Annotated in this window: 64 protein-coding genes and 2 riboswitches (2 of these 66 running past the window's edge); of the genes, 24 read left to right on the top strand and 40 right to left on the bottom strand. The window is 37.6% G+C overall.

What is annotated here, in order from left to right; translation table 11 throughout:
• The 4 genes from ACFX40_RS13615 to ACFX40_RS13600 all read right to left on the bottom strand — a co-directional run.
• Positions 1 to 127, bottom strand: partial view of a hypothetical protein gene (locus tag ACFX40_RS13615; RefSeq protein WP_014459922.1) — the 5' portion only. Its footprint begins 101 nt before the window's first position; only the first 127 of its 228 coding nucleotides appear in the window; it begins with the start codon at positions 125 to 127; its stop codon lies beyond the left edge, outside the window.
• Positions 128 to 351: 224 nt separating this feature from the next.
• Positions 352 to 1,425, bottom strand: coding sequence for a branched-chain amino acid aminotransferase (locus ACFX40_RS13610; protein ID WP_028408381.1), 1,074 nt, complete (start codon positions 1,423 to 1,425; stop codon positions 352 to 354).
• Between the two features lie 219 nt (positions 1,426 to 1,644).
• The gene (locus ACFX40_RS13605; RefSeq protein WP_013057211.1) at positions 1,645 to 2,130 is read right to left on the bottom strand and encodes a hypothetical protein; all 486 of its coding nucleotides are present in this window, start codon (positions 2,128 to 2,130) and stop codon (positions 1,645 to 1,647) included.
• A gap of 20 nt (positions 2,131 to 2,150) precedes the next feature.
• Complete coding sequence (locus tag ACFX40_RS13600; RefSeq protein ID WP_263034148.1) at positions 2,151 to 2,738, bottom strand: lysophospholipid acyltransferase family protein; 588 nt, start codon at positions 2,736 to 2,738, stop codon at positions 2,151 to 2,153.
• A gap of 269 nt (positions 2,739 to 3,007) precedes the next feature.
• Here ACFX40_RS13600 and ACFX40_RS13595 point away from each other — a divergent pair, with 269 nt between their 5' ends.
• The 3 genes from ACFX40_RS13595 to uraH are packed head-to-tail and all read left to right on the top strand — an operon-like array spanning position 3,008 to position 5,223.
• Positions 3,008 to 4,330, top strand: a complete 1,323-nt coding sequence (locus ACFX40_RS13595) for a nucleobase:cation symporter-2 family protein (protein WP_098333096.1) — start codon at positions 3,008 to 3,010, stop codon at positions 4,328 to 4,330.
• A gap of 12 nt (positions 4,331 to 4,342) precedes the next feature.
• Entirely contained in the window at positions 4,343 to 4,870 is a 528-nt protein-coding gene (gene uraD / locus ACFX40_RS13590) for a 2-oxo-4-hydroxy-4-carboxy-5-ureidoimidazoline decarboxylase (protein WP_377255231.1), read from the top strand.
• Entirely contained in the window at positions 4,867 to 5,223 is a 357-nt protein-coding gene (uraH, locus tag ACFX40_RS13585; RefSeq protein ID WP_028408377.1) for a hydroxyisourate hydrolase, read from the top strand. Before uraD ends, uraH begins: the two co-directional genes overlap by 4 nt.
• 36 nt (positions 5,224 to 5,259) lie before the next feature.
• Here uraH and ACFX40_RS13580 read toward each other — a convergent pair whose 3' ends face one another.
• Positions 5,260 to 5,760: a GNAT family N-acetyltransferase gene (locus ACFX40_RS13580; protein ID WP_028408376.1), complete on the bottom strand. Its 501-nt coding sequence runs from the start codon at positions 5,758 to 5,760 to the stop codon at positions 5,260 to 5,262.
• Between the two features lie 415 nt (positions 5,761 to 6,175).
• Between ACFX40_RS13580 and ACFX40_RS13575 the strand changes: the two genes are divergently transcribed.
• The 3 genes from ACFX40_RS13575 to ACFX40_RS13565 all read left to right on the top strand — a co-directional run bounded on the left by ACFX40_RS13575 (position 6,176) and on the right by ACFX40_RS13565 (position 9,543).
• A complete protein-coding gene (locus ACFX40_RS13575; protein WP_098331754.1) occupies positions 6,176 to 6,670 on the top strand; it encodes a hypothetical protein in 495 nt (164 codons plus the stop codon).
• 506 nt (positions 6,671 to 7,176) lie between these two features.
• Entirely contained in the window at positions 7,177 to 8,106 is a 930-nt protein-coding gene (locus ACFX40_RS13570; protein ID WP_060745529.1) for a PD-(D/E)XK nuclease family protein, read from the top strand.
• A gap of 156 nt (positions 8,107 to 8,262) precedes the next feature.
• Entirely contained in the window at positions 8,263 to 9,543 is a 1,281-nt protein-coding gene (locus tag ACFX40_RS13565; RefSeq protein ID WP_098331755.1) for an Nramp family divalent metal transporter, read from the top strand.
• An 87-nt stretch (positions 9,544 to 9,630) separates the two neighbouring features.
• Here the strand turns inward: ACFX40_RS13565 and ACFX40_RS13560 are convergent, their stop codons facing one another.
• The 3 genes from ACFX40_RS13560 to ACFX40_RS13550 all read right to left on the bottom strand — a co-directional run bounded on the left by ACFX40_RS13560 (position 9,631) and on the right by ACFX40_RS13550 (position 11,995).
• Positions 9,631 to 10,140: a hypothetical protein gene (locus ACFX40_RS13560; RefSeq protein ID WP_098249613.1), complete on the bottom strand. Its 510-nt coding sequence runs from the start codon at positions 10,138 to 10,140 to the stop codon at positions 9,631 to 9,633.
• Between the two features lie 255 nt (positions 10,141 to 10,395).
• Positions 10,396 to 11,019 carry a hypothetical protein gene (locus tag ACFX40_RS13555; protein ID WP_377255228.1) on the bottom strand — a complete coding sequence of 208 codons (624 nt, stop codon included), beginning with the start codon at positions 11,017 to 11,019 and terminating at the stop codon, positions 10,396 to 10,398.
• Between the two features lie 187 nt (positions 11,020 to 11,206).
• Positions 11,207 to 11,995 (bottom strand): HAD family hydrolase, encoded by a 789-nt coding sequence (locus ACFX40_RS13550; protein WP_098277915.1) that lies wholly within the window; start codon positions 11,993 to 11,995, stop codon positions 11,207 to 11,209.
• 198 nt (positions 11,996 to 12,193) lie between these two features.
• On the opposite strand from ACFX40_RS13550, the gene ACFX40_RS13545 reads away from it, so the two are divergent.
• Positions 12,194 to 12,646 (top strand): MarR family winged helix-turn-helix transcriptional regulator, encoded by a 453-nt coding sequence (locus ACFX40_RS13545; protein ID WP_098333091.1) that lies wholly within the window; start codon positions 12,194 to 12,196, stop codon positions 12,644 to 12,646.
• A gap of 36 nt (positions 12,647 to 12,682) precedes the next feature.
• On the opposite strand, the gene ACFX40_RS13540 is transcribed toward ACFX40_RS13545, so the two are convergent.
• Together ACFX40_RS13540 and ACFX40_RS13535 are read right to left on the bottom strand one after the other, a co-directional pair.
• The gene (locus tag ACFX40_RS13540) at positions 12,683 to 13,117 is read right to left on the bottom strand and encodes a hypothetical protein (RefSeq protein ID WP_013083346.1); all 435 of its coding nucleotides are present in this window, start codon (positions 13,115 to 13,117) and stop codon (positions 12,683 to 12,685) included.
• 144 nt (positions 13,118 to 13,261) lie between these two features.
• The gene (locus tag ACFX40_RS13535; RefSeq protein WP_098331757.1) at positions 13,262 to 14,344 is read right to left on the bottom strand and encodes a tyrosine-type recombinase/integrase; all 1,083 of its coding nucleotides are present in this window, start codon (positions 14,342 to 14,344) and stop codon (positions 13,262 to 13,264) included.
• Positions 14,345 to 14,679: 335 nt separating this feature from the next.
• Here ACFX40_RS13535 and ACFX40_RS13530 point away from each other — a divergent pair, with 335 nt between their 5' ends.
• On the top strand, positions 14,680 to 15,675 hold the full coding sequence (locus ACFX40_RS13530) for a DUF3231 family protein (RefSeq protein ID WP_028408367.1): 996 nt from the start codon (positions 14,680 to 14,682) through the stop codon (positions 15,673 to 15,675).
• 53 nt (positions 15,676 to 15,728) lie between these two features.
• On the opposite strand, the gene ACFX40_RS13525 is transcribed toward ACFX40_RS13530, so the two are convergent.
• From ACFX40_RS13525 to thiT, 7 genes are all read right to left on the bottom strand, one after another.
• A complete protein-coding gene (locus ACFX40_RS13525) occupies positions 15,729 to 16,919 on the bottom strand; it encodes a TcaA NTF2-like domain-containing protein (protein ID WP_377255225.1) in 1,191 nt (396 codons plus the stop codon).
• A 47-nt stretch (positions 16,920 to 16,966) separates the two neighbouring features.
• Entirely contained in the window at positions 16,967 to 17,899 is a 933-nt protein-coding gene (locus ACFX40_RS13520) for a TcaA NTF2-like domain-containing protein (protein WP_028408365.1), read from the bottom strand.
• Between the two features lie 140 nt (positions 17,900 to 18,039).
• On the bottom strand, positions 18,040 to 19,389 hold the full coding sequence (gene eat, locus ACFX40_RS13515; RefSeq protein WP_028408364.1) for an ethanolamine permease: 1,350 nt from the start codon (positions 19,387 to 19,389) through the stop codon (positions 18,040 to 18,042).
• 21 nt (positions 19,390 to 19,410) lie between these two features.
• Complete coding sequence (gene eutC, locus ACFX40_RS13510; protein ID WP_098249607.1) at positions 19,411 to 20,124, bottom strand: ethanolamine ammonia-lyase subunit EutC; 714 nt, start codon at positions 20,122 to 20,124, stop codon at positions 19,411 to 19,413.
• 14 nt (positions 20,125 to 20,138) lie between these two features.
• On the bottom strand, positions 20,139 to 21,509 hold the full coding sequence (locus tag ACFX40_RS13505; RefSeq protein ID WP_098432910.1) for an ethanolamine ammonia-lyase subunit EutB: 1,371 nt from the start codon (positions 21,507 to 21,509) through the stop codon (positions 20,139 to 20,141).
• A 26-nt stretch (positions 21,510 to 21,535) separates the two neighbouring features.
• Positions 21,536 to 22,951 carry an ethanolamine ammonia-lyase reactivating factor EutA gene (locus ACFX40_RS13500; RefSeq protein ID WP_377255222.1) on the bottom strand — a complete coding sequence of 472 codons (1,416 nt, stop codon included), beginning with the start codon at positions 22,949 to 22,951 and terminating at the stop codon, positions 21,536 to 21,538.
• A 156-nt stretch (positions 22,952 to 23,107) separates the two neighbouring features.
• Positions 23,108 to 23,716 carry an energy-coupled thiamine transporter ThiT gene (gene thiT / locus ACFX40_RS13495; RefSeq protein WP_050689751.1) on the bottom strand — a complete coding sequence of 203 codons (609 nt, stop codon included), beginning with the start codon at positions 23,714 to 23,716 and terminating at the stop codon, positions 23,108 to 23,110.
• Between the two features lie 32 nt (positions 23,717 to 23,748).
• Positions 23,749 to 23,849, bottom strand: a riboswitch (TPP riboswitch).
• A 174-nt stretch (positions 23,850 to 24,023) separates the two neighbouring features.
• Positions 24,024 to 24,208, top strand: a riboswitch (Lysine riboswitch).
• A 102-nt stretch (positions 24,209 to 24,310) separates the two neighbouring features.
• On the opposite strand from thiT, the gene ACFX40_RS13490 reads away from it, so the two are divergent.
• Positions 24,311 to 25,750 (top strand): amino acid permease, encoded by a 1,440-nt coding sequence (locus ACFX40_RS13490; RefSeq protein WP_050689739.1) that lies wholly within the window; start codon positions 24,311 to 24,313, stop codon positions 25,748 to 25,750.
• 34 nt (positions 25,751 to 25,784) lie between these two features.
• Here the strand turns inward: ACFX40_RS13490 and ACFX40_RS13485 are convergent, their stop codons facing one another.
• The 5 genes from ACFX40_RS13485 to ACFX40_RS13465 all read right to left on the bottom strand — a co-directional run bounded on the left by ACFX40_RS13485 (position 25,785) and on the right by ACFX40_RS13465 (position 28,498).
• Positions 25,785 to 26,153: a hypothetical protein gene (locus ACFX40_RS13485; protein WP_060745516.1), complete on the bottom strand. Its 369-nt coding sequence runs from the start codon at positions 26,151 to 26,153 to the stop codon at positions 25,785 to 25,787.
• A 103-nt stretch (positions 26,154 to 26,256) separates the two neighbouring features.
• Entirely contained in the window at positions 26,257 to 26,748 is a 492-nt protein-coding gene (locus ACFX40_RS13480; RefSeq protein WP_060745515.1) for a GNAT family N-acetyltransferase, read from the bottom strand.
• 90 nt (positions 26,749 to 26,838) lie between these two features.
• Positions 26,839 to 27,426 carry a cysteine hydrolase family protein gene (locus ACFX40_RS13475; RefSeq protein ID WP_098250008.1) on the bottom strand — a complete coding sequence of 196 codons (588 nt, stop codon included), beginning with the start codon at positions 27,424 to 27,426 and terminating at the stop codon, positions 26,839 to 26,841.
• Positions 27,427 to 27,447: 21 nt separating this feature from the next.
• Positions 27,448 to 27,756: a cupin domain-containing protein gene (locus ACFX40_RS13470; RefSeq protein ID WP_034651653.1), complete on the bottom strand. Its 309-nt coding sequence runs from the start codon at positions 27,754 to 27,756 to the stop codon at positions 27,448 to 27,450.
• Positions 27,731 to 28,498: a YqcI/YcgG family protein gene (locus tag ACFX40_RS13465; RefSeq protein ID WP_098249603.1), complete on the bottom strand. Its 768-nt coding sequence runs from the start codon at positions 28,496 to 28,498 to the stop codon at positions 27,731 to 27,733. Before ACFX40_RS13465 ends, ACFX40_RS13470 begins: the two co-directional genes overlap by 26 nt.
• 152 nt (positions 28,499 to 28,650) lie before the next feature.
• Between ACFX40_RS13465 and ACFX40_RS13460 the strand changes: the two genes are divergently transcribed.
• On the top strand, positions 28,651 to 29,292 hold the full coding sequence (locus ACFX40_RS13460) for a LysE family transporter (RefSeq protein WP_060745513.1): 642 nt from the start codon (positions 28,651 to 28,653) through the stop codon (positions 29,290 to 29,292).
• Here ACFX40_RS13460 and ACFX40_RS13455 read toward each other — a convergent pair.
• From ACFX40_RS13455 to ACFX40_RS13440, 4 genes are all read right to left on the bottom strand, one after another.
• Positions 29,278 to 30,099, bottom strand: a complete 822-nt coding sequence (locus ACFX40_RS13455; protein WP_098249602.1) for an alpha/beta fold hydrolase — start codon at positions 30,097 to 30,099, stop codon at positions 29,278 to 29,280. The genes ACFX40_RS13460 and ACFX40_RS13455 overlap by 15 nt on opposite strands.
• Positions 30,100 to 30,311: 212 nt before the next feature.
• Positions 30,312 to 32,738 (bottom strand): DNA topoisomerase IV subunit A, encoded by a 2,427-nt coding sequence (parC, locus tag ACFX40_RS13450; RefSeq protein WP_060745511.1) that lies wholly within the window; start codon positions 32,736 to 32,738, stop codon positions 30,312 to 30,314.
• On the bottom strand, positions 32,735 to 34,711 hold the full coding sequence (gene parE / locus ACFX40_RS13445; protein WP_013057241.1) for a DNA topoisomerase IV subunit B: 1,977 nt from the start codon (positions 34,709 to 34,711) through the stop codon (positions 32,735 to 32,737). The genes parC and parE overlap by 4 nt, the downstream gene beginning before the upstream one ends.
• Before the next feature lie 333 nt (positions 34,712 to 35,044).
• Positions 35,045 to 35,458, bottom strand: a complete 414-nt coding sequence (locus ACFX40_RS13440; protein WP_013057242.1) for a CoA-binding protein — start codon at positions 35,456 to 35,458, stop codon at positions 35,045 to 35,047.
• Between the two features lie 205 nt (positions 35,459 to 35,663).
• Here ACFX40_RS13440 and plsY point away from each other — a divergent pair, with 205 nt between their 5' ends.
• Both plsY and ACFX40_RS13430 read left to right on the top strand, forming a co-directional pair.
• Complete coding sequence (gene plsY, locus ACFX40_RS13435) at positions 35,664 to 36,257, top strand: glycerol-3-phosphate 1-O-acyltransferase PlsY (RefSeq protein ID WP_060745510.1); 594 nt, start codon at positions 35,664 to 35,666, stop codon at positions 36,255 to 36,257.
• Between the two features lie 374 nt (positions 36,258 to 36,631).
• Complete coding sequence (locus ACFX40_RS13430; protein ID WP_013057245.1) at positions 36,632 to 36,922, top strand: HesB/YadR/YfhF family protein; 291 nt, start codon at positions 36,632 to 36,634, stop codon at positions 36,920 to 36,922.
• Positions 36,923 to 36,963: 41 nt separating this feature from the next.
• On the opposite strand, the gene ACFX40_RS13425 is transcribed toward ACFX40_RS13430, so the two are convergent.
• The 3 genes from ACFX40_RS13425 to tlp form a co-directional block, all read right to left on the bottom strand.
• On the bottom strand, positions 36,964 to 37,386 hold the full coding sequence (locus tag ACFX40_RS13425; RefSeq protein WP_028408348.1) for an acyl-CoA thioesterase: 423 nt from the start codon (positions 37,384 to 37,386) through the stop codon (positions 36,964 to 36,966).
• A 78-nt stretch (positions 37,387 to 37,464) separates the two neighbouring features.
• Entirely contained in the window at positions 37,465 to 38,898 is a 1,434-nt protein-coding gene (locus tag ACFX40_RS13420; RefSeq protein WP_098333080.1) for a phospholipase D family protein, read from the bottom strand.
• A gap of 111 nt (positions 38,899 to 39,009) precedes the next feature.
• Positions 39,010 to 39,252 carry a small acid-soluble spore protein Tlp gene (tlp, locus tag ACFX40_RS13415; protein ID WP_013083367.1) on the bottom strand — a complete coding sequence of 81 codons (243 nt, stop codon included), beginning with the start codon at positions 39,250 to 39,252 and terminating at the stop codon, positions 39,010 to 39,012.
• A 172-nt stretch (positions 39,253 to 39,424) separates the two neighbouring features.
• On the opposite strand from tlp, the gene ACFX40_RS13410 reads away from it, so the two are divergent.
• Positions 39,425 to 40,036, top strand: coding sequence for a hypothetical protein (locus ACFX40_RS13410; RefSeq protein WP_098792193.1), 612 nt, complete (start codon positions 39,425 to 39,427; stop codon positions 40,034 to 40,036).
• A 31-nt stretch (positions 40,037 to 40,067) separates the two neighbouring features.
• On the opposite strand, the gene ACFX40_RS13405 is transcribed toward ACFX40_RS13410, so the two are convergent.
• The 4 genes from ACFX40_RS13405 to acnA all read right to left on the bottom strand — a co-directional run bounded on the left by ACFX40_RS13405 (position 40,068) and on the right by acnA (position 44,127).
• Positions 40,068 to 40,211, bottom strand: coding sequence for an acid-soluble spore protein N (locus ACFX40_RS13405; protein WP_013057251.1), 144 nt, complete (start codon positions 40,209 to 40,211; stop codon positions 40,068 to 40,070).
• 44 nt (positions 40,212 to 40,255) lie between these two features.
• Positions 40,256 to 40,399 carry an FbpB family small basic protein gene (locus tag ACFX40_RS13400; RefSeq protein WP_013057252.1) on the bottom strand — a complete coding sequence of 48 codons (144 nt, stop codon included), beginning with the start codon at positions 40,397 to 40,399 and terminating at the stop codon, positions 40,256 to 40,258.
• A gap of 212 nt (positions 40,400 to 40,611) precedes the next feature.
• Positions 40,612 to 41,211, bottom strand: coding sequence for a TlpA disulfide reductase family protein (locus tag ACFX40_RS13395; protein WP_098331767.1), 600 nt, complete (start codon positions 41,209 to 41,211; stop codon positions 40,612 to 40,614).
• A gap of 195 nt (positions 41,212 to 41,406) precedes the next feature.
• Positions 41,407 to 44,127 carry an aconitate hydratase AcnA gene (gene acnA, locus ACFX40_RS13390; RefSeq protein ID WP_028408344.1) on the bottom strand — a complete coding sequence of 907 codons (2,721 nt, stop codon included), beginning with the start codon at positions 44,125 to 44,127 and terminating at the stop codon, positions 41,407 to 41,409.
• A gap of 221 nt (positions 44,128 to 44,348) precedes the next feature.
• On the opposite strand from acnA, the gene sspO reads away from it, so the two are divergent.
• From sspO to ku, 4 genes are all read left to right on the top strand, one after another.
• Complete coding sequence (gene sspO / locus ACFX40_RS13385) at positions 44,349 to 44,498, top strand: small acid-soluble spore protein O (RefSeq protein ID WP_013083371.1); 150 nt, start codon at positions 44,349 to 44,351, stop codon at positions 44,496 to 44,498.
• Positions 44,499 to 44,710: 212 nt separating this feature from the next.
• Entirely contained in the window at positions 44,711 to 44,851 is a 141-nt protein-coding gene (locus tag ACFX40_RS13380) for a small acid-soluble spore protein P (protein ID WP_013057256.1), read from the top strand.
• 152 nt (positions 44,852 to 45,003) lie between these two features.
• Entirely contained in the window at positions 45,004 to 45,444 is a 441-nt protein-coding gene (locus tag ACFX40_RS13375; RefSeq protein WP_034266496.1) for an Hsp20/alpha crystallin family protein, read from the top strand.
• Positions 45,445 to 45,594: 150 nt separating this feature from the next.
• Entirely contained in the window at positions 45,595 to 46,428 is an 834-nt protein-coding gene (ku, locus tag ACFX40_RS13370; protein WP_377255219.1) for a non-homologous end joining protein Ku, read from the top strand.
• A gap of 22 nt (positions 46,429 to 46,450) precedes the next feature.
• Here ku and ACFX40_RS13365 read toward each other — a convergent pair whose 3' ends face one another.
• From ACFX40_RS13365 to ACFX40_RS13355, 3 genes are all read right to left on the bottom strand, one after another.
• The gene (locus tag ACFX40_RS13365) at positions 46,451 to 46,849 is read right to left on the bottom strand and encodes a hypothetical protein (protein WP_014459877.1); all 399 of its coding nucleotides are present in this window, start codon (positions 46,847 to 46,849) and stop codon (positions 46,451 to 46,453) included.
• Between the two features lie 187 nt (positions 46,850 to 47,036).
• Entirely contained in the window at positions 47,037 to 48,749 is a 1,713-nt protein-coding gene (locus tag ACFX40_RS13360; protein ID WP_377255216.1) for a DUF2357 domain-containing protein, read from the bottom strand.
• On the bottom strand, positions 48,703 to 50,337 hold the full coding sequence (locus ACFX40_RS13355) for an MrcB family domain-containing protein (protein ID WP_377255213.1): 1,635 nt from the start codon (positions 50,335 to 50,337) through the stop codon (positions 48,703 to 48,705). The genes ACFX40_RS13360 and ACFX40_RS13355 overlap by 47 nt, the downstream gene beginning before the upstream one ends.
• A gap of 505 nt (positions 50,338 to 50,842) precedes the next feature.
• Here ACFX40_RS13355 and ACFX40_RS13350 point away from each other — a divergent pair.
• Entirely contained in the window at positions 50,843 to 51,073 is a 231-nt protein-coding gene (locus tag ACFX40_RS13350) for a hypothetical protein (RefSeq protein ID WP_176343976.1), read from the top strand.
• Positions 51,074 to 51,085: 12 nt separating this feature from the next.
• Positions 51,086 to 51,319, top strand: a complete 234-nt coding sequence (locus tag ACFX40_RS13345; RefSeq protein ID WP_014459873.1) for a hypothetical protein — start codon at positions 51,086 to 51,088, stop codon at positions 51,317 to 51,319.
• Positions 51,320 to 51,449: 130 nt separating this feature from the next.
• Here ACFX40_RS13345 and ACFX40_RS13340 read toward each other — a convergent pair whose 3' ends face one another.
• Complete coding sequence (locus tag ACFX40_RS13340; RefSeq protein ID WP_013057271.1) at positions 51,450 to 51,689, bottom strand: hypothetical protein; 240 nt, start codon at positions 51,687 to 51,689, stop codon at positions 51,450 to 51,452.
• A gap of 70 nt (positions 51,690 to 51,759) precedes the next feature.
• On the opposite strand from ACFX40_RS13340, the gene ACFX40_RS13335 reads away from it, so the two are divergent.
• The 5 genes from ACFX40_RS13335 (at position 51,760) to ACFX40_RS13315 (ending at position 54,616) form a co-directional block, all read left to right on the top strand.
• Entirely contained in the window at positions 51,760 to 52,233 is a 474-nt protein-coding gene (locus tag ACFX40_RS13335; RefSeq protein ID WP_028408333.1) for an Hsp20/alpha crystallin family protein, read from the top strand.
• 147 nt (positions 52,234 to 52,380) lie between these two features.
• The gene (locus tag ACFX40_RS13330; RefSeq protein ID WP_377255210.1) at positions 52,381 to 53,289 is read left to right on the top strand and encodes a hypothetical protein; all 909 of its coding nucleotides are present in this window, start codon (positions 52,381 to 52,383) and stop codon (positions 53,287 to 53,289) included.
• Between the two features lie 92 nt (positions 53,290 to 53,381).
• On the top strand, positions 53,382 to 53,513 hold the full coding sequence (locus ACFX40_RS13325) for a hypothetical protein (RefSeq protein ID WP_013057274.1): 132 nt from the start codon (positions 53,382 to 53,384) through the stop codon (positions 53,511 to 53,513).
• 78 nt (positions 53,514 to 53,591) lie between these two features.
• Positions 53,592 to 54,146: a PadR family transcriptional regulator gene (locus ACFX40_RS13320; RefSeq protein ID WP_377255207.1), complete on the top strand. Its 555-nt coding sequence runs from the start codon at positions 53,592 to 53,594 to the stop codon at positions 54,144 to 54,146.
• On the top strand, positions 54,143 to 54,616 hold the full coding sequence (locus tag ACFX40_RS13315; RefSeq protein WP_377255205.1) for a DUF4188 domain-containing protein: 474 nt from the start codon (positions 54,143 to 54,145) through the stop codon (positions 54,614 to 54,616). The genes ACFX40_RS13320 and ACFX40_RS13315 overlap by 4 nt, the downstream gene beginning before the upstream one ends.
• Before the next feature lie 25 nt (positions 54,617 to 54,641).
• On the opposite strand, the gene ACFX40_RS13310 is transcribed toward ACFX40_RS13315, so the two are convergent.
• From ACFX40_RS13310 to ACFX40_RS13300, 3 genes are all read right to left on the bottom strand, one after another.
• On the bottom strand, positions 54,642 to 55,337 hold the full coding sequence (locus ACFX40_RS13310; protein WP_098524984.1) for a class I SAM-dependent methyltransferase: 696 nt from the start codon (positions 55,335 to 55,337) through the stop codon (positions 54,642 to 54,644).
• Positions 55,338 to 55,404: 67 nt separating this feature from the next.
• Positions 55,405 to 55,746 (bottom strand): DUF3147 family protein, encoded by a 342-nt coding sequence (locus ACFX40_RS13305; protein WP_098249586.1) that lies wholly within the window; start codon positions 55,744 to 55,746, stop codon positions 55,405 to 55,407.
• On the bottom strand, positions 55,739 to 55,916 hold the final stretch of the coding sequence (locus tag ACFX40_RS13300) for a MarR family winged helix-turn-helix transcriptional regulator (RefSeq protein WP_013057279.1). It continues 230 nt past the right edge of the window; 178 of the gene's 408 nt are visible here — the last part of the coding sequence; the start codon falls outside the window, past its right edge; the stop codon is at positions 55,739 to 55,741. The genes ACFX40_RS13305 and ACFX40_RS13300 overlap by 8 nt, the downstream gene beginning before the upstream one ends.

Here is a 55,916-nt window from a genome sequence, read left to right as displayed (position 1 = left end):
CAAATAAATAACCGATGAGCACGTGCATTTGTTCATCTGAGGTTTCTTGGTTTAATTCTCTTTCGAGTCGTTCAGCTAAGTGTGAAGCCAGCTGTTTAATTTTTTCATCATGTGATAAAAAAAGCATTTTGTTCTCCCCCTTATAACGAATAAGTAATGCTATGAATTTCAATAAAGACAAAGTATTGCTTATATAAGGATAATTATATTTTATTTTACAATAAAAGTATATAAATAGTTCTAAATATTCAAAAAATAACTTGTTTCTTTTGAACTATTCGGCAACAAACAAAAAAAGAAGCGGGAGCTGTCCCGCTTCTTTTACGTAAAAAGATATTCGATTACCGAAATTTATTCTACTTCCACTGCCCAGCCGAATGGATCTTCCACTGTACCATTTTGAATACCTGTTAGAGTGTCATACAGTTTTTGTGATACTTCTCCCGTGTTTCCATCGTTAATGACCATTTTCTCGTTATTCCAAAATAGTTCGCCAATTGGAGAAATAACTGCAGCTGTACCTGTTCCAAATGCCTCTTCTAGTTTGCCTTCGGAATAAGCTTGCTTAATTTCTTCCATAGAAATACGGCGCTCAGTTACAGGCATATCCCAGTGTTTTAGCAGCTCAATGATAGATTTACGCGTAATTCCTTCCAAAATGCTTCCGTTCACAGATGGCGTTACTACTTCTCCATCGATTTTGAAGAAAATATTCATGCTTCCTACTTCTTCAATGTACTTGCGTTCAACTCCGTCTAACCACAGTACTTGTGAATAGCCTTTTGAGTCAGAAAGCTGCTGAGCTTTTAAGCTTGAAGCATAGTTTCCGCCTGTTTTAGCCGTTCCTGTCCCTCCGGCTACAGCACGAACAAATTCACTTTCAACCGCAATTTTTACAGGAGCAATCCCTTCTTTGTAATATGAACCAACTGGAGAAAGAATAATGATAAATTGATAGCGGTCAGATGGCGCTACGCCTAAGTAAGGCTCTGTTGCGATGACAAACGGGCGAATGTATAGTGATGTCCCTTCAGCAGTAGGAATCCATTCGCGGTCAATTTTAATCAGCTGCTTTAACGCTTCTAGCGCTAAGTCTTCATCAACATGAGGAATACAAAGACGATCGTTTGATTTATTTAAACGTTTGAAGTTCTCATCTGGTCTAAATAATAATACTTGCTCTTTTTTTGTTACATATGCTTTTAGTCCTTCAAAAACAGACTGCCCGTAATGAAAGATCATGGATGCCGGATCTAATGTGATAGGTTGATAAGGTACAATACGAGCATCGTGCCATCCTTGGCCTTCTGTATAATCCATAATGAACATATGGTCCGTGAAGATTTTCCCGAATTGCAATTGATCAGATTGCGGCTTTTCTTTTTTTGTTTGACTTAGTGTTACATCGATTGAATAAGTTGTCATAGTTGTTTCTCCTTGCTCTTTATATTTACGGGTTTTTCGCTTAAACCTCTATATAAGTTACATTGTACAACTTTAGGGAAGCGTGTCACAATAGTTAGAGACGAAAAATTCTAAAAATTTTATGAAAATTATAAAGAAATAGCACCTAATCGAATTAAGTGCTGAATTGAAAAGGTTTTCTTTCTAAAAAAACTATTTCTACATTTTATTTACAACTATTTATAAACCAATTTTCACTCGAAGCTTTTCATCTTGTATTGAAAATTGTTTGATTTTCCCCACTGGAATGACCTTCACTTTATCAATTTCATTGAGATTGATATGAATTTGTTTTTCTTCATACGTAGTAACAGGCGGCTTGTGAAAAATTCGATAGTTGATCCAATTTTGATTAAGAGGTTTCATTTCATGGATTTTGAATAGAAGCGTACGTTCTTTTGCCTCAAGAGGTTCTAGCACAATGGAAAATGGAATTCTCACCAGAAATTTTTTAATAATTCCATTCACGTGAATATAGGAGTCTTGAAATGAAATAGAAAATTGCTGAATTTGATCTTGCTTTGTCATTTGCTTTTGAAAAATTCGCATGAGCATAGAAGCGGATATAGGAACGGTTACCCCGCTTTCAGCCATCTTTTCTTTCATTTTTGCCTGCACATCATCACTAATTACATCGTTTAGCTTTCTCTGTACCCAATCCTTCATGGTGCACCTCCGCTATGAAGTTATCTTGCTGTTTCCTCTAACGCACGAATTGAAGCTGTTAAATGGTTTGACACGTCCTCAAGGCGATCCTTTGTCAGTTTATCTTCCCCAAGGTAGATAGGTTTTCCAAAGGAGATAACAATAGGATCCTTCGAAAATAGTTCTTTTACATTTGCAGGTCCTTTGTACACTGCGGGTACAATAGGAACCTTTGCCATGCTCGCTATAGTGACTGCCCCTCTTTTCAGAGGAACGTCTTCCTCTGTTCGCGTGCCGCTAGGGAAAATCCCGACGATATGTCCTTGTTTTGCTAATTTAATAGGTGTTTTAATGCTGCTGGGTCCCGGGGTGTTACGATCTACTGGGAATGCGTTGAGTTTTTTTAATACATTACTAGTGAGTATATGATTAAAAAGCTCCTTTTTTGCCATAAAATGAATTTGGTAAGGCAAAACAGCCGCACCAAGCGCTACAACGTCTACCCATCCCTTATGCGAACAAGCGATCACAAAGCCCGTGTCTGTTGGTAAAGACTCTTTATTCCTTATGTAAAGCTTCCCTCTTCTTTTTAATAAAAATTTACATACGTGAGCCGCAAGATTATACATAAACATTTCCTCTTCCCTCTATTATTTGAAAATATATACAAAATTATATCACTTGATATTAATATCTGGTACTAAAAAATAAATGTAACATCTTTTTACACAATAGCTTACCTGCTTCTCTATATATTGTAAAAAAGTAGATATTGAAACCTCTGTTTTTGGTCAACTTGACTAATGACATCCCTTAAAAAACATTTTACTATTAATGTATCATTATAAATGTAATATTTATTAACATTACATGCGATATAATTAAAGGAGGTTTTTAGGTGAATAACCAAAATCGACCGTTTCGACTAGCTTCATTGGGATTACAGCACGTACTTGCTATGTATGCGGGTGCCATTCTCGTTCCGCTGATGGTGGGACGCGCCTTAAACCTGAATGCGCATGACTTAGCCTATCTCGTAGCTATTGATTTACTAACATGCGGACTAGCTACGCTGCTGCAGGCATGGACGAACAGGTGGTTTGGGATTGGTCTTCCTGTTGTACTCGGAAGCTCATTTGTAGCGGTGACTCCTATGATTGCAATTGGAACTCAGTATGGAATTAGCGCTGTTTACGGAGCGATTATTGCCGGTGGTATTTTCATCGTCCTGGCAGCAAGTTTTTTAGGCAAAATTATTAAATTTTTCCCTCCCGTTGTCACCGGAACAGTTGTGACGATGATTGGTTTATCGCTTGTACCATCCGCTGTCCGAAATATGGCAGGAGGAGTGGGAAGCAAAGATTTTGGTTCTCTTTCTAATCTTCTTCTTTCTTTTGGTGTTGTAGCGCTTATTTTAATTTTAAATCGATTTTTCAGCGGTTTTCTTCGTTCTCTTTCTGTGTTGATTGGAATTGTAGCCGGAACAATAGCCGCTGTATTGATGGGAAAAGTTGATTTTACTAATTTTAATGAAGCTTCTTGGCTGCACGTTCCCGCTCCTTTTTATTTTGGGATGCCCACTTTTGAAATCGGCCCTATTTTAACAATGATTCTCGTATGCTTGGTCATTATTATTGAGTCTACAGGCGTATTTTTAGCGTTAGGAAAGCTGTGTGATCGGGAATTAACGGAAAAGGATTTTACAAAAGGCTACCGTGCAGAAGGAATTGCCATTGTCCTTGGAGGGCTATTTAACGCTTTCCCTTACAATACATTCGCTCAGAATGTAGGACTGGTTCAATTATCGAAAGTAAAAACAAAAAATGTAGTGGTAGTAGCCGGCTTCATTCTCGTATTACTGGGGATTGTTCCGAAAATAGCTGCTTTTACAACCATTATTCCCACCCCTGTTTTAGGAGGAGCAATGGTTGTGTTGTTTGGTTTAGTTATTTCATCAGGCATCAAAATGCTAAGTGCTGTTGATTTGTCCAAACAAGAAAATTTGCTGATTATCGCATGCTCTCTTTCACTCGGCCTTGGCGTAACGGTAGTGCCTGATTTATTCACTCAGCTCCCAAGTGCTTTGCGCGTGATTGTAAGTGATGGGGTTATTACGGGAAGTTTAGCTGCCATTTTATTAAATCTCTTTTTTAACGCATCAATTGAACGAAAAGTACCTTCTGTCTCTTTGGAGAAGACAGATTATTCAGAAATAAAATAAAGGTGGTGTAGTATGAATAACGTATCTGTGCAGTATGTAAATCAGCTTAGCAAGCAGCATTTTGTTTCACTAGTTGGTGATATATTTGAGCATTCACCTTGGGTTGCAGAAGAGGCTTACTCTAAAGGCCCTTTCTCTTCCGTTGAACAACTTCATGGCATGATGAAAAAAATTGTAGCGCAAGCGTCTGTAGAAAAACAGCTGAAGCTGCTGCAAGCTCACCCAAATCTAGGTGAAAATATTGCCATGACATCTGCTTCTACTGAAGAACAAACCAAAGCAGGCTTACAAAACTTAACGCAAGATGAGTATGAACAGTTTTCTTCTCTTAATAGAACGTATATGGAGAAGTTTCCGTTTCCTTTTATTTTAGCAGTACGAGGTAAACAAAAAGAAGATATCTACGAGGCAATGCAAAGTCGTTTACTAAATACCGAGCAAACGGAGTTTGATACAGCATTAGAAGAAGTATATAAAATTGCTTTCTTTCGCTTAACTGATAAAATCACCGAAGATAAGGAGACAAAGAAACGAGCATGACTAAAATCACAACGCATATTTTAGATCTTACCCACGGATGTCCGGCTGCTTTTGTCAAAGTTGATTTTTATCATATTCAGTCGGAAAGTAAACGAATAAAAATTTCACACGGTACTACAAATGAAGACGGGAGGTTAGTAACTCCGCTCTTCTCTTCTGAAGAGTTTGAATCAGGAGATTACGAACTTCTGTTTCATATTGGGGAATATTATAAAAAACAAGAGGTCCAAACAACAAATCCGCCCTTTTTAAATCAAGTTTCTGTTCGAGTCGGATTGTCTTCTGAACAAGAACATTATCACGTCCCTTTGCTTGTGTCACCGTGGGGATACCAAATTTATAGAGGAAGTTAAAAAAAAGAAACGGCGTCTTTAAACGTCGTTTCTTTTTTAGTTCAGCAATTTAGACATATAGTACTCATCAATGAACAAACCGCCAATTCGCAGTGAATGTTTTTTTGTTCCTTCAATTTCGAATCCTACTTTGTCATATAAAGAAAGAGCCTTTTCATGCTGTATAGCGACTGTAAGTTCAAGACGATGAATATGGTGTTCTCTCGCCCATTCTTCAAGTGCACCGATTAAAGCCGTCCCAATCCCTTTATTTTGAAACGTCTTTCGAATGCCTAATGTCAAAGAAGCGATGTGAGCGTTTCGGTTAGCTTCCCCCCCTGTTGCAGCTATATATCCCACAAGCATCTCGCTTTCTTCTGCGACAATAATCGTAGAGTTTGGCTGTTGCTTAAAGATTTCGATGTTTTTCTCCTGCTGATCTGTACTCAGCTTTCGCTCTCCGCTTTCAAACAGCATAAACTTACTTTCTTCTTCAATCTGTTTAAGCAAATCTACAAAGTTTGCAGCATCATGTAATTCTAGTTCTCTAATTTCCATGCTGATCCCCCTTTTTCTGTGTCCCTTTTGTTTGTATATGTATTGGTTCACCTTTATAAAATATAGCTTTACAGTTTCTTACGAAAAATACGACTTTTTAAGAAGTGGAGGTAGAACAAAAAACCTACTAATCTCCTTTTTTTGAAATGCTTTTTTCCTTTGTATAATTTTAAATCACTTATCAACTTCTGTAAATTCTTTAGATTTCCTCTTTTAATTTCCATTTATCTTCCTTTTCTATAGGTTTGATTTTGATCTAAGGAGACCTTTTATAGAAAACGTATGACTATTATCCTGTTTTTTGTGAAGAAAGAAAGCAATAAATGTAATTTCACTTGTAATCGTTTAGAATAGAAAAAGTGGAAATTTTATGTGCCTATCCTCCTTAATTATTGGTCTGTGAAAGGAAATTATTATGAAAGTACAACCCGCAAAATGTGGTGTATATGTCTTAAGCGGTCTAGGAGCTGTTATAGTGTTCTTCTTACTTTTACTTAAGAACAGTGCTTTCTTTCTAGAGGAAGAATACGATCAAAACAAACCTGAAGCTGCGCTTGCGGTCAACGAACATACCTATCACCTTCACAAAGGTTCTATTAACTGGTCAAACGGCCGTTCAACAACAAAAAAAGAAATAAACGTATATGATTTATATACATACATATCGCAGCAAAAAAGTATCCCATTGCAGCAGCAACAATCAGTTAAGCTCCATTTTTCGAACTTAGACGGTGCTTATATTCGTAGTGTGAGTGTGCATATATGGAGAGATAACGGTGAAAAAACCAAGCTGTTTGTCAAAAATAATGAATTTAAGGTTCCTAAAAATCAAGGTTTGTACGTTGTTGATATTGCGATTAACTCTACAAGAGGAACAATGCAATATGCGGCAAATGTGCAAATACAGTAAGTTTTATATATATTTACGTTTGGTCGAGAAAATCGGATAAGAAAACTCTTGTTGCAAGCAGGAAACGATGTGTGGAATAAAAAAGAAGTATTAAAAACATAGTGAAAGCATTCAAATAAAAGTCCTTAACTCTTCCAGAAAATAATCCCACAAAAAAAAGAGAGCGCTAGCGCTCTCTTTTTTATAAAATGAAAAAGACGTCCACGCAGGACGTCTTTGATGCGTTTGTGGCGGGGACCGTGTGACCACATTCACACGTTTAGCTCGAAAGCATGTCCTTCGACTTACACAAATTAGCTCATCGCTTTATTAATATAACATCCGCCACAGAAAAAAGCAATCAATTTTTAAATAGTTTTTTCTATTTATACATATTTCACGAGAATCCACAAAATAATATGCATGCGTAGCTATTCACTCTCTACATTTTTAGTCTATTTTAACTCATGTACGAATATACTAATAGACCAACCTATGCGCAGTTTTTGAAAAAGGATGTGAATAGCTTGTTTCAAATCACTGATTTCCCTGAATTTTCATGGTCGTACTCCAGACATAAAATGGTCGCAGCGTGCAAACGAAAGTATGCCTATCATTATTATGTCTCACATAACGGATGGCTTGACAGCGCTTCTGCTCAGTCTCAGAGCGCTTATCGTCTAAAAAAGGTTTCCACTTTATCTATGTACGCCGGACAAGCCGTTCGTCAAGTGATTACAGAGGCCATTTCTGACTATACCTCTACACAGATTGTTCCAGATGAACAGAGCTTAACGGAGAAAGCGCAGCAGCTACTAAATAACGCACTGCGTGATTCTACTGACTATGGAGAGCTTTGGTATCATAAGCCCGCTCAGTATAAGATGCTTTTAGAATTCTACGAAAACGGCTATATTTCTAAAAAAGATCTTAAAGACATGCAAAAACGGGTACACATTTGTGTACATCACTTTTTACAAAGTAAATCGTTTGGCGACATCGTATCTTCACCTTTTTTAGAAGTGGAGCCCCATCAGTCGTTTCGTTCTATAAATGTGTATGATCATAAAGTATATGCGCCTTTTCATTCTCTTTTTAAAAATCCAGTCACAGACGAATTTACGATTGTTGATTGGAAAACAAGTAAACAAACAAAAGATGATTTGTTTCAACTGGCGATATACGCCCTCTATGTGCTAGCCGAATATAATATTTCCGTGGATCAGATAAAAGTCCGGAACGAATACTTGCTTTCAGGCAGTGCGCGTACGTATCAGCTTACTCTTCACGAAATTGAAGCTGTTCTTCAGCAAGTTGATGCAAGCATTGATTATATGAAAACGTTTTTGGAAGACTCAGAGGTAAATCAGCCGCTTCCGCTTGAGCATTTCCCTCAAACAGATACGCCTGCCTCCTGTCACGGCTGTGCATTTAAAGAATTGTGCCAAACGGGATAAAAAACAGCTGAAGATGATCTATATTTTTCGCTAAACTTTTTTATTGTCAAAAGAACCTTTGCTAGCATATAATTTGCATTAAGGAAACATTTTATACTTCATATAAAAAAATTAGCTTGGGCTATTTATTGTTCATCAAAGAAAGGAGCACTAGACATGAAAGATCAAAACGGCAGTAAAGCATTATCAGCTATGCAGCTAAGTGCTCAAGACGTATTGTCGGGTAAAACAAAAGGAATTAAGCGATTATTACCTTTCTTAGGGCCTGCTTTTATCGCAGCGGTTGCTTATATTGATCCAGGTAATTTTGCTACTAACATTGCAGCAGGCTCTCAATACGGATACATGCTGCTTTGGGTTGTATTAATTTCTAACTTAATGGCTGTCTTAATTCAATCGTTATCAGCTAAATTAGGGATTGCAACGGGCTTGAATTTACCCGAGATAGCACAGGAACACTTTCCGTCCTTCGTTTCTTTTGGGCTTTGGATACAAGGGGAATTGGTCATTATGGCGACGGATTTAGCAGAATTTATCGGGGCTGCTCTTGGAATTTATTTATTATTTCATATTCCTTTGTTCCCAGCTGCACTTATCGCAGCGGTAGGCTCTTTTGCTATTTTAGAGTTACAAAGACGAGGTGTTCGACTGCTAGAAGCAGCGATTGCGGCGATGGTTTTTATTGTGGTATTAGCTTTTGGGACTCAAATGTTTCTTGCGCATCCAGACGGTGCAAGTGTTGTCCACGGCTTATTTGTCCCTCAGTTTCACGGGACAAACAGCGTGCTGTTAGCTTCTGGGATTTTAGGTGCTACAGTTATGCCACACGCAATTTATTTGCACTCAGCTCTTACGCAGCGCCGCGTGGTAGGAACTACAGAATCGGAGAAAAAAGCGATTTTCCGCTTTGAATTTATTGATATTGTGATTGCCATGATTATCGCTGGTGCAATTAATGCAAGCATGCTGATTGTCGCAGCCGCTCTATTCTTTAAAAACGGACTAAACGTGCAAGATTTGGACGTGGCTTTTACACAATTTGAACATTTAATTGGTCCCTTTGCAGCTATTGCTTTCGGAGTTGGATTATTATCTTCAGGACTTTCAAGTTCTTCGGTCGGAACAATGTCTGGAGATGTCATCATGCAAGGATTTATTAAACGCAGAATTCCTTTATATCTTCGCCGGTTCATTACAATTATTCCACCGCTTTTGATTATTGGGTTTGGCGTAAATCCAACAAGTGCACTAGTTGTCAGTCAAGTTATTTTATCGTTCGGAATTGCATTTGCGCTCGTTCCTCTTATCATGTTTACAAGCAACAAAAAAATCATGGGCGGATTGGTTAATCATAAAGCTACAACGGCTGTAGCTTGGGTGATAGCAGCATTAGTTATTTGTTTAAATATCTTTTTGATTTACCAAACGTTCGCATAGTAAATAAATCAAACTTTCAAGAAAAAAAAGAGACCCTAAAAAGTTAGATATAGTCTAACAATTGGGTCTCTTTTTTATTATATTTTATTAAACGATAGTAAAAATGAAGTAGACGAGAGTTCCAATAATGGCCGACAGTACTAAGCAACCCAGTGGATATAAATAAGAATAGTTTTCTTTACGGATTGAAAGAAGGCGATCCACAATAAAAATAAGAATGACGCCCAGCATTCCGAATTCAAACATTAATAACCCAAAAATGGCGTGAAATATGAATGACATGATAAAATCAATTTTTTTACTACGGTCTTTTACAAAAGCACTGACTAATAAATCAACGATAACCGTGCCTAACGTCCCCATTATTAAAAAGAAGGGTGTAAAAAATAAAAGGTATAAAGGAAATAAATCAATGAAATTCGGACTGGTTTTTTTAATAGAAAAATTGGGAATTGATTCTTTTATACCTGGCATAAAACAAAAAAGTAAAGTAAAAAGAAACGCAGCTATAATGGCGGCTGATAGCTTTCTATTTAAATGCATGTTTATTTTTTTATTACTAAATTCAGTAGTTGTTTTTGTATGTTTATGGTTCATATGTCTTTAACGTGATGTACGCACCTTTTCCTTTCTCATAACTTTTTTATTTATATTTTATGTCTATCTTTTGGTACCAGCAGTTACAATGATACACGTTCTTTTTGAACTTGACTACACTAACGCGTTTTATGTCTATTCTCTTTTTCTTTTTATGTCTATCGTTTGCTCTTTCTATGAGAAACAAGATAGTTTTACAAAAAAACGCCTTCTTTTTCTATACAACAAAAGATAGGCGTCTTTTTCTGTATGTAATTAATAATCTTGTTTGGCTTCTTCAAACTTAAACACATCTGCTCGTTCTGATTGCTGTGTAATTAACAGGTTATACGTATGGTTGGCCTTTTTTGGAATTTTAAATGCAACATCGAGGTTAAGTGGTTCATCGTCAGATAGTGACGGTGATGAAAAAGCTGTCCACAGGGTGTGCGGGGTTTCTGTCGATAAATTTCCTCCATCAGACGGTTCGTAGGTTTGATAAGTTGCTGTGTCTTGTAATGTAAACGTTGTGTCGTTTAATACTACAGCCGAATGTTCATTAGGTGTTCGCTGAAACTGAACGGATACGACAATGTACTGGGTGTTTACTTGTTTAGCTCCTTTAACAGGATAAAATTGCGCATCCGTTGTGAACACATAATATTGACCGTGTTTTGATCGTTCTCCAAATGCTAATCGATCATCGGTTTCATCTTCTTGAGCTACCCGACTTACAGGGGCCATCGTTTCATCTGTTGCTGAAATGGTGTCTGCTCCCGGGGCATGTTTAGGTTGAGGGGTTTTGTAAGTGACGTGAGTATCGCCTTGTTTGTCTTCACAAGCGGCGAGACTTGTGAACAAAACAGCCGCTACAAGGCTTCTGGTAACTATTTTCTTCATGTTATTCCTCCAATGACTAGTCTATATACTATGCTACATGGTATTTACCTGGTAATCAAGGATAAGATTGGTACAACGTGAATGAGATCAGTGAGATTTGGAACGGATATAGGACCTGCAAAGACTGCTGTGCTTATTTTCACAACAAAAAAGAGACGATTTCCGCCTCTTTTTTTGTTTGTTCGTATTATGAATTTAGTTCATCTAAAATTGAATGCAGTTCACTTAAATGGGTAATTTCATAAGTAGGAATGACTTCATTTCGCTCTTTATCGTGACGATTAATCCATACAGATTTCATTCCTACGCGAGAAGAACCCAGTATATCTGTCATTAAATTATCTCCAACCATAATCGCTTCATCTTTCTTTAAATCCATAAGTGATAAAGCATGGTCGAAAATAGATGGATCAGGTTTACCGCGGCCAAATGCACCTGAAATCACAATCTCATCAAAATATGGAACTAGTTCTGATGTAATATCCAATTTGGTATTTTGTAAGTCAGGTGAACCGTTTGTTAACAGCAGCAGCTTGTACTTTCCTTTTAATTGATCAAGCACTTCAAACGTTTCTTCGTATACAAACGGTGTTTTGCGGCGCTCTAACGGAAAACGCTCGGCTAGCTCTGCTCCAAAAGCATCATCGTGAATTCCTAGGGTACGAAGGCCTCGAGTCCAAGCTTCTTTGCGATAAGTAGGAACAATATCTTTCATTTTGCGGAATTCATCATGATCGTCTAAAAAATTCCCCCATAATCCTTCAAATGGATTAATGCCAATCATTTGCGTAAACTCATAGGTTTCATACGAAGCATATAATTCTCTTGCTTCCTTACGCACCGCTTCTTCTAGTTCTTCAGGTTTTAAATTATATTTCTCACTTGCATATGTACAGGTTGCAACGAATGCTTCTTTTACGCTTTTTTGGTCCCAAAGTAGCGTGTCGTCTAAGTCGAAAAATACCGCTTTAATCATGGATGTGTGTACCCCCTACTGTTTTTGAAAAAGTTTAACTATTCTTACACTAGATTACAAGGATACACACAATAAGTCTAGTGTATTTGCGATTTATTCTGTAAATTTATTTTTATTAAGCATCCTCTTTACAAACAAATTTACAGAAATAAAAACAGCTGATATAATCACAGCATGTATGTATGCAGGAGGTTTTATATGGAATCGTTAGAAGAAATGTTCGGCATTCCCACCGTTCGTACAAGTAAGCGCTTAAGCAGAGTAGTTGCCGCACGCTTGCGCCCTTTTGGGATTACACCAGAACAGTGGACCGTTTTAAAACGCGTATCAGAAGCTGAATATAGTACGCAGAAACAATTAGCTGAACGAGCGGATAAAGATCAAGCGACGCTGACTAAAATTTTAGATTTACTAGAAAAACAAAATTGGATTCAGCGTATCAGAAATCCAGAAGATCGCCGCTCGTTTTTTATTCAAATAACAGAAGACGGCCTGCGGTTAAAAACAGAAGTAACGCCTGCTGTGGAGCAGGTATTTTTCGAATTAACGTCCGAATTAAACGAGCAGCAGGTGAAAATTTATACCGAAACCTTACAAAAACTTGAACACCGCGCCGAACAATTGCTTCAAGACGCAGAAGACCTGCGTTAAATACCCAAAACCCCACAGCTAACATTCTGCGGGGTTTTACACGTAGTTGGCGATGCATAGCACTTCTTTGATTTTTGAAATCACTTGTTTGGTTTCATCTGTTAAAGAGGTGAATTTAAACGCGATGGATTCTGCATTTGGATTAATGAAGGGTTCTTTGTTCGTGTCTTTGCGGTAGTCTTCAATTTGTTCTAAACAATATTTTAAAATAAACGACAAGTTCGCACGTCGAAATCTCAAACTGACGGTAGAAGGCCATCTTTTTTGAAACTGATTGCTTCCCTCATACTGAATCGCTCCAATGTAGCGCTCTCCGGATAAAAAAGATTCTTTGCTTCGATATAGCTGAACGGTTTGGGCTGTTCCGCTCCAGTCAATATAAATACCTGCTGTTTCACAAACTTCGTATATGTAATGAAAAAGCTCCGTTACTTCTCCGAAATGGTAGTGAAGCGGATGTTTAGCCGTCATAGGTAGCTCCCTCCTTTATCGACTTTCTACCATCATTATATTGTAGGAAAAGTAACTTATTCATTTATACAACTTATTTCATACGCATAAGCAGGAAAAATGAAAATATATGTTTTTTAGTTTACATAAAAATATTATAAGTAATTAGCGATAACCCGATTTTCGAAACGCGTCGTATACCGTATCTTCTTGAAGTTTTTCAAGATAAACGTTCGTTGTAGCAATAGAAGAATGCCCTACTACTTGCTTCACAACCGCAAGCGGAACGTCATTAGCTAAACTGTTTGTAATAAAGGTGTGACGAAACCAATGAGGAGAAATAGACGCGTTTCCTTTTACTTTATAAACAGCTGATTTAATCGTTCGATACAACGTTGTATAGGACAGTCGCTTCTTTTCCCCGGTACGATAGTACTCTTTAATGGAATAAAAAAGCGGTTCGGTGTCAAAAGGACTTAATTCAGTGCTTTCATTTAACGCTTGCCGGTAAGTGAAAAGCGTTTCTTTCACATCATCAAACACGGGAATCGTTCGTTCCTTTTTTCCTTTACCAATCACATCTACAACCAAATTTCCGCGGCGGTCTTCGCGGAAGCTTCCCCAATTTAAACTCAGCAGTTCACTTGAACGCATTCCGCTCATATATAAAAGCATTCCCATTAAGCGATTGCGCGCTTTGAATTCCTTTTCATACTGACGAATGCGCACGACTGATTCTAACGCATTTACAATCACCTGGGCTTCCCGGTCGGTTAGCTCTCGGTACTCGGTGCGATTTTGTTTTTCCTTGTCGCTGTAATGTCCTTTTGCAATAGATGGTTTTTCAATCCACGTCGTATACAGCGAAGGATAAAAATGAGTAGCGTGTCCAAACTCTAGCATTCTTCTAAAAAATTCTAGTTTTCTTGCAGCGGTGCGATTGGCATATTGATTCATCATTTCTTCATTAAATAATTTGACTTCCATAAATCCAATCGATTTTAATGTAATCTCTCGTTCATAGAAAAAAGACAGAATCGTTTTCATGTCTTGATTGTAAGATCTGATTGTATGAGGAGAAAGTGATTTTTTGATAATACGCATTGAAAAAAAGAGCTGAATAAATTCTTCATCTGAAACGTGCTTTAAATTTAAGTTGTTATCTTCATCTAACAGCTCTGCCTCTTCCCACTGCTCTTTTAGCTGGCGAAACGAATTTTTCGCAGGAGACAATTCAAATTCTTCCATTTTACCCCTCCTAATGATTAAAAACAAAGATATCCCTTTAAAACGATCTAGGATTTGATATAACTAATTTTCATCAATTCGCAACAAATACCATTAAAAGTTTTTAAAAACCTCTCAAAACTCAATTTAAAAAGCCGTTTTTAAAAGATTTTAATAAAAACATCCATTATATGTAAAAATAATTCTGTTTTCTGCTTATTTATCTACTTTATCATACGAACGCTTGATAAGGAAGAGTTATCTTGCGTTAGTTAACTAAAGGATTTTAATTGTGTTAGACAGCAATGTTTTGGGAACACTAGTAGGAGTTTAAGTAATAATTGGAGGTACCGAATTTGGATAATCAGAAAAATAGATTGACGTCATCAGAAATTACAAGTTTATGGGCACAATACATCCAAGACACCATGTCTGTTTGTATTAGTAAATATGTGTTAGCAAAGGTTAAAGATTCTGAGGTTTATACTCTTTTTGAATTTACTTTAGAACTGGCTGAAAAACATTTGCACGTGCTTAGAAATATTTTTAAAGCTGAAAAATTAGATTTGCCGCTCGGCTTTACTGATAAAGATGTAAATCTAGATGCTCCTCCTTTGTTTACGGACACCTTTTGGTTAGTATATATACACGAAATGACCATGCACGGGTTGGCTGGATATAGTATATCTTTTAGTGTTTCAGCACGCAAAGATATACGTGACCATTATTATCAATGCAATATTGATGCGATGGACCTTTATAATAAATCTATTGAAATTCTTATATCGAAAGGTATTTATCAACGATCTCCCTACTTTTCTAAAACAGAAAGAGGTCACTCGATTACAGAATGGGGATATGTCATGGACCTATTCGGAGACAAAAGACAGTTGAACTCAATGGAAGCTGGAAATATTTATTTTAACTTAAAAAAGAGTATCGCAGCTAAAGCGCTTGTGATTGGCTTCAAACAGGTAACGAAAGATAAAGATATCCATAGCTTTATGGAAGAATGTTTGCACACAGCCAGTAAGAATATAAACATTTTTTCTTCCTTACTTCAACAAGAAAACCTGCAGTCTCCACGCTTGATGGATTCTGAAATTACAAATTCTGACGTAGCCCCATTTTCTGATAAACTAATGGTATTTCATGCGGGATTTTTGTTTCATTTAGCTACTACATATTATGCTGCAGCTATGATAACTAGTATGAGAATAGACGTAGCCAGACATTGTGATGCTTCTATTTTAAGGGATTTAAAAACCATCTCTTCTTTTGGCCGAATAATGATCAAAAAAGGATGGATCGAAAAACTGCCAAGAGCAGATGATCGGAAAGAATTATCTTGATATCCTACGAACTTATCTGTAAATAAAAAACATCACGCAGAGCGTGATGTTTTTTAAAGTGATTCAATTTTAGTCAGGTGCAGCTGTTTATTGCTGTAGGAAACGGTATAGGTTCGATAATACTCTTTTTCCTGACTTTGACCGTTCGTTGTAATTGAAATGACTTCTTTCGTTTGAATTGTATAGACCGCTTCGCCCTCTTCTTCACTCACAGATTCCACGTCCAATACTGAATAATCAATGAGTTCTTCTCGAATGTCTCTTTCGTACAGCATTTTCACAAGCTGCTTTTGATCATTCCACAAAACACTATCCCGCTGGATATAAGGCTGTACGTGTTCAAATTTATTCGTGTTAATGGACTTTGTTAAATCTCGTAAATAATGTTCAATGAAAATATCCGCTGTTTCTTGATCAACTTTTTGGATGTTTTTTAAATTAAAATCTTTTTCTTCCTTCTCTTCTTTTTCTTTTTCATCTTCTTTAAAATCGTCGATTCGCTGAGAGCTGTTTTTGCTGATGGCATACTTTGTGTTGTTCTCTTTGAAAACCAAGATTTCTTCCTTTTCCCCTTTTTCATTTGTACGGGTCGTTTTACCTTGGTATGAAGTATCACTAGAAGGATTAATTGACTTTACGTATTCGATATATTCATCGGCCGTAATGTTGAGGTATTTTTGATGATAGGTAACTTCATCCCATTCGTTTAACTTCCAGTGCTTATTAACGTATTTAAAATTCATGTAAATGGTCAGTCCGCCGCTTCCTTCTTTACTAATTGGCTCAATAGCCGAGATCGAAAATTGCCCAGCATGATTGTTAATAAGTTCAAATCGAATCAGATGAGTTACATCAGGAAAAAAGCTCATATTGCATTCTTTGCAGTAATAATTAGTAGAAATACTTTTTAGCTTTGTTGCAATTAAAGATGAAGTTGCATATGGCGTTAACGCTTTTTTTAGCGTTTCATAATCAGCAGGGTTAGATTCATTTTCCCATTCGTACTCTTCGCCTAATTCTTTATAAGTACTTGAAATTTTGTTCATCGTCTCAACCGCAGTTTTTTCTGCTTTTTTTTCTGATACAAGGTCAGGCTTGATAGATGACTTAGCTTGATCTTTTGGAATCACTTCATCTGAGGAAGGTTCGGTTGGTTTGGATAACTTAACTGTTTCTTTTTCTTCACAGGCTGTTAAAACCATTAGCAGCAGTAGAACGAATGCAATCGTCCATTTTTTATGCATAAGGTGTCCTCCTCAATGCCGAATTTAGTCTGTTTTTAAAATGATCTTTAATTCTCAAACGTATCGAGCACGTAATCACCGCTTGGAATTCCCCACTTTGCCTTTTTATTTTGATCTGTTTTAGCAAGTAATGAAATGGAGTTTTCTTTAAGCGTAATGACAATGGTTCCTTTATTTCCTTGTCCATCATTTTCATATTCAATGGCTGCTTGGTTATTTTCAAAACGAATATTTTTTTGTTCAACGGTTGACACGCGGATTTTGCTAGGTGGCTGGTACGAATTTATTTTAATCGTTGCTTCCGAGTTTGATGTAGCAAGAAATTGAATGATAGGAGATCCGTTATCATTGCCAGTGGTCCATTTTCCATCGTAGTCGTGTAAATCTGTTGTTTGTGTAGTGGGAGTTTCAGTGCTTGCATTTGGTTTAGATGAAAAGTCAAATGGTTCTACATTCGATAACTTTAACGTATCGTTTTGATAAACGGCTGTATAAAGGCGGTCACAAATTTTAGTATAAGGATCTTTACCCGGCTGTTTTAATAAGCTTTCCTCGTGGGTTTGTATTTTGAATACATGGTTAGGTTCTTCATACCAATTGACAATATGAAACGTTTGCTTCTTCTGCTCGATGCCTTGGCGTGTGAAATTTTCAACAAGAAGGTTTTGCTCTTTATAAAAAGAACTGTCAGCTTTCAAAAAAGCTTTTAAATCATCAAAAGAGTTTTGATCCACTGCCTTTCCAAACGCTGAAAAGTAATCAGTCATCCAGGCTGTAATAAATTTCCCGCTCATTGCTTCTTTATTTAAATCAATCGATTGAATGCTTTCTACCTGTGTTTTTGGTTCGTTTAGTACTTTTTTTGCATCTTTTTCTACTATCATTGTATTTCCGTCTTTTAATGTTTCTTCTTGCTGACAGGCTGATAACAGAATAGATGAAACAACCGTGATAATGATTGTATTACGTTTGTTCATCATAATTGCCCCTTCTTTATCTAATATAAATGTATGTATATTCTTCCAACAAACAGACCTAGTATATCATTCTACAAAAAAACGCTCAACCCTTTAATTTCGCAAGAAAAACGGCTTGCCTTTACAGCGAGCCGTTTTCCTTACTATTTAATGGATGCTTCTTGATATGAATTGGCTGCTTCTTTTTTGAGCTGTCTAGAGCCATAAAAGACATAGTAAATAATTGAAAGAAGGAAAATTCCAAGAATCACATAAATTAAAGGTAGAGAAACGCCAAACAGCATTAAATTTGTTGTAAGAACACTGTATTTTATGATGCTGTACAAGCACAGAATCCCTAATACTAAGGCAATACTTGGCACGACCGGGTAGTTCACTTTAAAAGGACGGGACAGGTTAGGTTCTTTTTTGCGTAAAATGAAAAGAGAAACTAAACTGATGCAGTACATCATCATTGCTCCGAACACGGATAAGATAATAAGTGCATTGGCAAACGTTGCAGATCCTGCACAAATCACGCCGATTGCTCCCGGAATCAACAAACCGCCGACAGGAACTCCTTTTTTATTCGTTTTAGCAAGAAATTTAGGGAAGTAACCATCTCGTGCAAGCGCATAGGTTTGTCTTGAAAATCCCATGATGATTCCATTTAAGCTAGCAATCAAGCCGAATAGCCCGATAATAGCAACAACGGTTGAAATGCCGTTTCCGTATACAGAAGACAGCGCCTGCGGAAGTGGATAATCGGCTAGCTTCCCGCTTCCTCCGCCAAGTCCTGCTGTTACAAATAGTGTAAACAACGTTGCGGTTGCTAGAGTAATAATCGCTCCAATAAATCCTTTAGGAATGTTTTTCTTAGGATTTTCCACTTCTTCCGCTGCCATTGCTCCACCTTCTATTGCCAGATAAAACCAAACAGCGAATGGAATAGCTGCTAGTACCCCTGTTGGCCCGTTAATAAATGAATGATCATTAAAAATATTTGATGTTTGTACATGAGGCAAACCAGCTACATAAAAAATAGATAAACCAATTAGTGCAACAATGGTAGCTGTAAGCTCAATCACCGCTACTTCTTTTACCCCGATTAAATTTAATAAAACAAAGAAAATAAAGGCACCTACCGTTGCGTATACAGGGTTAACGGCTGGAATGAGAAAATGCAGGTATGCTCCTGTTGATACGGCAATAGCAGGAGGAGCAAAAATAAATTCAAGCAAGCAGGCAATTCCTGCGATATATCCCCCAAAAGGTCCAAGTGCTCTTCTTGCATAAGCTGAAGGTCCACCGGCTTGCGGGATAGATGTTGAAAGCTCTGCATAACTGAACATAAACGTTGTGTAAAACACAGTTACAATTAAGGTTGCAATTGCAAGCCCAATAATCCCGCCTTGTTCAAACCCGTAATTCCACCCAAAGTATTGTCCTGAAATAACCATGCCCACTGAAATAGCCCATAAATGAATAGGTTTCAATTGTTTTTGTAACGCCATACGTTCTCCTCCTTTTGATGTTTAGACAATAAGATGTACACCGCTTGTTTGCTGCTTAATCATTTTGTCAATCATGGTACCGATATGTGCGGCTGCCTCAATAGGAGGCGTCCCTCTTTTATGAATATTAGAAATAACCATACGATCAGACTCTTTTTTGCCTTTGCTAGGTTCATAGCACATGTAAGCACTCATGGATTCAGCACTGACCAGTCCAGGTCGCTCCCCAATCAATAGCACAAGTGCTTTTGACTTTATGATCTCGCCTATTTCATCCATACACGCAACTCGTCCCCCTTTTACAAAAAATGAAGTCCCGATATGAAGTCCATATGACTGCAGGGAGTCAATTAAAGCTGGATAGACGTCGCTTATGTTTTCTTCAATTGCCTTGGCGCTCAGTCCATCCGAGACTACCACTTGTACATCAGGCCGCTGCACGCAGTTTTTAAAAATTTCTTTCTTAGCGTTATCTGCTAATAACCTTCCTTGATCTGGCCGTTTTAAATAATGTTCTTTTGACTCCACACGTGTATTCACAGAGAAAAGGTTAAACTCGGCTAAAATATCTTCTGAAACTACTCCATATACAGAGTCTACAGCTGCAGCGTGATCCGTGCGAAAAGATAAAACGTCTTTTGTTAGCGGCCTTGTTCCTGTACGGCCGACACCTATGCGGGCAGGGGTAAATTGTTTAAGTGTTTCAAGCGGATCGCGATTTGACTTTGGTATCATAGTAAGCACCTTCCTTAAATCAAATTCATAAAAATAGTTGGGTCTCCGGCTCTAGATGTAAAGCGCCCGTTGTCCATAATACGCTGATCTTCAAGCCACTTTTGAAATAACGGCGTTGGGGTACGACCTAACACGTTACGTACCGTTGCGATGTCATGATAACTAAGAGACTGGTAGTTTAGCATGCAGTCATCAGCCATGGGCACTCCTATGACAAAGTTCACTCCAGCTGTTCCCAGAAGCATACTTAAATTATCCATATCATTTTGATCAGCATCCATGTGGTTGGTGTAACATACGTCTACTCCCATAGGCAGGCCGTGCATTTTACCCATAAAATGATCTTCTAACCCAGCTCGTAGAACTTGTTTGCTGTTATATAAGTATTCAGGTCCAATAAATCCAACAACTGTATTAACTAAGAAAGGCTTGTAGTGACGAGCTAAGCCGTAGCATCTGGCTTCGAGCGTTACTTGATCAATGTTATAGTGAGCTTCTGCTGACAGTTCAGAACCTTGTCCTGTTTCAAAATACCAGCGGTTTGGACCTTTTGCCGTTCCTTTTTCATGAATTAACGCTGTCGCTTCATCGAGCATAGACAGTGAAATTCCAAATGAATCATTACCAGCTTCTGTACCTGCTAAACTTTGAAAAATCAAGTCAGCAGATGCTCCTTTTTCAATTGCTCTCATTTGACTCGTTACGTGTGATAATACACAGTTTTGAGTAGGAATTGACCATTCGTTGATTATATTTTTTGTTTCATTTAAAAGCGCGTAGATATTATCCGTTGTGTCAATAACAGGGTTAATTCCGATAACCGCATCTCCAATTCCATAGCTTAACGCTTCGTATAGAGATGCTCTCATTCCTTTTAAATTATCTGAAGGATGATTAGGCTGGGCTCTAGAAGCCAATACTCCTTTTTGGCCGATAGTCGTTTGACAAGTAGTTTGCACTTCTATCTTGGCAGCTCCTTGAATTAAATCTAAATTGGACATAATTTTAGTAGCCGCCGCAATCATTTCGCTGCTTAATCCTTGGCTAAGTGCAAGAAGGTCTTCTCCGCTATGCTGATCGGATAAAATATATTCTCTTAAATCCCCTACTGTCCAATTTTTAATAATATCGTAAACAGATGAATCAATCTGACTTTCGATTAATGCCGAGACGTTGTCTTCATCTGCGCTGAGCAGCGGATAGTTTCTGATATCAGCAAGTGTGATATCAGCTAGGACTTGCTTTGCTGCCATTCGTTCTTTCATTGACTCAGCGCTAACTCCTGCGAGCTGATCTCCAGAACGTTCTTCGTTTGCTTTGGCCATGATTTCTTTTAAGCTATAAAATGAAAATGTTTCTCCTAACAATCGTGTAGTTTTAAACATCGTTTCCTCCTTGTATATTTAGTAGATTATGATGAAAAAGCGAGCGTTTTAACGGAAACGGAGATCGCTTCTCCAGCTACTGGTAACCCTAGATCAATGTAATCTCCGTGTGTAAAATCAATTTGATCTAAACAAATAATTTCTAACTCTTTCCTCTGTTTAGCTAATGCTTGTCCTAAAGCTTTTGCAATATCTTGCTCGCATAGAACAACGAGGCACTTAGCTCCTTTAAAACAAGCAATAAATTCAGTGCTTATTACTTTTGCTAATTCTTGAAGCATCTTATAGCTGCAGTAAGGAAAATGAGATAAAGCAATAGCAGCGGGGGGATCTTCTGCGCTGAAAATAGTTGAAGCCTGCATACATGCCGCTCGAGCTCTTTCTTGAAACATCAGCGGATTCCATTTCGCTTCTTGCTGAACAGGTATCTCTACAATCGGTATATTTTTTAACGGCAGCCGCTTTGACCCAATGTATACAGTTGATCCGCTAACTTCTGTATTTTGCATACCAGCCCCAATTACAGTAGCGCGCGTTGTCTCAGCGGCTTGAGATACTTGGATGGATTGAAAATGATATGCTAGAAGCGGACCAACGTCTCCATGTATGGCCACTTCCTTCACTGTTTTTGGCTTTTGCTTCTCCATCATTGCTCCTACTCCTCCTGAAACCATGATCATTTCGGGGATAGAAGATCTTGTATGAGGAGAAACGATCAGCGAGGAATTTTGATTCAGCGCATTTACATAATTCACGGTTTCTTCAGCTAGTAATTGACAGATAGACGAGAGCTTTTCAAATGTTGCTTTTTCACCTTCTCGCAGTGTTAAAGAATTATTTTTCAAAAATTCAGTTAAATGAGAAGAAACGTAGGTAACAAAACCTTCTGAATTCAGACGAATTAATCTTCCTCCCACATGCAGTGTAAACGTTTCTATAACTTTTCCATTTTGACATAAAGCGATGTTAGCAGTTCCTCCTCCTACATCAATATTGGCAATTACTGCATTTGTTTCAGCAGAACGTTCGATTGCTCCTGATCCTTTTGCTGCTAATATTCCTTCTAAGTCAGCGCCGGCTGTTGCAACAACAAAATCCCCAGCATGTTCGGCTAGATAGTGAACGATACTTTCTGCATTTTTCTTTCTGGCCGTTTCTCCTGTGATGATCACAGCACCTGCCTCCACTTGATCTAAGGAGATTCCTGCATTCTTATACTCTTGTTCTAGTAGTACCGTTAATCGTTGAACATCGATTTCAACATCGTTTAGCATAGGAGTGGTATAGATAGAACTTGCATACGTTACGCGACGATCAATAATTTGACAGCCTGGCAGCGTAAACTGATTTTGTTGATTTGCTATTAACAGCTTGCTTACAATCAGTTTTGTTGTACTTGTTCCAATATCTAAACCTATGCTCGTGATCCATTTCTGTAGCATGCTATCAATCCCTTATCTCGTTTGAATATGGTGATTATCATAAAACAGTTTTTTGAATATTTCACTAACTATGTTATCAAACCTGACACACTTTTGTGTAAACAAAGGTGACAAATGACAAAAAAGACTAAATCTTGGTAGATTTAGTCTTTTTGCTTATGATGAGTGTGATTTAGTTATAATCATTCTTGATGCCGATGGAATCAATAGTGAAAGAATGATTAAGCAGGCTATTAGTGATCCTACCATTGAAATCCCGTTCATTGAAAAAGAATACCATAGAGCGGACATGCCCTTTGGCGCATATGATCCCCAGAAAATAATACCCGCAATAAAGTGCCAGAAATACCGTGCGAAGCTGCCGATAATAAGGGATAAAACAATCAAAACAAAAGCTTTTGATCTGTTATTGTTAGCTAAATTTGTTTTAATAGATTGCGAAAAAATACCTCCAAAACCTATAAAAGCAAAAGCCACAATATATTCAATAAACGTTTGCAGCGCTGTTAAAATATAAGCCGTTCCTGTTGCCAACTGTAAAAGCCCCCATAATAGACCAGATAGAGCCCCGCCTTTTACTCCCCAGCGAAAGCACATAATAAAAATGGGCACCATGGAGAACGAAATACTCACAGCTGTTGCAATCTTAATGGAAGGCAAAAGATCAAGTAGAAGTGCCAATGCTGCAAAAATAGCTATTTCAATTTTAGCCTGTAAAGGTAATGCTTTATTCACGTTTCTCACTCCTGTTTTTGAATCATTCATATCAAACGGTTTACACAGGAGTAAGCAAATATATGCTACTATTCCCACATTCCTACGCTAGCGTTAACTAACAGGTTCGAAGGGTCTGAACAATTTGTTCACTCTCAGCACGGCGGCTCCCCCTGTGGTACGTTCGGATATTTATGTAGTATTATGACAACATCCATTATATCATATGTAACAAAATAGATTCGAGAGATTTCAAAGATGTTTCTATTTTCTGAATCTATTTTTTATAATGACAATCGTTTTAGTATTTGGTATACTTCTTTTATGTCAAATGAATATAAAAAACCCTCATCCTAATCGATGAGGTAGAGGTCGCAGTTTTTAATAGTAAAGCAACGGAAATGCAGAGAACATTGAGGATGTTGCTTGAAAGGAAAAATTGCCGAAGTTTAGATCACTTCTCGGTTGATTTAAGCTGGGGCTGTCTCCGAACAGGAACAGAACTGTCACATCATGCGAGTGATGTGAAGAGCTATCTTCACGGAAGGTTGACGCGGTTTTCAGATTTAAAAGCGCGCACATATACTGCGGGCTTTTTTTATGTTATCCCGTCTCTTTCCGTACATTCGAAAGGAGTATTTATCTATGCAAGAGCAGCAAGAATTAAAACGTGGGTTGAAATCTCGCCACTTAACGATGATTTCATTAGGAGGAGCCATCGGAACCGGCTTATTCCTAGCAAGTGGTGGAGCAATTCACACAGCAGGACCTGGGGGAGCGCTTTTAGCTTACGCTATCATTGGTGTCATGGTTTACTTTTTGATGACCAGCCTAGCGGAGCTCGCAGCTTATATGCCTGAAGCCGGTTCGTTTAGTACGTATGCGTCTCGGTTTGTAGATCCATCCTTTGGTTTCGCTCTCGGCTGGAACTATTGGTATAACTGGGCTATTACGATTGCAGCTGAATTATCGGCTGGAGCCCTTATTATGAAATTTTGGTTCCCAAACTCTTCTTCTATTTTATGGAGTGCCCTGTTTTTATTAATTATGTTTGGGCTTAACTACCTTTCTGTAAAAGGATTTGGTGAATCTGAATTTTGGTTTTCGTTAATTAAAGTAGTAACGGTTATCATCTTTTTAGTTATTGGTATTATGATGATTTTTGGTATCTTTAACAATGAAGCACCAGGTTTTAAAAACTTCACGCTTGGTGATGGACCCATTCACGGTGGATTCTTTACTGTCTTAGGTATTTTTATGGCTGCTGGTTTTTCATTCCAAGGAACAGAGTTGCTTGGAGTCGCAGCTGGAGAAAGTGAAGATCCGGAAAAAACGGTTCCTCGCGCAGTTAAACAAGTCTTCTGGCGCATCTTGTTATTTTATATTTTAGCTATTTTTGTTATCGGGATGCTTATTCCATACACAGCGGATTCATTAGCAAGTGATGATGTGCGGGTAAGTCCATTTACTTTAATATTCGAACGAGCAGGTCTGGCGTTTGCAGCATCAGCTATCAATGCCGTTATTTTAACAGCCGTTTTATCTGCTGGTAACTCAGGTATGTATGCTTCTACGCGTATGCTTTGGAACTTAGCGAAAGATGGAAAAGCACCGAGGTTCTTAGCAAAAGTAAATAAACGAGGCGTTCCGGTTAATGCTTTAATCGCAACGGCACTTGTCGGTACACTTGCATTTGGTGCTTCATTTTTTGGAGACGGTGCGGTATACACGTGGTTACTTAACGCTTCTGGTATGTCTGGTTTTATTGCTTGGTTAGGAATTGCCATCAGCCACTATCGTTTTAGAAGAGCATTTGTTGCTCAAGGTCATGATTTGAGTGAACTTCCATATCATGCAAAACTTTTCCCGTTTGGTCCTATCTTTGCCTTTATTTTATGTGCTGTTGTCATTTTAGGTCAAAACTATTCGGCGTTTACGGGTGATTCGATTGACTGGTACGGTGTACTTGTTTCTTATATCGGACTTCCTTTATTCTTAATTGTTTGGTTAGGATACAAATGGACGAAAAAGTCAAAACTTATTCCGTTAAAAGAATGCCAAGTAACAGTAAAAAAATACGAATAAAAAAGCTCTCTATTCTTTTGAATAGAGAGCTTTTTTATGTGATCTGATCAGCAAAATGAAGAGATATATAGGCGGGCTGATTTTTCATAACAAGCATATAACCTTTGAGGGGGCGATTACAGTAATCAGCAGCTTCTATATAATAAATATGCTGAATTAACCTGCTTAAATGGGTTACAAAAGATGGAAGTTGATGAGTAGGAATGCTTTGGATGTAGTCTATGATTTCTTGTTGAGTTTGAAGGCCTGAATGGGTACATTCTAACAGATAAAAAAGCGGATCTGCTGCTATAGTAGATAGTTCAGAGTTGTGTTTGATTCTATTCAGCTGGATATGCAGTTCTTTTTTTGACCATCTTTTTGGAATAGCTCTTAGATACTGATATTGAAAATGTGTATTCATGATAGCTAACACCTTTCGTATTAAAATAATAAAACGACTTATTATTTTAATAACCTTTACACATGAAACTAAAACGTTACAATGTGTAAAGGTGTCATACATCTTATAAAATAAGCTGATAAAAAAGAACATCTTGCCACTGATTAAATTTCCAGCCTACTTCTTTAAATTCTCCGCAAAATGTAAAATTAAATTGCTCATGCATTTTGATACTGATATCATTCCCTTTTGTAATCCCTGAAATAACAACGTGATGGTTGAGTTCTTTAGCTAATTCCAAAATTCGCTTCATAAGCTTTTTTCCAATGCCATGCCCCTGCTGGTTTTTATCAATATAAATCGATAGCTCTACCGTTTGAATGTACGCCTCTTTATCTCGATAAGAAGAAAGCGAAGCATAGCCCGCTACTACCCCATCTTTTTCTGCGACAATAAGCGGAAAAAGTTCATTGCTAATATGATTATTAAACCAGCTCCTTCTATGCTCTACTGTTACAGGCGTTAAGTCAAAAGTAGCAGCACTTGTTTGAACAGACTGGTTATAAATTTCAACAAGCATAGGTAAATCTTCTTCTTTAGCATAACGAATGATCATATGTACAAACTCCTTATAGTATAGAATTATCTTTATTTTACTTCTTTTAATAAACATAATCTACATAAAAAACCGATGTGCACATGCACATCAGTTGTGATTTTGAGCATATTGAAAGGTTTGAAGAACTTGAAGTGTCTCTTTTGTAGAAACGACCGTCGCAAACTCCTCATGCAAAGAAGACAGTGCGAATGTATGTACATCTTCTGCAGGAAGCCTTGTTTTTCCATCGTAGGACATACCATCAAAGCAAGCTGTTGCATCGTTTACAACGTACGTTCTGTACCCTAGATTTCCAGCCATGCGGGCAGTCGTGGAGACGCAGTGATTAGTAGTTAGTCCTATTAAGATAAGCGTATCATAACCATTTGCTTTTAAATAACTGTCTAGCTCTGTTCCAATGAAACAGCTGTTCACGTGTTTGCGAATTAAGTATTCGTCTTCTTGTGGACCAAACCCTTCTTTGAACTGAAACCCCTTCGAACTGGGGTGTAAAGGAGAATCTGGATTTTCTGATGCATGTTGTACGTGAATAACAGGATAGTCTTGGCGCCTCCATGCTTGCAGTAGCGTCAGCATATGTTTTTCTGCATCTAGATTGTTTCTTTCCCCCCACTGTGGTGAATAAAATCCTTCTTGTACATCAATAAGCAGCAGCACTGGCCGGGAACGTAGCATAAGCATCATCTTCTTTCATCTTTATTTTAAAATGGAAATAACGTATGTGCACCCATCAGGACCGGCTTTTGACGAATGAACCGTCTGTTTCGGTAAATGTATCCGATCTCCTGCCTGACATAGAACCGTATCATGTTCAACTGTAAAGTAAATAGATCCTTCAAGTATATGAAGAATTTCATCAGTTGGATGGGTATGAGATGGGTGCGTTTGAAAAGCAATATCATGCTGTACTTCAACGTATCCAGTATACGCCGGAAGCAGTTCTTTAATTACTTCTTCAAACTTTCCGCCAACTCCTTTTTTAATAGAGGCTTTTTTTACGTCCATGCTGCTCACTCCTTTTTAATTTAAACGGACACTGTCCGGTAGTATAGTTGTTATCATCGTGTAAAAAATATTGCTTCCACTCTCGGTTTTCCTGCTGTCCATACCATCCTAACTCAGGGTGAGCTGATACGTCATCATATGTTTTTAACCGATCGCGGACCACCTTTTGTACGTGCCGCCCTATTTTTGAATCTCCTGTCATACCTTCAAACACCCACCGAGGTTGAAATGTAATCATAAATCCCCTGCTCTTACGGCTTTTACGTAAAGAATGAGCAGGCGTATTACAGACGACAAAAATAGGTTCTCCGTGAAAGCAAAATTCCCATAATGGATCTTTTGGATCTTTTGGAATGTCTTGCGGCCATTTCTTTTGATCAATTTGATGAAGAAACGTCAACGTATCCCAAAACATCGTTTCGTACTCTTCCATTGAACGTTCTTTATGTTCAGGCTTAAAGAATAACACAAAGGATGTATAGCGACCTATGGTTTTAAAAGTATCTATGTATTCTCTAAGTGCCGACGCTGCATTCCTAATATCTTGGTAGTTATAAGGAGTAGTCACAAATGAAAACCGCAGTAAATCTTTTTTAAAGCCTTCTACCCCTAATATACAAGGAAATGGATTTTCTTCTGATAATATATCGCTTCGGAAATATTGAAAAGCATCTTTTCCCCAAAACGGGACGTGCGTTGACTCTAAAATCTCATTGGCTCGAAAAAGCATTTTTGATGCCATTAAAACCCTCCTTATGGAACTCAACGTTACATGTGTATTAAAGAAAAGAAAGTTTATGAGCATTTTTAACTAAATGTCGCTTCTAAATTATAAAACTCTAATCTATATATATATAAGCTACTATTGGACAAGTTAGAAAGGAGGCTGTGTTTGTGGAGTGGTTTTTGATTGCTATAAAACAAATAATTCTAGGTATTAGTCTCGCAGCACCGGTAGGTCCAATTAATATAGAGATGATTAAAAAAGGCCTGACGAAAGGTTTTTGGGCTTCTTGGCTAGTTGGTTTAGGAGGCATGACGGCCGACATTTTATTTATGCTCCTCATTTTAATAGGCTTAACGCCTTTTGTTCAGATGCAGGCTGTTACTGTTACCCTGTATGCAACTGGTTTTGTCATGCTCACATTTGTTGGCTTTCAAAGTATGAAACAAGCTGTTTCTCGCTCCTTTTCAATAGATGTAAATAAACCCTCTATTAAAAGAGATAAGTCGTTTTTTACAGGTTTCTTCATTGCTCTTATGAATCCTTTAAATATTGTGTTTTGGTTTGGTGTATTTGGGTCAAGCTTAAGCGAAAGCCTCCAAAGTCAAACATGGCTATCTGTCTTTTTTCACAGTTTCTTTATTATCTTTGGCATCCTTCTTTGGAATTTAAATATTGCCAGCAGCATTCATTTTACAAGAAAATTTATCACGCCTAAGCTTCTTCGTTTCATTACGTTAGGTGCCGGGTTTTTACTTTTTTTATTTGGCTGCCAGTTCGGTTTTAAATGTATATCCTTACTTGTAGGCTGAGCTTTTAGCGATGAGTTCAATAAGAGTGTCATTTACTTTCTCACGGTCATCATAAAAAAGGCCGTGTCCACTGTTTTCAAATGGAAGAAGTGTAGAAAATGAAATATGACGATTCATAACTTTTGCAAGATCAAATGGACAAATTTGATCTTTTTTCCCGTGTAATATATATGTCTCAGCGAAAATTTGACTTAAATCTTCCCGTAAGTCTTCGTCTCGTAAAGACACCGCAGTTTTAATCGTTCCATGACCGGATGCCTCTAAACCTAAATCTTGAAACCACCCTCTAAAAGCTGAACTGGTTGGCTGATTAAAAAACTTTTTCCCAAACTCTTCAAGCATGTTAGGACGATCTCTATACGTATTTTGAATAATTGTATTTACTTCTTCAGAAGGAAGTCCATATGGAAAATCAGTTTTTTGAATAAAACTAGGAGCCGCTGCTCCTAATAAAATTAACTTCTTCACGCCATATCCTAAATGTCTGCTCATATATCGAATGGCAATGGCTCCCCCCATAGAAAAGCCTACGAGCGTATAATTTTTAAGCTCCAGTCTTTCTACTAACATGCGAACATCATCCGCTAATTGATTATAAGAATAGCCGGTGAAAGGTGCATCTGATTTTCCGAATCCCCGAAGATCAGGAGCGATACATCGAATACCTCGGGCCGGCAACGTTGTAAATTGGTATTCGTACATTTTAGCGTTAACCGGCCACCCGTGAAGGAAAAGAACGGGTTCCCCTTTTCCAATATCTCGAACAAAAAGTTTAGTCTTAGGAGTTACGTGAATAAAGTAGTTCATCTATAACACCTCCTAGTTGTTCTTTTATATATATGTGTAGGACAATTGGAACATTCAAAAGTTTCTTAGAGGCTTGTGTAGAAGATGTATAATGTTTATCTGGGATAATGAGTAGGGAAATTCTTTTATATTGTTTATTTAGAACATAGTTTAATTTAAAAATATTAGACAAAAAAAGTAGTAAAGTTTTTAACACTTTACTACTTTTTTTGTTATTTTTCTTCCAGCCACACATCAATTAAATTGCCAGCTTCACTTTGGTCCAATACGAATGAACCGTTGCTGTATCGGTCGCTAGCTCGCATTGTAGACGGATCAACCTGCTCGATTTGACCTTTGGATGATTCTACTATCATGTAATGTTCTTTAGAAATTGCTTTTACTTTTGCAATTTGATGCGGATTAGATTTTAGTTCTCGGACCATCACTAGCCCTCGTTTTGCTCGTGCTGATTCTTCAAACTCAGTAATTTTTGTCTTTTTCACAGCTCCTCGCTGCGTGGCGATAAATAATTCAGTTGATAGAGCTTCATCTTCATCGAAGATAACGCCGCTTACAACATAATCATCGTCTTTTAAGTTAATTCCTTTCACACCAGAAGCGCGAGTTCCTACAATATTGATTTCTTCTTCCGGGAAACGCAATCCGTAGCCAGAACGAGTGGCAATAAACACTTGTTTTTTACCATCCGTTTGATATACATCAATTACTTCATCATCGCCTTTTAAATTAACCGCGACAAGGGCTTTGGAGTAGCGCTGTGCTTTATATTGAAGTAATTCTGATTTTTTGACCATACCATTTTTCGTAAAGAAAAGCAGATACTGATTTTCTTTAAATTCTTTCACCGGTATCGCCCGTACAATTTGCTCTTCTTTATCAATTGGAACAATGTTCATGATATGCTGCCCCATGTCTTTCCACCTGATATCAGGAAGTTCGTGCACTGGCATATATAAATAATTCCCTTTGTTTGTGAAGATGAGCAGCGTTTCGGTTGTATTAATTTCATACTTCGCTAAAATTCGGTCCGTATCTTTCATACCGAAGTCTTGCCCGTTAGACGCGGCGTAAGAACGAAGGCTTGTTCGTTTTACGTATCCGTCTTTTGTGACTGTCACCATCACTTCTTCAGATGGAACCATCACTTCTAGATTAATCTTAATTTCTTCGATTTCCGCTTCAATTTTTGAGCGGCGTTCTGTACTATATTGCTTCTTTACACGGCGTAATTCTTTTTTGATTACATTAAAAAGTTTTTTCTCGCTATGTAAGATTTCTTCTAACTCGTTAATTTTAGCACCTAGCTCTTCGGCTTCCGCTTGTAGAGCTGTGATGTCCGTATTTGTCAAACGGTATAATTGAAGCGATACAATCGCCTCTGCTTGAGGTTCTGTAAATTCATATTTGGCAATTAAATTATTTTTAGCGTCGCGCTTATCTTTAGAAGCTCTAATCGTCGCAATAACTTCATCTAAAATCGACAGGGCCTTAATCAATCCCGCTACAATATGTTCACGTTCACGTGCTTTTTGCAGTTCATATTTAGAACGATTTGTTACCACTTCTCTTTGATGATCAATATAAGCATCAAGAATGTTAGCCAAGCTCATAAGCTTTGGTCGCTTTTTAGCAATAGCAACCATGTTAAAATTATACGGTACTTGCAGATCCGTATTTTTATAAAGATAGTGAAGTACTCCTTGAGCATTTGCATCTTTTTTTAATTCTACTACGATGCGCAGACCCGTACGATCCGTTTCATCGCGAACTTCAGCAATACCTTCCACTTTTTTATCTAAACGAAGCTCATCCATTTTCTTAACAAGGTTGGCTTTGTTTACTTCAAACGGAATTTCTGTAATGACAATTTGCTGTTTTCCGCCGCGAATGGACTCCACTTCCGTTTTTCCGCGAATAATAATTTTTCCTTTACCTGTCTCGTAGGCTTTCTTAATCCCGTCTACCCCTTGAATGATTCCTCCCGTAGGAAAATCAGGACCTTGAATAGCCGTCATCAACTCTTCAATTGTACACGTTGGTTTATCAATTCGCATGATCGTTGCGTCAATTACTTCACCTAAATGATGAGGAGGAAGTTCTGTAGCATAACCAGCTGAAATACCCGTGGATCCATTTACTAGCAAGTTAGGAAACATAGCCGGTAACACAGTTGGTTCACTGCTTGTATCATCGAAGTTAGACACAAACTCAACCGTTTGTTTGTCAATATCTCGTAGAAGTTCTGCAGCAATCGATGAAAGGCGAGCTTCTGTATAACGCATTGCTGCTGGGGGATCTCCATCAATACTTCCGTTGTTTCCATGCATTTCGATTAATACATTTCTAACTTTCCATTCTTGACTCATTCGAACCATGGCATCATATACAGATGAATCACCATGAGGGTGATAGTTACCAATTACATTCCCTACAGTTTTGGCTGACTTGCGAAAGCCTTTTTCTGCTGTATTTCCATCTACGTGCATTGCATATAAAATACGGCGCTGAACGGGTTTTAACCCGTCTCTTGCATCCGGCAGTGCACGCTCTTGAATAATATATTTACTGTATCGACCAAAACGGTCGCCTAGTACATCCTCAAGAGGTAAATCTAAAAAGCGTTCTGTTTGTGTCATTGTACGTCCTCCTCTGCGACCGTTAATACATTTTCATTATCTAAAATATTTGGATCTTCTTCTAATCCAAACGCTACGTTGCTTTCAATCCATTTTCTGCGAGGTTCTACTTTATCGCCCATCAAAGTGGTCACACGACGATCAGCGCGGGCAGCATCGTCAATACGAACACGAATCAGCGTACGCGTCTCTGGGTTCATTGTTGTTTCCCACAGCTGATCTGCGTTCATTTCACCGAGACCTTTATAGCGTTGAATCATATACCCTCTTCCTACCTTATCGATAGCACCTTGCAATTCTTCGTCACTCCATGAATATTCAACCACTTCTTTTTTACCTGAACCTTTACTTACTTTATAGAGCGGTGGAAGAGCAATAAATACTTTTCCTGCTTCCACAAGCGGTTTCATATAGCGGTAGAAAAACGTTAGCAGAAGCACTTGAATATGAGCGCCATCCGTATCCGCATCGGTCATGATGACTATTTTATCGTAGTTAATATCATCGATGGTGAAATCTGCTCCTACTCCTCCGCCTATCGCGTGGATGATCGTACTAATTTCTTCGTTTTTAAAAATATCTTGAAGCTTAGCTTTTTCGGTATTGATAACCTTCCCTCGCAGTGGCAGCACAGCTTGAAAGCGGCGATCCCTTCCTTGTTTTGCTGAACCTCCGGCGGAATCCCCTTCGACTAAGTACAGTTCGTTTCGCTGAGGATTTCTTGATTGCGCAGGCGTTAACTTTCCGCTTAGAACGGTTTCTTGACGCTTTCGTTTCTTCCCGTTTCTTGCATCTTCTCTTGCCTTTCGTGCTGCTTCACGCGCTTGAGCAGCTTTGATTGCTTTTTTTACAAGAAGAGAGCTTACGTCCGGGTTTTCTTCTAAGAAATAGGCAAGTTTTTCAGAAATAACTGCATCTACGGACGAACGAGCTTCACTTGTACCTAACTTTCCTTTTGTTTGTCCTTCAAACTGAAGCAACTCTTCAGGTATTCTAACGGAAACGATTGCTCCCAAGCCTTCTCGTATATCTGTTCCTTCTAAGTTTTTATCTTTTTCTTTTAGCAAGCTTACTTTACGGGCGTATTCATTAAATGCACGGGTCATAGCGCTTTTTGCACCGGACTCATGCGTTCCACCATCCTTGGTACGAACATTATTAACGAATGATAAAATGGTTTCAGAATAACCATCATTAAATTGAAAGGCAAATTCAACTTCAATATTATGGTGAATCCCTTCAAAAAAGACGACTGGATGAAGTGAATCTTTTTCTTCATTTAAATATGAAACGAAGGCTTGAATACCTGTTTCATAATGAAAGATATCGTGACGATCATGTCTTTTATCGATTAACTCTATTTTGAATCCTTTTAATAGAAAAGCCGATTCGCGGAGCCGTTCACACAGCGTGTCATAATTATACACAGTTGTTGAAAAGATCGTGGCATCCGGTTTGAAATGAATCGTTGTTCCCGTTTTTTTCGTTTTCCCTATTTTTTCTAGCGTCGTAACCGGCTTTCCTCCATTTTCAAAACGCTGTTCATAAATAAATCCATCTCTATGAATGGTTACAGTCAACCATTCAGACAGCGCATTTACAACAGATGCACCTACTCCATGTAAGCCTCCGCTTGTTTTATATCCACCCTGTCCGAATTTACCTCCTGCATGCAAGATGGTTAAAATAACTTCAGGCGTTGGTTTTCCTAGTTTATGCATGCCCGTTGGCATACCTCGACCTTTATCTTGTACAGAAATTGAATTATCTTTGTGAATGGTTACAATAATTTCTTCTCCGTAGCCTGCTAGAGCTTCATCGACAGAGTTGTCGACGATTTCATATACTAAATGATGCAGACCTCGTGTATCCGTACTTCCAATATACATACCAGGACGTTTACGAACGGCATCTAATCCTTCTAGTACTTGAATTGCATCTTCATTATAATTAAATTGTTGTTTCCGAGCCATTCATACTACCCCTTTCATCACAACGAACATTACTACATTATGTATGAAACACAAACGTTTGCGCTTCGTGTCTAAGAATAAATGATCATGTATCCTATCTTTTAATTTTATAGTGTTCGCATCAACAGAACGTATGTTTCTATTTTTGCGTACTTACAAGATTTTAGCACAAATTTCCGTATTATAAAAGCAATATCTTGTGTATTCATGGATTATAAGCATTATAAAGCTAGCTGTCTAACGTCTATTGTAGCGGAAACGCTCTTACTATTTCAACGCATGGTGAAACCCATGCAAGCAGTGTGCATGGGTTGGTTGTTCTGCTTATAGATCTTACTTTGTTAAAGCATGCTCAACTTTTATACAACGATCCATAACTACAGTATACCCTTTTTTAGCGAGCAGGTCATATGCTTCTTCATTAATTAAACCAGATTGTGCCCAAAATACGTCTGCATCTACTTCTAAAAACTCTTCTGCAACTTCAAGTAAATGCTCAGAGCGGCGAAATACATTAACGATATCAATATGTCCTTCAATTTCTTTTAATGAAGATACGGCTTTTACGCCGAGCGCTGAGTTTATTGTCGGGTTCACCGGAATAATCTCGTAGCCTTGTTGCTGCATGGCTTCTGAAACCATATAAGACGTTCGATGAGGGTTATCTGATAAACCTACTACAGCAATGCGCTTGCTTTTTTTTAATATTTTACCAAGCTCTTGGCGGGAAGGAATTTTAATGGACATGTCTATTACCTCTCTTAGCTATATAATATGTACTGAACAACATTCGCGATTTACAGTTGATTTCCTGCATATAGTACCCGTTTTCTCTATTTTTGTAAACGTCTTCTTTTTTTAAAATAATTGTCTCTCACCCAAAACTAGCTATGTTTTTTTAAGTATCTCATGGTAAAATAGAAACGATATAGAAATAAAGGAGCTTTCAAACATGAATTATTTATTACCTATTCTTGCCTATATCTTGGGCTCTATTCCTTTTGGACTAGTTGTTGGAAAACTAGGATACGGCATCGATATACGAGAGCATGGAAGCGGCAATTTAGGCGGGACCAACTCCTTTCGTACATTGGGTGTAAAAGCCGGAATTATCGTTACGCTGGGAGACATTCTAAAAGGAACCCTAGCAGCTTCTTTACCGCTTTTATTTAATACGAATCAAAACATTCTCTTCATTGGTTTATTTGCTGTCATTGGTCATATTTTTCCTGTTTTCGCGAAATTTAAAGGCGGGAAAGCTGTTGCCACGTCCGCCGGAGTGATTTTATGTTATGAACCTCTTTTATTTGTTTTCGTACTATTATGTTTTTTTATCTGCTTATACATAACGAAATATGTATCACTGTCATCAATGATTACCGGGGTATTAACCTTTATCTACACGCTGTTTAAACAAGACTACGTGCTTATTATGATTATTGGTTTAATTGTAGCCTTTGTCATTTACAGACACCGCGCAAACATTACCCGTATTCTTAACAAAACAGAACCGAAAGTCACATTTTTGTCAGGTAAAAAGAAATAAGAGGATCTTCCTCTTATTTCTTTTTTTATAACCACCTTGTAAGCGAATACATTTCTTATTTATTAGTTATACTGATACTAAAATAAGGAGGTGAATGATGTGAAGAAAAAATGCCCCATTTGCAAACGAAATAAGAAAATGGATGCACAGCTAGAAGGAAGCCGCTACTGCGTTCACTGCTGGGAAACCATTGGAAAACAATATGATTTCAAATGAAAGAATGAAACGATTTAATATAGAAATGAAGCCTTCACCTCTATATTAAATCGTTTTATTTTATCTCATTCCTTCCTAGCTGGATTCGTATATATTGGTAATTTATCTACCTTTCTACTATAATAAATGTATCCGCAGTATTGGAAGGAGCATAATGAATGAAATTAACAGTAACAGAAGCAGCAGCTACGTGGTACAAAGATGAAATGATGCTAGAAGGAAACGAAACAATTCGCTTTTTTGTTCGCTACGGCGGATGCAGCAACGTTCAAAAAGGTTTTTCTTTAGGTGTAAACACAGATTCTCCTAAAAACGTTGGCGTTGAAACAAAAGTTGACGGTTTAACATTCTTCGTAGAAGATGAAGACCTTTGGTACTTTGACGGTCATGATTTGACCGTAAATTATAATGAAGAAACAAAAGAACCTGACTTTCATTACGAAGCGTAAGAAAAAAAGCATCGATTTATCGATGCTTTTTATTCTTGCGCTTAACCCTGCTTTTTGGCATCTTCATAGGCTTTATGCCATTCCGGATAATTACGGCGAATCGAAATAGGCTTAAAGTTTTCTTTTTTCACACATACGTGTGACGATGTTCCTGTTAACGCAAGTTCTTCATTTGAATTAAAAATTTCGTAGCCGTACACAACGCGTAGACCGTCATAGTTCTCAACCCAAGTATGTACTACAGCTGTCTCGCCATAATGAAGCGGCTTTTTATATGAAGCCTGTATATCAATAACTGGCGACAGCACACCGTCTCTTTCCATTTGTGCATAGCTAAAACCTAAATCACTAATAAACTGCGTTCGACCTATTTCCATCCATACTAAATAGTTAGCATGATACACAACGCCCATCTGATCGGTTTCTGCATAGCGCACTTCGATTTCTTTCTTCGACACTAGCATGATTCTACCTCCTCTTGCACTGTTCCTGTTTTATCTTACCATATAAGGAGAATATACTCCTACTAGTTTGGTTGTAACTCAATATGTTGTAAGACTAAGCACATTTTGAATGCGATATATCAGTGTTTCCAGCCGCGTCATCTTATTTTCATACTTTTTATAAGGAAGTGTATATGTGTAGTCTTTATTTGTCCATAAACGGTCAAAATAAGCGTTTAGTTCGGTCATAACCTTTTTGTTAGAAGGTCCTGATACTTTAATATCCGTTTCTAAATTCAAGTCATCTAAATTTCGTTTTGTGAAATTTGCTGCTCCTGCAATAATCGTTGCCTTTCTTTTGTTCCGAATAAATAAAGTTTTAGGATGATACTGCTCTTTTCCCGTATGATACCAGCGAACTTTAATATCGCCTTTAGATTTTTTCACAAGTTCTGCTGCTACTGGACGGTTAGGCAGTCCGAACTTTTTTCTTCCAAACGCATTTTCATTAGGATCTAAAATTAATCGTACGTTTGCGCCTTGTTTGGAAGCTTTCAAAAGCGCCTTTATTACGTCTCGATCTCCAAGATAAAACATGCCAAGCCATACATCGTCTCCTTTTTTAGCATGACGTAAATCATGTAATACGTGCTTATAGATTTTTCCTTCTGTTAACAGCTGAACATAGAGGTCTCCCTTTTCTTTTTCTTTTTCTTTCTTCTTATACTGAGGTAACTTTCCTCCGTAAGAAAAATCTGACACCGCTTGTTCACTTTTCACCACATCTCCAATGATATTCCCTTTTACTTCAAAGGCCATGTTAGAATTATAAAAACTTGCATCATGAGGATTGGCAGAGGAGATAATAACGCTTTGATCTGTTGCTACTACTTTTCTATGATTAGCTTTTACATTTAACAACTTTAAATAAGCACGGACCGTCGCTTTAGGCGCATTGGTACCAAACGGATTTGTTATCCAGCCGTTTCCTTTTTCACCAAACCATTGAATAAAAGTTCTCCATACTGCAGAATACAGTGGAATGGAGTCTCTGAGCTTAGATAAATTGGTTTGCACCACTTTGATTCCGTTTAGCCGCAGTGAATCTAACCACTTTGAATCATGTGAGGCGTAGGTTGTATTGATTTCATCTGTAATAAAGACGATTTCGATAGTAGGATGTTTTCGTTTCTTTTCAATCAGCTTACTTGCAAGCGTATCACTAAGGTGAGGAAACGTTTCGCCTTGGTTATAGTAGCCGTTAAATAGAAACATATCCATAATAATAAAAGCTTTTGCGTCATCAATCGCATTCGTAACTGCTTGAAAAATATGTTGTTCAGAAACAGATGTCTGCTGGTCTTGATACGTTAGGTCTGATAAAAGAAATACATCTTCTACTTTGTGGGGCTTACTTTCGTATGAAACTCCTTTAGGCAAGGGCTTATGTGTTTGATAAGAGCCCACAATAATCAAGACGACAAGTAAACTGATCAAAATCCTTAGTACTTTCTTTTTCACGTGCTTTTTCACCTACATAAACCTCTTCGCTAGTTTGTATTAGTATTGTCTTACTAAAAAAATATAGAAAGAAAGCAGCTAAAACCGTTTATTTTTAGCTGCTTATTTTCGTTGCTTTATTTATTAAATCGTACCTTCGTAACCATTTTGACGAGCTTCTGACTCATCTTTTATTTCGCTGCGCATTGCTTCGATACTTACTTCGCGATTGTGATTTTTTTGCTGAATGCGCTGACGCTCTTCTTCATTGCTGCATGCAGCAGCTTCTTCTGCTTCTTCAATGTTTTTCATTGTATTTTGCACCATTGTTTGTAATTTTTCAACGTTATCACTGCGATCGTCTGGATTCGGTTTATTCCATGCCATTGTATCTTCCTCCTCAAAATAACTTTGTTACAATTGTAGTATGCCGGATTTGTTCATCTCTATAAGTGGAAAAAAATGATTTTAGTTTACATAATATAATTATAATTAAGTTAAAATGTATATATAAAACATACATAATATGGTAATATATACATACAAAGGGGGAATCTCTATGACTAAACGAATGATAACATTACTAAGCGTCATCTTTACTGCAGTGCTTGCCGTATTTTTTATGTCGCAAACCTCATTGGCATCAAAATTGACAGCAAGTGCCTTTATGAAGCCTCATCATTACTCAAAACATGAAGAAAAAATGTTAGCTGTGACAAACCTGGACTACAAAAGCAATATCATTGCATACGATGTGAAAGCTCCTAGTGACGCAAAAGAAGCTTATGTAAAAGCTACTTACTACGAAAAGGGAAAAGCCAAAGAACCTTTATTTTCAGGAGGGTTGACTGTTTCAAAAGAATTTGACATGTTTGCTATTACATATAAAATCGATGATGATACTCACAAAGTTATGTTTAATGTAGGCAGCAACGATACAAACCTAGGAATAGAAGCGGAAAAGCCAAAAAAAATGAACGGCTATTCCTTTACTGGATTAGAGAAAAAACAAACGGTAAAAATGAATAAAACATATCCAATTGCTGCTTTATTTGGTGACGATGGCAGTGGCATACGAGTTGCTCCGCTTTCAACCGACGATGAAGAAGTCGTTAAAGAGCTTATTTCGAGCAATCCTTACGTTTATTTATTCACAGTAGAATTCAAATAATAAAAAGTCGCTGAATTCAGCGACTTTTTATTCATTCACCTTTGGTTTGAATAACTTGAGGATGCTTGCCGGATGTATCTTGCATTTGTTTTCCATTATTTCCACCAGCTTCTCTCGGTTGAGTGCCGATGTGATTCGGAACAAAAGGTTTGCTTTGTTTTTTAGGATTTCCCATGCTTATCCCCTCCTCACCGTTACTCTAACCAACTTACTTTAAAGTTATTCAGCTCTTTCAAGCATACGATCTTCTAACCGCTTTTCAATTTCCATTTCAATGCGTTCAATTTCTGACTGATCTTTTAACAGCTGCGTTTTATTTTCTTGCACTAACTCTTCAAATGAACGTTTGCGTAATTTTCTCATGATCACAACACCTACTTTATGTAATTTTTATGAAAAATCTGAAAAATCTAAAGAAACTGATATCATATAACTATCTATATTGTAACCAATTTGTCAGATAAGTAAACATACTTTTTGAAAAGTTGTAAGAAAATTTGACATGTTTACTGACTTATCTATATATACGATGATAAAGTAAATAAGTTTCATGTTTAATAAAACAAGCAGCGAAGTTAATTCGCTGCTTGTTGAGCAAAGTTTTCCATTTGTTTAAGCGTCATTGGACCATTCACTCGTTGAACAATTTTCCCTTCTTCATCTATAAAGTAAGATGTCGGAATGGTGGAGACTCGATATTTTTTACTTCCTACACTATCTTGGTCGTCCAATAATACACGAAACGTAAACTGTTTTTCTTTAAGAAACTTAGATACTGCCTGTTTACTGCCTTCTGACGAAGTTAAATTAACCGCAAGCAACTGTACATCGTTTCCATATTTCTCATAAAACGCTTGCATATCGGGCATTTCTTTTTGACACGGCGGACACCATGTTGCCCAAAAGTTTAAAATAACTTTTTTTCCTTTAAAGTCCGATAATTGAACGGATTTCCCGCTCGTATCTGACAGTGTAAACGGAGGCGCTATATCTTTTGGTTCCAACCCATAAGCTTGACCCGAAGCCTGACGAGCACTATCGCCTTTTTTAATATTTAAATCCTTGTATTCGCTTAAGTTAGAATTATCGGATGCTTCATTTGGAGAAAGCCCTTGCCAAAGTGCGTAGCTAAGAAAGCCTACTATAAGCAAGACCGCAATTATTTTTTTAACCATATGATCGGCTCCTTTATTTCTTCTAAAAAGTGATAATCTATGTACTAATAGATATGTGCAATATCTACTAAAATAATCCTTTTATAGGGCATTTTCTTTTATAATATAGCATATTTCCCTCTCACTTTTTGTCGAAAACGGTGCGTTTGCATAAAAAAAGAGCGGCTCACGAGAACCGCTCTTTTTCTTTATAACTTACGCATGTGTTTTAGACTGTAATTTATCACGAAGCACCATTTGAAGGATACCACCGTGGCGATAGTAATCAATTTCAACTTCACTATCGAAACGAACCAGTACTTCAAATTCTTTTTTGTTTCCGGCTTCATCAGTTGCTGTTACTTTTATAAAATCACGTGGTTTTACTGTTTCATCAACTGCTACTGCAATTGTTTCTTTTCCAGTTAAACCTAATGTATCCGCGCTTTCACCATCTTTAAATTGAAGAGGTAAAACACCCATTAATACTAGGTTTGAACGGTGAATACGCTCGAAGCTTTCAGCGATTACTGTTTTAATACCTAAAAGATTTGTTCCTTTTGCTGCCCAGTCACGAGAACTTCCCATGCCGTAATCTTTGCCTGCAAGTACAACAAGACCTGTATCTTGCTCTTTGTATTTCATACAAGCATCATAAATGCTCATTACGTCATTTGTTGGCCAGTACGTTGTCCAGCCGCCTTCTGTACCAGGAGCTACTTGGTTTTTAATACGGATGTTTGCAAACGTACCGCGCATCATCACTTCATGGTTACCACGACGAGAACCATATGAGTTAAAGTCTTTTGGCTCTACACCGTTTTCTTGAAGGTAAAGACCTGCAGGTGATGTTTTTGCAATTGAACCCGCTGGTGAAATGTGATCCGTTGTCACTGAGTCACCAAATTTCGCTACTACGCGAAGATCATTTAACGGCTCTACTTCACCTGGTTCTTCTGATAAGCCTTCAAAGAAAGGTGGGTTTTGAATGTACGTTGAATCATTCTCCCACGTATAAAGCGCATCTTCGCTTGTTTTAATTTCATTCCATCGCTCGTTATCATCGAATACGCGCTCATACTCGTTACGGAATAATTCAGGCGTTACGGTACGGCTAACAACTTCTTTAATTTCATCTTGAGAAGGCCAGATGTCGCTAAAGAATACTTCATTGCCGTCTGTATCAATGCCGATTGGATCTTTTTGTAAATCTACATCTACTGTTCCAGCCAGTGCATAGGCTACAACAAGCGGCGGAGAAGCAAGGTAGTTACCTTTTACTAATGGATGAATACGTCCTTCAAAGTTACGGTTTCCTGAAAGAACAGACGTTACAAGCAAGTCGCTATCTGCAATCGCTGCTTCAATTTCAGCTTCTAATGGACCAGAGTTACCGATACAAGTCGTACAGCCATAACCTACGATGTTAAAGCCGATTTTATCTAAGTATGGGAGCAGCCCTGAATTTTGCAGGTAAGCCGTTACTACTTTTGAACCTGGTGCTAAAGAAGTTTTCACGTAAGCTGGAACATCCAATCCTTTTTCTACCGCTTTTTTCGCAACCAAACCAGCTGCTACTAATACGTAAGGATTTGATGTGTTTGTACAGCTTGTGATAGCCGCAATGGCAATGGCACCTGTTTTCATTGTTGTTTCTGAACCGTCTGCAAGCTTAAACGTAATTTCTTTATCCGCGTCTTTAGCATCAAGTCCGAAGCTTTGGTTGCTAACAGGAGCTGTTAAAGCCTTCTTGAATTCTGTTTGCATTTGAGAAAGTGGAATTAAATCTTGCGGACGCTTTGGACCAGAAAGATTTGCTTCAATCTCAGCAAGGTTAATCTCAACAACGTCAGTGAAAATTGGATCTTCATTTTCTGGTGTGAAGAATAAACCATTTGCTTTTGTATATTGTTCGACAACCTGAATGTCTTTTTCATCTCTTCCTGTTAAACGCATATATGCTAATGCTTCTGCGTCAACTGGGAAGAATCCACATGTTGCACCGTATTCAGGAGCCATATTAGCGATTGTTGCACGGTCAGCTAATGGAAGTTCAGCTACGCCAGGACCGAAGAATTCAACGAATTTTCCGACTACTCCTTTTTGACGAAGCACTTGCGTAACTTTTAACGCTAAGTCTGTAGCTGTAGTACCGTTTGGTAATTCACCAACAAGTTTAACACCGATTACTTCAGGAACTGGGAAATAAGAAGGTTGACCAAGCATGCCTGCTTCCGCTTCAATACCGCCAACACCCCATCCTAAAACACCGATACCATTAATCATCGTTGTATGAGAGTCAGTACCTACTAGAGAATCAGGGAAAGCTACGAATTCGCCATCTTCTTCAACAGCATGAACAACGTTTGCTAAATATTCTAAATTTACTTGATGCACGATACCAGTAGCTGGCGGAACTGCACGATAGTTATTAAATGATTTTTGAGCCCAGCTTAAGAAATTATAGCGCTCTGTATTACGTTGAAACTCAAGGTCCATATTAATTCGTAATGAGTCAGCTGTACCTGCTTTATCAACTTGTACGGAGTGGTCGACAACGAGGTCTACTGGAATTTCTGGATTGATTTTGTCAGGATCTCCTCCTAAATCAGCCATTGCTTTACGAAGTGACGCTAAGTCTACAACCGCTGGAACTCCAGTGAAATCTTGAAGAATAACACGAGATGGTTTGAAAGGAACATCGATATCTTTGATATCTTTTGTTCCCCATTTTGCAAGGTTTTCGACGTGTTCTTTTGTAATAACACGGCCATCTACCTGACGAAGAACAGATTCTAATAATACTTTAATTGAATACGGCAGCTTAGATACGTTACCTAAACCTGCTTCCTCTAAAGCTTGTAAGCGGTAATAATTATATGTGCTGCCATTAAGATCGAATGACGAACGAGCGTTAAAAACGTCTTTTTTAGTCATTGCTTTTACCCCCTTAAAATTCTATGTATAAAGGATTTACTTACCCCATCCTCTATTCCCTTCACCATCTATCTTAATATAATATTATACATAAGTAAATAAAAAGAATGTTATTAATTAACATAAGTTTCACTTATAACCTTTTTCCATCCCCCTTTTATTTTTCTAATAATTCATATTTCATTGATTTTTACGCATGCTAGAAACGGAGGTGATTCAACATGGCTAAACGCAAGTCAAACCACGTCATTCCTGGAGCTAACGCGGCTAGCGCTCAAGGAAAAGGAGCGGGTTATAATGAAGAGTTTTCAAATGAACCATTAACGGAACAACAGAAACAAAATAATAAAAAACGCAAAAAAAATCAATAAAACAATCTCTTATTGGGTATACTAATCACTAGTTAGAAAAGCAAAATCGTTTAACTCCATGAAATCTAACGAGAAGGCGTCATTATATATGACGCTTTTTTTCTGTTCCCATTTCCTGTTTTTGCTAAACCTATTTTTAGAAAGGGGAATTTTTCATCGGATAAATCCCCTGTCACTATCCCACCCTAATAAATGAAAGGGAGGGTTTAACTATGAACAAAAACAGCAGCAAAGACATCAGAAGAAATGCGCCAAAAAGCAATTCTGGACAGCCCGAACCGCTAAGCGGATCTCATAAAGTAAAGAACCGTAAGCATTCTCGCCAAAAACACAATAGCGGACATGATATGTAAAACAGCGGCAAGCTCTCTACAGAGCTTGCTTTTTTATGCATAGAAAAGGCAGCTAGTACTTCAAGCTTATTCTTTGCACAGGAGTTCACTAAGTACATAAACGCGCATATGATAGTAAAGTGAAACAGTTTAAATAATGGAGGAACGTAGAAATGAAAAACAAGCGTCTGCCAGCAGACCAAATGTTTGTAAAAGGCTTTCAAGAGTTGTTAGAAGTCATGCTTTCAAATCCCTTTATGAGTTATTTAGATTATGATTCCGTTCGTATAGATTTATTTGAAACAGAACAATCATTTATTGTCGAAGCTGAATTATTAGGGTATCACCCTAAGGATATTATCGTTCAGATACAAGCTGACCACTTACAGCTCACAGCCAAAAAATACTGCCTTAGAGAATTTCATGATGAAAAGCAAGGAACGCTTGCAAGAGAACAAATGGAAGAAAGCGTTGAACGTACAATTGACTTTCCATTTTCATTGTTGAATAAAAAGATTACCGCTACATTTAGTAACGAAATCCTTGAAATTACGATTTCCAAACATGAGACAAATGAATCTAATCAGCCAATAGTTCCTATTGAGTTCCAATAAAGCTGCAGATGTTGTCTCTGCAGCTTTATTGGAACTATTTAATTGTTTATTTAGCACATAGTTTTTTTAGAAAGTTTTCCTTTTCAAAACAATTGGATATCTCATTTGTTTTACGGCACACTACTAAAAAAGAGTAAAAGGAGAACATTTATGCTTCATACTGCTTGGAAAGGTAAAATCAGCTTTGGATTAATTGACATCCCTATTAAACTGCACGGAGCAATTGAAGAAAAAGATGTAAAGCTGCGCACACTGCACTCCGTTTGCCATACACCCATTCATCAAGAAAAACATTGCCAAACGTGTGGACGAGAAGTAGAATCCGATGAACTGGTTAAAGGATACGAAACCGCGACCGGTCAGTTTGTTGTACTTTCACAACAGGAAATTGATCGTGTCAAAGAGCCCTTTGCAGCAAACAAAGCTGTTGAATTGTTGCACTTTGTTTCGTTAGATGACATTGATCCCCTGTTTTTTGATAAGCCCTACTATATTTCTCCTGAAGAAACGAGCCTAAAAGCTTATTATACGTTATTAAATGCACTTGAAATAACGAATAAAGTCGGTATTGCCAATGTATTTTTATATTCCAAACAGCAAATCGCCATTATTCGTTCCGTGGGCGGCTCTCTCGTTCTTCACACGATGCATTTTGAAGAAGAACTTCGTTCAGTCACAGATGTGCCTAACTTATCTACTACTTCTTCTGTTAATGAAAGTGATACACAAGTGACGGTGGAATTAATTGATAAGCTATCTACTTCTTTTAATCCATCTATTTACAAAAACAACTACCGAGATGCCTTACAAAGCGTCATTCAACAAAAAATAAATCAAGGCGAAGTTACAAAAGTAAGCGGAAGCGAAGAACGAGATATTCGACATTTAATGGAAATGTTAAAGGTGAGCATAGATCCTTCTACTTTACAGCCGACAAAATCAACAGCAGAGAAAAAAACGTCACCCTTAAAAAAGAAAGCATAAAAAAAGCTAACGAAGAAGTTCGTTAGCTTTCATTTGCAACAGAAGTCTTAGGAACAATAGCTCCATATGACGCCGGTATTTTTAAATATTGCGTTACTTGATCATTTTCCACAAAAACAATAAAGTTATCTTTTTTATCTTTTCCAATACCTTTTGCTTTTGCTTCAGACCAATTGAAGCCCAGCTTTTCATTTACCTCACTGCGGGTCGTTTCCGGTCCAAAAACATATACTTTATCCCATCTAAAATCACATAATTCATTAAAATCAAGGATGGAAGCTTCTTCTTTACTTTGATTTGTTTTTTTAATTTCATTAATTACGGTTTGCTGAAGTTGCGCTTGGTTGCGTTCGCTGTATACCCTGTCAATAAAAAAAGTTGCCAATAGCGCTACTAACGTGAATAGTAGAATCTTTTTCACTTCGTTGTCCTCCTGATACGTTCTCTGCACATGATACGACTTCTTTTCGATACGGTTTTATTCTCTACTATTCTAGAAAATTCAACAGGAAAATACAACTAAAATCTCGAAATGTCATCAAAACATAAAAAACTTAACACTATGTCAACGTATAAAAAAAAGGCTTGTTCACGTTCTACCTATTTACCTAATCAGCGCTGAAAAGATTTGGTTCTTCCGTACAAATAGTTTTAATAAATTCTTCTACTAACCCTTCCTCTCCCGGCAAAAAAGGCAGCGCACCCACTCCAACGCGTTCAATACTTTTATAAAAATGATGCTGCTTATAGCCTTCTGCTTTCCCTGGAAACAGCACAACCGCTGTTTGTACCGGTTTTATTCCATTTTCCTCTACAATAGCGTCTCGGTAACGGTGCATGGTATTAATATCTTCTTCTCTAGGAGAGGGCGTATCGTGATTTGGTTTGATACGATACTTAGCGTCAAAAAGATATACACTTTTTTTCTCCCCTTGCTTTACTTCAAGCAGCAAGTCCGGCTTTTGGATAACGGTATGAGTATGATGGTATTCTTTTTGATACCATAGCGTTACTTCTGCTTTTCCCACCTGAAAACGATGGTAAGAGGCCTGCACCCTGACATTCAACCCTTGTTCTGTCGTTGTCATGATGTTTTGTTCTATTCGTTTGCCGTAAATTTGCAACTTCTTTAAAAGACTAACATACGTCCAGTATTCATAGAGAGTTGCAATATCTTTTAATGAAAAGTGGTAAAACTCTCCGTTAAGAGCCAACCCTCGCGTTAAGAACATAAAGTATCTGCTTGCTTCCCGGTAGCGGGGTGCCGTACGGAGTGTAGAAGGAAGAGTTGAAACTTGTATGGTCTTCACTCTTTGCCAGAACACATTGTTTAGCAGCCTTTTTAATTCGGTATGATTGGTTTCTAGAGCCGACACCGCTTCTTTTTTTACATATCTATCTTCTATCAACTTGTCAATTAGTGTAGTTAGCTTGTGATACAGCTGCGTCATCATCCATTTAACACTTTGATTTTCCAAATTATCATAGGTAGCTACATGTCTTGTGCCAATTGCTTTTGTGGGTACTACTTTTATATGCCGATTAATTTTAATTCCTCTGCTTGAAGATGCAAGATAGGTAGGGTGTGTTCGGACAAATGATATAGCCTGGCTATCTTGTTTTTTTATTTGATCTCCTCTCATGAGCTCATGTTCAACTTTTACCGATTGAAACGGCTGATTCTCAATCTGACGAACAGAATGAAGAAAGGGTTTCATATAGTGAGAGAGCACATGATAAAATTCCGTCCATGTTGCTTGTTTAGACCAAACCGATTTTGCTTCAATATACGTTTTACGGAGCATATCGTATGCCAAATCATGAATGTATCCGTTCACTTCATCAACCATGCGTACATAATCTGTCTTGTAGCTCATCTTTGATGGGAAAATTTCAAGAGTAAAAGACAGCTCTTTTTCTATTTCACTGTAGACATGAAACGTAGAATACCCTACCTCATTTTGAAAGCTTATATTTCCTGTTAAAATGTAGGGAAATCCTACGCTTTGAAAGCTTTGTTCAACTGCTTTTGAATCGTGGTTAACAACCAGGCTTGTTTCATTTTTAGAAACAACTGTAATTTGATAGGTTTCATTTTCAAAAAATAAAGGCTCAAGCGGCGGTTTTGAGGTCATCATGCCTTTTGTTTGATTTAATACTTTTACATGTGTAATTCCTTTTCCTGTACAAGAAAAAAACATCACTTCTTCTGCAGATTTTATTTTTTTCTTATTTTTCCCTTTTATAACCACCGTACACGTGTCAGTTTCAATTTCAACGTACGGTATTAATCCAAAATGACGTGTATCCGTATACTTCAAAACGTCTCATCATCTCCATTATTTTGCGTGCGCTTTTAGGAAATCTCATTCCATCTGCATTTACGACAGCTGTCTCAAATTCATCATCTAACAGCGTATTTGTACAGTAATAATAAAGGTTTTTTAATAAATCAAATGTGTACCCATCGCTTCCTGAAATACGAGGCAAAACTTTTTGCAAAACCTGAAAATCAAACGCCTGATCAAATGTAAACATTCCACTTTTCACCGCGTAAATTAAATAAAAGCATATTTCGTCGCGTACGCGGTAACCTATTTGTAAATCGACTTCTATAAGCATCTCATTGACGGTTAGCAGTTCATTTGTTACTTCGTGAATGAGCTCAGCATGTTCAACATACGCATCTTTTAAGTGAACATATTGACTTTGAATTTGTACATTTTGAATGCCGTGCTGAGACGGATCTTTATCATCTAAAAAATCAAAAGAATCTAGTTGAATCTTATTTAACTCAATGGTGTTGGTACGATCTAACAACTTTTGGCTAAACCCATGAGTTGTTTCATCCATATTAATTGTACCGATAATGAGAAGATTGGATGGCAAATAAATATCTCGGAACATCTTATGTCCCGGGAATAACGGAGCCGTTTTGATTTTCCCTTTTGACCAGCTCCTGCTTTCCATCACGCTTAAAATGTCGCTAAAATAATGTTCAACTCGAGCTAAATTCATTTCATCCAATATGGCAACATATGTGTAAGCTGGATGCTGAATGGCTTGCTGCATAATCGACAGAAACGATCCTCTGCGAAAATCTCCTCTTAAATCAATATACCCTAATAAATCTGAACTATCGTGCCAATCGGGCCGAACTGGAATAAGCACTTGTCTGCCATTTTCAATCGTGGCACCGATACTATCTGCCAAGAGCTGCGCAAGCTTTGTTTTTCCCGTCCCGCTCATTCCTGATAAAACAATAAAAGGCTTGGTCTTTAAAGCAAAGTAGGCGTTGGCTATATCTTGTCGTTCGTATGTAAATCCAGATTTCTTAATATACTCATGAATGTGGACGATGGCGTCTTTATCGCCAATTATCTCTTTGCTCATTCCGTATGTTTTTATATACTGTTCATGCATACTCAGCAGTAAATGCAAGTCATCTTGAAGCTGATCATTGTTAGGTAAGTCTGCTATATTGTAAGGAAGGTAAAGAGCTACCCTATCCTCAAAGCTTTTCGCTTCCATGCTTGTACCAATGACAATATGATTATCTTTCAATACGCGGGCATGTTCAGGAGTAAAAAAACGAATGTCTTTCAGATCAGTTCCTTCTTCTGAGTCTCCTCTCATCATGACTAAGTAAATACGCTGACCGTCTTCACTGAATAAATATGCTACTATCACATCACTCTCTATATTCTTATTGGCAAGGGTCACGTAAGGAAATGTTTCAGCGTGGTGGCCCGATATACGCATTTCTTCTCGATTTATATGCTCCAATCGATAAAGAGAAATCGGAAGCCGGCGTGTAAGCATATTTTCTATTTCATGTTTTACAAGTACGTCTCCACCCATTTGTTTGTAATGTTCCGCTACATACAGCAGCCGATCGCGCAAACTCATCGAATTCTCTCCTTTCTGCCTTCACTGCAGTTTGTAAAAATAAAAAGCATCGTCAGTTGACCACGCAAAAGTTTCGTTTCTTTTATTATAGACGCTTTCTTCGTATCGTAAGCTATTTTATAACGTTAGAAAACACTACATTATTCTTTTCTCTACATATATGTTTATGTTCATTTTAATGAAACATGACAGAAAAGAAAAGCGTTAGGGGCTTAATGAATGAAGAGGGAATGATACGAACAGAAAAATAGGCAGCTTCTGTGCAGAGTGATAATACGCTTTTTACGGTTGATGTTTCTAAAGCATGTAAAATGCCGTACATTTTTACTATTTCCTTCTTTTCCTCATGAATTTTTAAAATCTTTTCACGCTTTACACCAAACTATAATACGCTACATTAGACCTCTTCTACTCATTTAATGAGCCATGTACTATTCATATTTTCACCGAAGTTACAATAAGCTTTTAAAGACTTAGAAGAACTGTCGTTTGAAAGGAGAATAGTATGCTATTTGACTCAACAAAAATCAACCTAGGAAAATTGAACGTTCACAATGTAGATGAAGCGAGCAGTATTTCTATTGGAAATACGTTAAAAGTTACAAGGTATGTAACAGCAAAGAAAAATCAGGCCTTCGGACAACAGCTCGCTGATCAATGTTTTTCAGCAGGATCTGCTTACAAAACTGTAGATAATGATTATGTGGATGCATTTGCAACAAAAAATGATAAATAAGGAGGAAACCATATGATTTTTTCACCTATGGTCATTAACTTACAAGCTTTCAAAGTGAACGTTATGGACAATTCGTCCGTTTTAAGTATAGGACCTAATCAGCAGCTTGACGTGTTCGTATCTTATAAACGTAATCAAGGACTAGGAGAATCAAACGGAGATTTTTCTCCTAACGTAACTCCATTCTCATGGATTATAGACTCAGATGTAAATGATTCAAACTCAGTTAAAAATAGCGTAATTTAATTTTTTCATCTCCTCTGCCTCTACTGCGCACAACTAGCAGCATATCTTCATCTATTCGTCTATTAGCATTCAATCGGAAGCCTAATAAATATAACCTGCATCTGAACTGGCTATATTTATTAGGCTTTTTCTATGAAATGGGCACTTTTTGAAAAGATGATGGGCTGTCAATTTGATCTCGATCATCGACACAGCTTCTCGTTCCTATAAAGCCGCTATCATCACCAAAATTTTGCCCAAATCCCTGTGTTTTTTTATCTGAATTATTCCAGTCTGCTAGTAAATTCTGTCCGATATTTACTGCAGACGCATTTTCAAAGGAATTTATCTTTAGCATTAAAATATTAATATTTATAGATGCACCTGCCATTTAAACCACCCCCCTTTCAAACTATATTCAAATTCCATCTTTTTATGATGTGTGGTAAGGAGGAAACCATATGGACTTTGATAAACTTATGCAGTGGATGGAATTTGCTAAAAATTATCAAACAAATGACTTTTGGAACGGTGTTTTTGATCAAACTGCTTTTAACGAATTTATGAAAGAAAATATGGATATGAATGCTCCTGATTCATATCAGGCACCTCAGGCTTCTAAAAGTAATTTTCCACCTGTTGACATTTACGTTACGCCTCACGAGATCATTGTTATCGCTGACCTGCCTGGTTATCTAAAAGAAAACTTACACGTTTCCGTTTCAGGCAGCAGACTTCTATTAAAAGGCTCACCGCACCCTCTCATCACAGGACAGCCGGTTGTACAAGAACGACCTTCTGGAGATTTCAACCGAATTATTGAGTTGCCAGAGCCCACCGATGCACATCATCTGCGTGCAAAATTTGAAAACGGGCTGCTTATCCTTTCTTATCACAGGCAGTTTTTCCAAGAAGAACGTATTCACATTGAATAAGGTTTAGTAGTTTTACGAATGAATTTTAATGCTGCACATAAGTATTTATAAATGCGAAAAATTTAACGTTCACTTCTAAACTGGCTCACTATGTATTTATCTAACTGTGATTACAGAGGAAATAAGCCCAAGATGAGGAGAAGCGAAATGTCTATGAAAGGATTTTTTAACCCCAAACAGACTAACCAACAGCTTCACACTGAGCTAGCGGACTTCAAACATCAAATCAAGCGCATTAACACGCTTGAAGTTCACATGAACCGTTTTTTAAAACTTGAACCGCAAATTGGTTCTCTCATCATGCTCAAAAAAAAGCTAGAGGCTCAGCCCACGCACTCCAATGCTTCTTCACCTTCACAAAGAAGCACTCATAAAGATACGGAACAAACGTATGCAAAAGACATGCAAGAAACTGCTAAACAGCTTCATTTTTTAAAAGAAAAAGTAGCGCAATTGGAACAAGTGATCTCCACACAACCTCCTCGCGATAAAAAGATAGAAGCTATACCTTACATGGATATAACTCGGTTAGTAGAACAATCTGTAAAGAAGCAAATGGCTCCTTATATCGAAAGAATGACAGAATTAGATAACAGAGTTTCAGCATTAGAACGCAGCATGTCGCTTGTAACTGAAGTACAGGTGGACATGCTAAAACGAACGTCTGCCCTTCAAGAAGAAATAAAAGGGATTCAGCAAAAAGCGGCACTCTTAGGAAATGCTCCCCCACCTATTCATATTGATAAATTTTTTCTTGATAAATACGAACAAAACAATAATATTGGCCAAGTTGGCATTAAAGAACTCGGCGGTACTTTAAACATCGGAGCTACATACGGAAGCGGAGCGATACCAAAAGATTTCACGGACCAAATTCAAAAAGATATGGAAGAGTTAAAAAACGCAAAATCAGATATTTCTTCTGGCACAGCGAAGCCAGGACAAGAGGATACAAAGGGTTCTCCTTCCGTTTCAGAAAAAGAAGAAACATATACGGAAGTTCCTATTTTTGACGAAGAGGATCTAGAAGACGACCCAAAGGAAGAGTCAGTTTAAAAAAGTCATAAAATTATATCTAGTTATGACTAGAATTTTTGCACGCTATTCTTTACACTATAGGTAATAACTTCAAAAAAGGAGATATGCTGATGCCAAAGCTTTTATGGAGAATAGGTGCTGTCATGTTGCTAATGTGTGGAGGCTTTATCTTTTTATTTATTGCTGCTTCGCAAATGATGGTTCAGCAATACAAACCTTTTTTTAGACGCGAGAGTGCATAACTCTCGCGTTTTTTTATTGAATGTTATCCTGTTTATGGTAATATATATATATCAAAAAGATATAGGTGAGGAAAATAAATGAAGGAAAATCAAACAACATATGCAATTTTAGGACTGCTTACCACGGAATGCAGAACTGGTTATGAAATTAAGCAGTTAATGGATCGAAGTTTAAATCATTTTTGGAAAATCAGTTATGGCCAAATTTATCCCACTTTACAAAAGCTTGTGAATAATGAACTAGCAACGGTTAATTCCGTTGCTCAAACTGATAAACCAGATAAAAAAGAGTATGTCATAACAACTAAAGGAAAAGAAGTTCTGCAAGATTGGCTGCGTGAACCTATTAAGCAGCTCCCTTCCGAAAGAAATGAAATTTTGTTAAAACTCTTTTTTAGTAGTCAGCAAGAAAAGCAGCTCACAATTTCCCAGTTAAAAAACGCTCAGCAGAAACTAACTGAACGTTATTACATGTATTGCGGAATCGAAGACAGCATTTCTAACAGCCCTTCTCCCGACAGAACGTATTGGCTTATTACCCTAGACTACGGTAAACGAACAACTCGTGCTTCGATGGAATGGTGCAAAGATACGATTAATAAATTATATGATGAGGAGGCGCAGAATTTATGATTCATTCCAATCGTGTAATGGCTAAGCCCGGTCAGGATCTGGTCGTCTTTGTTATAGGAATGCGTATTAATAAATGGACAGCCGTACACAAATGGCTCCCTGTATTTAAAGCAATGCCTCCTATGATTCGAGAGTTGTATGCAAACAAAAATCTTGGCTTTTTATCTTTGCAAGGATCTTTTAATTTAAGAACCATTACGCTGATTCAATATTGGGAGTCAGTTGATCAATTGACCTCCTATGCCAAAGGTCCTCAGCACTTAAAAGCTTGGAATTCTTTTTATAAACAGGCTTCAAAAACGAATGCAGTTGGCATTTATCATGAAACGTACGTCATTCCTGCAGGAAATTATGAATCAGTATACGTGAATATGCCTTTGTTCGGTTTAGCTAAAGCGCTTGGATCTGAAACTATAACGAAGCATACTCAAACTGCCAAAAAACGTTTGAATGTTAAAAAGCCGCTTTAACTAAAAGCGGCTTTCGTTATATTTGTTATACATATATTTTCAGCATTTGATTGGCACCTTTTTGAAATTCGTACGGGACGTCTGCTATTTCTGTTCCTTTTACTAGAGGCGCAATCTCTTCTAACAGCTGCGGCAAATAGGTAGAAATCTTGCCGCTCAGGTCCGTTAAAGGAAACAAACGTACTTCCTCTTTTGTAACGCGTATCAGTTCTTTTAAAGCCTCTAAATGAAACGTATATTCTAACCGGTCACTGTACATAAATAAAAAGTTAGCACAAAGCGTTAAATCAAACTCGTTCTTTTGAAACGGCAAATTAGGAAGTGCTCCGTACTGATAGGCTTCGGGGTTCTTTTTCATATGAGCAATACAATCTTTTAATGCTCTTTTTCGATGTTCAGTTAAATCATCAATAGACGAAAAATACTTCCACACATACTGCTCCTGTACGTGCTGCATTTGATTCATCGTATGAATTAAATCCAGGCTTCCTTTCTTTTCAAGCTCTTCTGCCGTAAATTTATAGGCAATATCGCAGCTAGTAGCCTCCGTACCTTGCTGCATGGCATGAGCAGTAAAAGAACAGGCCCCGCTAGCACAATCTAACACTTTTTTTCCTTTTAAATACTTTTCATTCAAATTAAACATGGCGCTATACTCTTCAAACGTTCTGCCGATAAAAACAACTCGGTCAATTCCTAACTTTTTCTCTGCTAAACTCAACTCTACTCAGCCCCTATCTTTTACTTAGGCTTTTATTTTACAGAAAATTGGATTAAATTCCAATAGTTTATGTAGTAATTAGTTTAATCACTATCTTTTGAAGGCCTAAAAACAAGCCCCAACACATAACTCCTATTGATAAACTCATAAACAAATGAAGGGAGTTTTTTAAACAAATATAGACGACAGCAAGTAGTAAAATAGTGCCTGGCAGTCCATAAAGAACGCCGAGTGTAAACTGACTGACCACTTCCTTTTTTTCTCCTTGCACTGATAACCATACAATACTTAGTAAGCTCACAATTGGAAGGGCAGCCACAATTCCACCGTATGTCGGAAATCTTTTGGCCATTTCTGTTACCCCTGCAATAATAAGAGCCGACATTAAAATTTTGATGATACTATACATGTTTTGCACGCTCGCTCAATAACTGAAAAGCCTGTTGAATCAGCTGCTTTTCAGATGCTGTCATTTCGCGTAAAATAGCTGATACTTTTTCTTCATCCAAGCTTGAATTCCGTTTTAATAGGTCTTTTCCTGCTTCTGTTAAATGCAGAATTACTTTTCTTTCATCATGT

The organism is Priestia sp. YIM B13552, assembly GCF_042787775.1.
Classification (GTDB): domain Bacteria; phylum Bacillota; class Bacilli; order Bacillales; family Bacillaceae_H; genus Priestia; species Priestia megaterium_E.
This window is presented reverse-complemented; position numbering and strand designations above follow the sequence as displayed.

Bases quoted from the DNA above. Each gene is read 5' to 3' on its own strand.
- ACFX40_RS13610 (WP_028408381.1), bottom strand. From the start codon at position 1,425: ATGACAACTTATTCAATCGATGTAACACTAAGTCAAACAAAAAAAGAA.
- ACFX40_RS13605 (WP_013057211.1), bottom strand. From the start codon at position 2,130: ATGAAGGATTGGGTACAGAGAAAGCTAAACGATGTAATTAGTGATGAT.
- ACFX40_RS13600 (WP_263034148.1), bottom strand. From the start codon at position 2,738: ATGTATAATCTTGCGGCTCACGTATGTAAATTTTTATTAAAAAGAAGA.
- uraD (WP_377255231.1), top strand. From the start codon at position 4,343: ATGAATAACGTATCTGTGCAGTATGTAAATCAGCTTAGCAAGCAGCAT.
- uraH (WP_028408377.1), top strand. From the start codon at position 4,867: ATGACTAAAATCACAACGCATATTTTAGATCTTACCCACGGATGTCCG.
- ACFX40_RS13580 (WP_028408376.1), bottom strand. From the start codon at position 5,760: ATGGAAATTAGAGAACTAGAATTACATGATGCTGCAAACTTTGTAGAT.
- ACFX40_RS13575 (WP_098331754.1), top strand. From the start codon at position 6,176: ATGAAAGTACAACCCGCAAAATGTGGTGTATATGTCTTAAGCGGTCTA.
- ACFX40_RS13565 (WP_098331755.1), top strand. From the start codon at position 8,263: ATGAAAGATCAAAACGGCAGTAAAGCATTATCAGCTATGCAGCTAAGT.
- ACFX40_RS13560 (WP_098249613.1), bottom strand. From the start codon at position 10,140: ATGAACCATAAACATACAAAAACAACTACTGAATTTAGTAATAAAAAA.
- ACFX40_RS13555 (WP_377255228.1), bottom strand. From the start codon at position 11,019: ATGAAGAAAATAGTTACCAGAAGCCTTGTAGCGGCTGTTTTGTTCACA.
- ACFX40_RS13550 (WP_098277915.1), bottom strand. From the start codon at position 11,995: ATGATTAAAGCGGTATTTTTCGACTTAGACGACACGCTACTTTGGGAC.
- ACFX40_RS13545 (WP_098333091.1), top strand. From the start codon at position 12,194: ATGGAATCGTTAGAAGAAATGTTCGGCATTCCCACCGTTCGTACAAGT.
- ACFX40_RS13540 (WP_013083346.1), bottom strand. From the start codon at position 13,117: ATGACGGCTAAACATCCGCTTCACTACCATTTCGGAGAAGTAACGGAG.
- ACFX40_RS13535 (WP_098331757.1), bottom strand. From the start codon at position 14,344: ATGGAAGAATTTGAATTGTCTCCTGCGAAAAATTCGTTTCGCCAGCTA.
- ACFX40_RS13525 (WP_377255225.1), bottom strand. From the start codon at position 16,919: ATGCATAAAAAATGGACGATTGCATTCGTTCTACTGCTGCTAATGGTT.
- ACFX40_RS13520 (WP_028408365.1), bottom strand. From the start codon at position 17,899: ATGATGAACAAACGTAATACAATCATTATCACGGTTGTTTCATCTATT.
- eat (WP_028408364.1), bottom strand. From the start codon at position 19,389: ATGGCGTTACAAAAACAATTGAAACCTATTCATTTATGGGCTATTTCA.
- eutC (WP_098249607.1), bottom strand. From the start codon at position 20,124: ATGATACCAAAGTCAAATCGCGATCCGCTTGAAACACTTAAACAATTT.
- ACFX40_RS13505 (WP_098432910.1), bottom strand. From the start codon at position 21,509: ATGTTTAAAACTACACGATTGTTAGGAGAAACATTTTCATTTTATAGC.
- ACFX40_RS13500 (WP_377255222.1), bottom strand. From the start codon at position 22,951: ATGCTACAGAAATGGATCACGAGCATAGGTTTAGATATTGGAACAAGT.
- thiT (WP_050689751.1), bottom strand. From the start codon at position 23,716: ATGAATGATTCAAAAACAGGAGTGAGAAACGTGAATAAAGCATTACCT.
- ACFX40_RS13490 (WP_050689739.1), top strand. From the start codon at position 24,311: ATGCAAGAGCAGCAAGAATTAAAACGTGGGTTGAAATCTCGCCACTTA.
- ACFX40_RS13485 (WP_060745516.1), bottom strand. From the start codon at position 26,153: ATGAATACACATTTTCAATATCAGTATCTAAGAGCTATTCCAAAAAGA.
- ACFX40_RS13480 (WP_060745515.1), bottom strand. From the start codon at position 26,748: ATGATCATTCGTTATGCTAAAGAAGAAGATTTACCTATGCTTGTTGAA.
- ACFX40_RS13475 (WP_098250008.1), bottom strand. From the start codon at position 27,426: ATGCTACGTTCCCGGCCAGTGCTGCTGCTTATTGATGTACAAGAAGGA.
- ACFX40_RS13470 (WP_034651653.1), bottom strand. From the start codon at position 27,756: ATGGACGTAAAAAAAGCCTCTATTAAAAAAGGAGTTGGCGGAAAGTTT.
- ACFX40_RS13465 (WP_098249603.1), bottom strand. From the start codon at position 28,498: ATGGCATCAAAAATGCTTTTTCGAGCCAATGAGATTTTAGAGTCAACG.
- ACFX40_RS13455 (WP_098249602.1), bottom strand. From the start codon at position 30,099: ATGAACTACTTTATTCACGTAACTCCTAAGACTAAACTTTTTGTTCGA.
- parC (WP_060745511.1), bottom strand. From the start codon at position 32,738: ATGACACAAACAGAACGCTTTTTAGATTTACCTCTTGAGGATGTACTA.
- parE (WP_013057241.1), bottom strand. From the start codon at position 34,711: ATGGCTCGGAAACAACAATTTAATTATAATGAAGATGCAATTCAAGTA.
- ACFX40_RS13440 (WP_013057242.1), bottom strand. From the start codon at position 35,458: ATGTCCATTAAAATTCCTTCCCGCCAAGAGCTTGGTAAAATATTAAAA.
- plsY (WP_060745510.1), top strand. From the start codon at position 35,664: ATGAATTATTTATTACCTATTCTTGCCTATATCTTGGGCTCTATTCCT.
- ACFX40_RS13430 (WP_013057245.1), top strand. From the start codon at position 36,632: ATGAAATTAACAGTAACAGAAGCAGCAGCTACGTGGTACAAAGATGAA.
- ACFX40_RS13425 (WP_028408348.1), bottom strand. From the start codon at position 37,386: ATGCTAGTGTCGAAGAAAGAAATCGAAGTGCGCTATGCAGAAACCGAT.
- tlp (WP_013083367.1), bottom strand. From the start codon at position 39,252: ATGGCATGGAATAAACCGAATCCAGACGATCGCAGTGATAACGTTGAA.
- ACFX40_RS13410 (WP_098792193.1), top strand. From the start codon at position 39,425: ATGACTAAACGAATGATAACATTACTAAGCGTCATCTTTACTGCAGTG.
- ACFX40_RS13405 (WP_013057251.1), bottom strand. From the start codon at position 40,211: ATGGGAAATCCTAAAAAACAAAGCAAACCTTTTGTTCCGAATCACATC.
- ACFX40_RS13400 (WP_013057252.1), bottom strand. From the start codon at position 40,399: ATGAGAAAATTACGCAAACGTTCATTTGAAGAGTTAGTGCAAGAAAAT.
- ACFX40_RS13395 (WP_098331767.1), bottom strand. From the start codon at position 41,211: ATGGTTAAAAAAATAATTGCGGTCTTGCTTATAGTAGGCTTTCTTAGC.
- acnA (WP_028408344.1), bottom strand. From the start codon at position 44,127: ATGACTAAAAAAGACGTTTTTAACGCTCGTTCGTCATTCGATCTTAAT.
- sspO (WP_013083371.1), top strand. From the start codon at position 44,349: ATGGCTAAACGCAAGTCAAACCACGTCATTCCTGGAGCTAACGCGGCT.
- ACFX40_RS13380 (WP_013057256.1), top strand. From the start codon at position 44,711: ATGAACAAAAACAGCAGCAAAGACATCAGAAGAAATGCGCCAAAAAGC.
- ACFX40_RS13375 (WP_034266496.1), top strand. From the start codon at position 45,004: ATGAAAAACAAGCGTCTGCCAGCAGACCAAATGTTTGTAAAAGGCTTT.
- ku (WP_377255219.1), top strand. From the start codon at position 45,595: ATGCTTCATACTGCTTGGAAAGGTAAAATCAGCTTTGGATTAATTGAC.
- ACFX40_RS13355 (WP_377255213.1), bottom strand. From the start codon at position 50,337: ATGAGTTTGCGCGATCGGCTGCTGTATGTAGCGGAACATTACAAACAA.
- ACFX40_RS13350 (WP_176343976.1), top strand. From the start codon at position 50,843: ATGCTATTTGACTCAACAAAAATCAACCTAGGAAAATTGAACGTTCAC.
- ACFX40_RS13345 (WP_014459873.1), top strand. From the start codon at position 51,086: ATGATTTTTTCACCTATGGTCATTAACTTACAAGCTTTCAAAGTGAAC.
- ACFX40_RS13340 (WP_013057271.1), bottom strand. From the start codon at position 51,689: ATGGCAGGTGCATCTATAAATATTAATATTTTAATGCTAAAGATAAAT.
- ACFX40_RS13335 (WP_028408333.1), top strand. From the start codon at position 51,760: ATGGACTTTGATAAACTTATGCAGTGGATGGAATTTGCTAAAAATTAT.
- ACFX40_RS13330 (WP_377255210.1), top strand. From the start codon at position 52,381: ATGTCTATGAAAGGATTTTTTAACCCCAAACAGACTAACCAACAGCTT.
- ACFX40_RS13325 (WP_013057274.1), top strand. From the start codon at position 53,382: ATGCCAAAGCTTTTATGGAGAATAGGTGCTGTCATGTTGCTAATGTGT.
- ACFX40_RS13320 (WP_377255207.1), top strand. From the start codon at position 53,592: ATGAAGGAAAATCAAACAACATATGCAATTTTAGGACTGCTTACCACG.
- ACFX40_RS13315 (WP_377255205.1), top strand. From the start codon at position 54,143: ATGATTCATTCCAATCGTGTAATGGCTAAGCCCGGTCAGGATCTGGTC.
- ACFX40_RS13305 (WP_098249586.1), bottom strand. From the start codon at position 55,746: ATGTATAGTATCATCAAAATTTTAATGTCGGCTCTTATTATTGCAGGG.